Source organism: Sediminibacterium soli, from assembly GCF_009939225.1.
In the GTDB taxonomy this organism is placed as follows: domain Bacteria; phylum Bacteroidota; class Bacteroidia; order Chitinophagales; family Chitinophagaceae; genus Sediminibacterium; species Sediminibacterium soli.
Map to the genome: position 1 here is coordinate 1 of NZ_JAACJR010000008.1, position 57,671 is coordinate 57,671.

Below are 57,671 nucleotides of genomic sequence, written 5' to 3' on the forward strand. Positions count from 1 at the left end.
TGTTTTATTTCAGAGCCTTTGACCTCCCCGCTTCAGCGGGATGCGCTATCCAACTGAGCTACCGGTCCAATAATTTGTTTTATTTCAGAGCCTTTGACCTCCCCGCTTCAGCGGGATGCGCTATCCAGCTGAGCTACCGGTCCAATAATTTGTTTTATTTCAGAGCCTTTGACCTCCCCGCTTCAGCGGGATGCGCTATCCAGCTGAGCTACCGGTCCTTAACGGGCGCAAAATAACGAAAAAAACAGAAGCGGTACAAACTCGGCTTATCTTGCAGCATGGCTTTTTTGTCTGTTAACGGCATCGGCAAAAAGATCTCGGAATCTTTTTCGCTCGAAGAAATTGATTTTGTCCAGCAGCCCCTGCACAAACTGGCGGTCACAGGCGAAACTGGTTCGGGCAAAAGCACGCTGCTGCGGATCATTGCAGGATTACTGCAACCCGACCAGGGATCGGTATGGCTGAACGATCAACGTGTGCCGGGACCGGACGAACAATTGATACCCGGTCATGCCTCCATTGCCTACCTCTCGCAGACGCATGAGCTGCGCAACAATTACCGGATAGAAGAACTGCTCGACTATGCCAACCGCCTGCCACGGAAGGATGCCGAAGCACTGTACCGGATAGGCAGGATCGATCACCTGATGAAAAGAAAAAATGTTCAGCTATCCGGCGGGGAAAAACAGCGCGTGGCCCTTACCAGGCTGCTGATCGGCGCACCCCGGTTGCTGTTGCTGGATGAACCTTTTTCCAACCTGGATCCCATACACAAGCAATTGCTCAAAGCGGTTATCAGCGATATCGGCGACAGGCTGGGCATCACCTGCATCCTCACTTCTCATGACCCCACCGATACCCTGCCCTGGGCCGATGAGATACTGATCCTGAAGAACGGCCGGCTATTGCAGCAGGGCAGTCCCACCCACCTGTTTCACCACCCGGTAAACGAATATGCCGCAGGACTGTTTGGCCCTTACAACCTGCTCGACGCAGCCGCGGCGCAACTGCTGGGAATCGATACTGCCGATGCGGGACAGGCACTCGTTCGCCCCAACGGACTGGTGATCGCAGACACAGGCATACCGGTAACCATCACCGCTAAACAGTTTTACGGAAATTACGAATACCTGCAGGCCCTGCTGGGCACCCTGTCGCTGACGCTGATCGGCAGCGGGCGCCCCGTGGCGGCGGGAGAAACCGTATTTGTGCAGCTCCGCCATTACAGCCGGTTATAATATTCTGATTGCCAGCGATCCGGATACTATAAGCTTTCTTTAAGCCGCAACGCCTGTATTTGTTGTAGTTTTGAACAGATTTGCAGCTTATGAAACAGGTTGTTTTTTTACTGATCGTACTGGTTTCCGGCGCCGCAACAGCACAGACCAAACAGGCAGCGGTTCAGAAAACCCAGACTGTAAAGTCCGTGGCCACGGAAGGAACCCTCGCCGGTTTTGAAACCGTGTTGTCGGACGGCAAAATACTGTTCAGCAAAAAACTCTCCTGGAGCAGCCCCGGAAGCGCCCCCGCCGCGGCCTATTTCCTGGAAACAAAAAACAGCAGTTTCAACAACGGCAAACCCTTTGCCGTAAGCCTGAACAAAGATGCGTTCGACAGCTATTTCCAGAAAAGTTCGCCCGAGCTGAACCAGAAATGGGCACAGCTGACAAAATTCATGCAGGACCGCCGTTTGTCCTATACGGACGAAGAAGGCTGGATAAAAGCCATCAACTACCTCAACAGCATCCTGTAGCCGGTGGGGGTTAACAAGGCAACTAATTTTCTCGCTCCGCCGTTTAGATACCGGGATTACGCTAACTTTAAATGACCAGACTTACCGGGATATTTATGCGCAGACCCGTTCTTACCTGTTTATGCTGGCTTTTGGCTGTATTGGTGGATGCGCAGAACAAATGCCCCGCCAATATCGGTTTTGAGCTGGGAAACTTCACCGGCTGGGACTGCGGTATCGGCAATATCAGCGGCGCCAGCGGCCAGATCAACCTGCAGGCAACCGCCCCCGTGGATAACCGGCAAACACTGTACAACAGCGCCGTCAGCGGCGATGTGCTGGACCAGTTCGGGGGATTTCCGGTCTGTTGTCCCAACGGCAGTAATTTTTCTGTAAAACTCGGCAACTCAAGTACGGGCGCGCAGGCCGAGCAGGTCAGTTATACCTTTACCATTCCTTCAGACCAGAACAATTACAGCATCGTATACCATTATGCGGTGGTTTTTCAGAATCCCGCGCATGCCAGCTGGGAACAGCCCAAATTCACCGCCAATGTGGTGGATGTACAGTCGGGCCAGTACATCGGCTGCAGTTCGTTTTCCTATACGGCCTCTTCTTCCCTGCCGGGGTTTAAACAGTCCACCGTGCGCGACAGCGTTTTTTACAAAGACTGGACGCCGGTCACCATCAAACTCTCGGGTATGGCCGGCAAAACCATCCGCCTCGAGTTCACCACCAACGATTGTTCCAAGGGTGGGCATTTTGGTTATGCCTATGTGGATGTAAACCAGAACTGCACCTCTCCCATCAATGGCAATGTATTTTGCGCAAACAGCGACCAGATGACGCTGATCGCTCCCTATGGTTTTGCAGGTTACCGCTGGTTCAACGACGATTTTTCGCAGCAGATTGGCAATAAAAGCACGCTTGTGTTTAAACCGGTTCCCGCACCCAATACCAGGTATGCACTTGAGGTGGTGCCCTATCCCGACCAGGGCTGCCTGGATACCCTGTATACAACCGTTGTGTTCTCGCCCGAGCCGCTGGGCCTGTGTGTCAAACCGCATGTGGATGCCTGTATCAGTTCGGGGATAGACCTAACCGGTGGCAGTGTTACTGCGGGCAGCGGCTCCAACCTGAGTTTTTCCTGGTTCATTGATGAAACATTCAGCAAGTATGTGCAGAACCCGAAAAAGATCGTCAAATCCGGCACGGTATACGTGGTGGCAGAAAACGATGCCGGCTGTACCGTTGCCGACAGCGTAGTCATCAACATCGAACCCATCCCGGAATTTACGGTCACCGATCCTGCACAGGTATTCCGTCCTTCCACGGTGGATATTACCCAAACGGTTACCGCCTCCAATGGCGTATACCGCTATACCTACTGGCAGGATTCCCTGCTGCAGAAATCCCTGCCAAGACCCGAGGCCATCAACGAAAAAGGCAGGTATTTTATCAAGGGCGATAATACGGTTACGCCTGAATGCACGCTGCTGCGGCCGGTAAACGTAAAAATACTCGACCCCTCCATCGATGCGCCCAATATTTTCAGTCCCAACGGAGACGGCATCAACGATACCTGGCGGATCCCCAAACTGGCTTACTACCCGGAATGTATCGTGGAAGTGTACGACCGTTCGGGCAAAACGCTGTTCCGTTCCCTGCCGGGCTATCCTGCCACCTGGGACGGTACCTACAACAAACAAAAACTGCCCGTGGCCACCTATTACTACCGCATCCGTCTGAACAGCGAGCTCCCGTTTGTAAGCGGAAGCATCAGTTTGATCAGGTAAGCGGTCTTTAGAGTAACAGCTATCTCACTTGATCTGGTTTACCTTCATACAGAAACCCTGCCGGCCCTATATGCGCGGATTGATATGGATTTGTTTACCGATCCTGTTTGTTGCCGATGGTTTTGGCCAGGGGCTTTGTCCGGCCAATATCGGCTTCGAGAACGGCAGTTTTTCCGGCTGGCAATGTTATGCGGGCGATATCAGCAATACGGGCTCGGTATCCATGCAGAACACGCAACCGATCAATGGTATTCATACCCTTTATCAAAACACCGCGCCGCAGGTAAAGGACACTTTCGGGGGATTTCCTGTTAACTGTCCCAACGGCAGCGGCTACTCCATCAAACTCGGGCATGGTCTTGCCAGGGGGAAAGCACAGGCCGTTACCTATACGTTTACCATACCTCCGGGACAGAACGATTACAGCCTTATTTTCAACTATGCGGTGGTATTGCAGAACCCGGCGGATCATCTTGCCTTTGAGCAGCCGCAGTTCACTTCGAAAGTATTTGATGTAAGCGCGAATAAATACCTCGAATGCGGATCGTTCCAGTTCATCGCCGCGCCCAACCTGCCGGGTTTTAAAGAATCACCGGTGGAAAAATACATTTATTACAAAGACTGGGCGCCGGTTACCATCAGGCTATCGGGTATGGCCGGCAAAACCATCCGTCTGGAGTTTACGGTGACCGATTGCACCAAGAAAGTGCATTTTGGCTATGCCTATATCGATGTGGACGAAAACTGCACCACACCGGTTACCGGCAACACCTATTGCAACGGCACCGATGCCGTGGTGCTGAAAGCGCCCTATGGCTTTAAAGAATACAAATGGTTTGACGAGGCATCCTCCACGCTGATCGGCACGGGCAATACCCTGCGTATAACACCGCCGCCGGTTGGCAATACCAAATACCGGCTGGAGATCGTTCCTTTTCCCAACCAGGGATGCTACGATACCATCGAAACAAAGATCATTGCGCTAAGCGATTTTATGTTGCTGAAAGTAAAAGACACAGTACAGGGATGTGTGTCGCCGGGCGCGGATATCGCCAATGCATCGGTAACGGCGGGCAGTACGCCAGGGTTGCGTTTTCAGTATTTTACCGACAGCACCCAGGCGGCGCTGGTTGCCAACCCCGCGGCGGTTACGAGAGAGGGCGGGTATTATATCCATGCCACCGCGGGCAGCGGCTGCACCGATATCAAACCCGTATACGTGCAGCTGAAAAAGCCACCGCTGCTGGTAGTGAGTTCCCCGGTTTGCGAAGCGATTTCTGCCGATCTCACACAGGCATCGGTCACCGCAGGCAGCGAAGCCCGACTGGTGTTTACTTACTGGCAGGATACCACCGCCGTAACCGCCATCGGCAACCCGGCCGCCATCACCGCCAGCGGAAAATATTTTATCAGGGCCACCAATACCGCGGGTTGTAACAGTCTTGCGGCGGTTGCGGTAACCATCGGTAACCTGCCGGGTGTTGTGCTCGCGGATATTCATTCCTGTGGCGAACTGCTGTTTAGTAACGCCAGGCCTGCTGCGGGCAGCAATCCATCCGCGCAGATAACCTACTGGCAGGATGCCGCTTTATCCGTTGCGGTAACGCCCGCGCAGGTTTTCAGCGCCAGCGGCACCATCTACGCCAGAGCGGTGGCCGTTTCCGGCTGCAGCCTGGTAAAGCCGCTTCAGGTGCTGATCCACGAGAATCCCGCATTTCTGGTAAACGATCCGCCGCCTGTAACCAGACCCGCAACCGTGGATCTCCAGTACACCATTTCCGCAAACATACCGTTCAGCTATTCTTACTGGCACGATGATAAAGCGACCAGGCCGGTTGAATCACCGCACGCGGTTACGCTAACCGGCCGGTATTATATCAGGGGCAGCGACCAATACGGATGTGTCAGCACCAAAGCCGTAACTGTGCAGATCATCGATCCGCCGGTTGCGGCGCCAAATGCCTTCAGTCCCAACAACGATGGCGTGAACGATACCTGGCAGGTGCCCATACTCAGCGCATACAGCAACTGCACCGTTGATATTTATACGCGCGATGGCAGAAAAGTGTTCAGTTCAACCGGCTACAGCATACCCTGGAACGGAAAGCAAAACGGCAGAACGCTCCCTACAGGCACTTATTATTATGTGATCAGGCTCAACCCCGGTAAAACACCGGTATCGGGCAGCGTGACCATTGTGCAATGACAACCGGCCTGCCGCTTTTGTTCCGGGATACCGGTTGCTGCCACTTCGAAAAATCGTAGTTATTCCGTTACATTCGCGTTGAACCGTTCGCAGCCTTATGAATGTACAAATCGAAGCCAGCTGGAAAGAAGTCCTGAAGCAGGAATTTACCAAGCCGTATTTTCTGCAGGTTGCTGCGCACCTCAAAACAGAAAAAGCTTCGGGCGCCACGATCTATCCGCCAGGGCAGCTGATCTTCCACGCTTTTGATCAAACACCATTCGACCAGCTGAAAGCGGTGATACTGGGACAGGATCCGTACCACGGCGCCGGGCAGGCGCATGGACTCAGTTTTTCCGTACCCAACGGGGTAACGCCGCCGCCATCGCTTGGTAATATCTACAAGGAACTGCATACGGATATCGGTATGCCCATTCCCAAAACAGGTAACCTGACCAAATGGGCGCAGCAGGGTGTACTGCTGCTGAATGCCGTACTTACCGTTCGCGCCAATGAGCCCGCGAGCCATGCCAAAATAGGGTGGATGGACTTTACCGATGCGGTGATCCGCAAAATATCAGCCGAAAAAAAAGGCGTGGTATTCCTGTTATGGGGCAGGTTTGCCCAGGAGAAGCAGGTACTGATCGATGAAACCGTACACCATGTGCTGAAAGCGGCGCACCCCTCTCCCTTCAGCGCAGACAAAGGATTTTTCGGGTGCAAACATTTCAGCAAAACCAATGAGCTGCTGCGCGCACAGGGACTCGAAGCTATTGACTGGAATCCATAACTGTTACCGACAATGAACCGTACAAGAAATCAGTGGTTGCTGAACATTGTTTGCCGCGTATGGGCGCTGTGGGCCCTGTTGTTATTTCTCGGAACCATGCTTGTGGCTTTTGTCTTCTACCTGCCCTGCTTTTTTTTAAAAGACCCGGCAAAAGCCGCCTGGCACAGACAAGTTTCCAGGGTATGGATGTTGCTGTACCTGCACCTGATTGGTTGCCCGTTCAGCGTAAAAGGCAGGGAACATTTTTCCGCTTCCACCAATTACATCGTTGTCTGCAACCACAACAGCCTGATGGATGTGCCGATAAGCACACCGTTTATGCCAAGACCCAATAAGACCATCGCCAAAAAAAGCTTCGCCCGCGTACCGGTATTCGGATGGATCTATTCTTTTGGCAGTGTGCTGGTAGACAGGAACAGCGATGGCAGTCGCCGCAAGAGCATCGACGATATGAAACAGGTGCTGGCCCTGGGTATCGATATGGTGATCTATCCCGAAGGCACACGCAACCGAACCGGGGACCCATTAAAGAAATTCTACGACGGGGCTTTCCGTTTATCGGTGGATACCCAGAAACCGGTGATGCCGGTGCTGTTGTTCCATACCGCCAAAGTGCTTCCTCCCAACCGGTTTTTCTATCTCTGTCCGCACAAAATCGAAATGCATTTTCTCCCCCCCGTAGAACCGGGCACCATGACCGCCGACGCGCTCAAAACAAAAGTGTTCAGGATGATGTGGGAGTATTATGAGAGAGGAATTATGGATTAGTGGATTCTGGATTTGCGGATTGCTGAATGAGGTAATTTCGGGAAGCGTCGGGGATGAGCATTATGGGTGAGCTTTCACTAATCATGAATGCCCCCGGGCACAAAAATCAGCCGGCAACTCCTCCAAAATCCAGCATTCACTAATCCGCAATCCGCAAATCCGCTAATCCGGAATTTTAATAGTTCGTAAACGTTCTGCTGCGGTTGATCTTCAGGTCGCGAAGGATGCCCGATTTGGGGCTGAACATGATATTGAATGAGCGGTAGATGCCTATCGGCATCACGTTGATCGATAGCTGCCAGCAATGCATCTCGCGCGAGATGAACATGGAGAACTGCTGCAGTTTGGCCGTGCTGAAATCGTAAAAACCCTGGCCGCCCAGTTTCCATTTCGGGGACAGACTGAAATCGCCATTAAAGTTCATGGTGGAATAAACGATCGATTCAAAACCGGAATAATCGGGCTTCATCTGCCGGTTCAGACTGAGAGAATAGGACAATGATACCGTCCAGGGAATATTGAAATCGGTGAACTCTGCGGGGTTTGCCCTTACAAACTGCAGTTGCCGCTGCTGTTCGTCGGGCGTCATGAAAGGATCCACCGGAATATTCTTATCCTCCGCTTCCTTGCCATCGCGGGTTTTGCTGGAAAAAGAAGTGGAAACGGCGAGACTGGTATTGATCAGTCTTCCGAAATTGAGTTTAGAAGGGTCCAGCGCCAGTTTGTTTACCCGGTATCCCCTGGCATTCACCTGGTAGGGATCCAGTACGGCTGAAGCGGTGATGCTTACCTTTTCGAACAGGGTGCTGCGCGCATACAGGTTGATGGAACTGAGCGCAAAGCTGTCTATCAGAAAATTATAGGAGCCGCTGAAACCAAATCCGTCCAGCAGTTTCACTTTTCGCGATTTCTCTTTTGATGTGGTATCACGGTTATGCACTTTCATTTCAAGCAGGTTATCAACGGCGAAAGTGATACCGCCAAAAGCACCTTCTGAGATCGGGCCGATGATGCCTCCGTCGAACTGCGAGAACCGCATCACATTACCCGCGGTGTCGATCCGGGTATTGTAAAAATATTTTGCACCGAAATCGGGGCGGTAACTGAAGGATACCGATGGCCGTATCTCATGGCGTATGGCCTCTACATGTTTGGAGCGCTTGAAAAGATAGGTACCGAATATGCGCGTATTAAGTGCGGCGCCGAAACTCATTTCACGCGCCGTATAAAAACCTTTCTGGATGGTGGTGTCCACTTTTTTCAGCGTATTGTTCCAGGAACGGAATATGCGCTGTCCATACCATCTCTCGCCGTACGAAACGCTTGGTGTTACGATAAACGGCCCCAGCGCAGGCAGGGCAAGCGTAATGGGCACGCTGTGTATGGCACCCCACTGCAGGGTGTCGAGCATTTTTTTGAAACTGAAGGCGCTGTCGTAAAATGAAACCAGGTTCTGGAAGTTGCCGCTGTAACCGATACCGATCTTTTCATACCATTTCTGCGCGCCTACCTGTTCTTTTTTCTGGAAAGGATACATCGTCACCACATTGAAGTTGGCCGTGGGCAGGTTCAGGTTCATCAGTCTGGATACACTGTTCTGGTTATGGTTCAGGTTCAGCGAAAGATTGTATTTGCCGTTCCAGTCTTTGTTATAGGAAACGGAGGAACTTAGCTGGTTCTGAAAATTCTGGTAAGGGTTGGTGAACTGGTTCCGGTTAAAACGCGTGCTGCCGAAATTCACATTGGCGGAAAAACTGGTGCCGGGTCTTGCTTTCGAATCGCGGCTATGGCTCCAGTTGATCATAAACGTATTGCTCTGCGAAAACTCGTCCTTGGCAATAAAACCGGTATTGAGCGTTCTTGTTTTCTGCAGCGAAATATTCAGGCTGCCCGTGTATTTGTACCGTTTTACATACCTGCTGGCCGTATTCAGCCGCCAGCCACCATAGGAATAAATATTGGACGTGATGGTGATATCCGAATACTGGTTGGGGGTGAGGTAATAACCCAGTCCCTCCAGTCCCAGCCCAAAACTTTCGCTGGCCGTGAACGTGGGAAACAGCACACCGCCATGCCGCTCCCTGTTCAGCGGAAACAAAGAGAACGGCAGCGAGATCATCGGTATCGGAACAGATTCCACCTCGGGGTATACCCTGCCCGTAACGCCGATCTTGTCGTTCACGATCTTCATCCTGCGGGTGCGGAAGGCAAAATGCGGGGTATCGAGGTTACAGGTGGTAAACCTTGCATCGCGGGCAAATATCGAGTTACTGTCTACTTTCTTCAATGCCCTTGCATTCACAAATATCTCTCCTTCCTGGAAGAAGGTGTTCTTGGTAAGCGCCCTGGCATCGTTCATCCGGTAGATGATGGTATCGCTGATCGATTTCAGATCGCCCTGTACAAAAGTGGGTTTACTGGCAAGATCGCCTGTGGTGTCTTTTGCACCGTAGGCAGTGATCACTTTGGTGGAATCGTCGTAGGTAATAACACCCGCGTCGAGTTTCATGTCTTTATACTCTGTTCTTGCCTTACCGTACAATACAAAATTCCGGGTGGGAACCATCAGCAGGGCCGAATCATCGGCATGATAATGCACGGGCGCATCAAGCGAATCCTTCGACAGCGGCACCGTATCCGCCACCACAACCAGCGAATCTTTTTTCAGACGCGAACTGTCTGCCTGCCGGCGCACCACCGTATCTTTTTGCAGGGTATCGCCTGTGCGTTTGGCGGGAACAGTGTCGGACAGCTGAAGGGAATGCGCAAAAAACAAAGGCGAAACAACGCCGGCTTTCACATAAAACGTTAATATGAGCAAATACGCCGCAACAACAATAGCCAGCCCCGTTTTTACGTTAATTTTGTACAGTTTGCACCTATTCACAGTGGCAAAAATAGGTTTTCAACGGGTAACTATTCCTTCCCGGTATTCTTTAACGAAATGATATGCTGATCAGAAAATACGCTGCTTTGATTTTGTTAAGCTTTGGATCGATGGCTTTTTCCGCTTTTGTCCCGGTGATTAACCATGGCAGCGACCCAAAAAAGCCCTTCCAGAAACAGCCGCTCAAGCGCATCGTGATCGATGCCGGGCATGGCGGAGGTGATATCGGTGCAAAAGGCCGTTATTCCACCGAAAAAGAGATATCGCTTTCCGTGGCGCTCAGGCTGGAGCGGATGCTGAAAGCCGATATGCCCGATGTGGACATCGTTATGACCCGCAGAACCGATGTATTCGACCCGGTGACCCGGAAGGCCCAGCTGGCCAACCAGGCCAAGGGCGACCTGTTTATCTGTATACATGTCAATGCAGGGGGCGGCCCCGTCAGACACCGGGAATTTGTGGGCTACAGAACGGAGACCTATTACAAGGGCAAAGGCAGGAAAAAGAAAGCCTATACACGGCAGGTGAAGGAATACCGTACCTGGACAACCCCCAACCCTGCCAAAGGCACCGAGACCTTTATTTACGGGGTTGACAAAAGCGAGGCGGCCAAAGCTGCGCTCAGCGCCAATGAAGATCTGTACCTCGACAGTATTTCAGCCAGGGAACTGAAGGATTTCAATCCTACCGATCCGGCCAAAATGATGATCATCAACATGAAGACCCAGAGTTATTTTGCGCGCAGCGCCAACCTGGCGCTTACGATAGAAGAGGAATTCAAAAAAATAGGCCGTATCAGCCGCGAAGCCAAGCAGCGGCAGAAAGGCATCTGGGTGCTGCAGGCCGTGGCCATGCCCGCGGTGCTGGTAGAAACCGGTTTTATCTCCAACCCCGATGAAGAAGATTACCTCAACAGCGCCGAAGGGCAGCAGGAGATCTGCGAAGTGATTACCCGTTCGGTAAAGCGCTATCGCTTTTCGCTTGAGAAACAGGTTTCCGGTAACGGGGCCGCGGGTTCGCGGTAGTTTCCACTCATCCCAATAGAAAGCTTAGTTTTGTCACTTATGAAAATTTCCAATGAAACCAAGGTGGGCGCGCTTACGGCGATTGCCATCACTTTGCTGATACTCGGCTTTAATTTCCTGAAAGGCAAAACACTGTTCAAGACCGGCAATATCATTTACGCTCCCTATGCCAACTCAAAAGGCCTGATGGTGTCCAACCCGGTGTATGTAAACGGCTTCCAGGTAGGCGCCGTGTTCGATATCGAGAACAAGGATCAAAACCTGTCACAGATCGTTGTCGCCATCAAACTGAAAGGCGATTACAATATTCCCCGCAACTCGGTTGCTTCCATCAAAGAGAACCCACTGGGCGCACCCAGCATTACGATCACGCTGGGCGATGCCAAAGAGTTTATCAAGACGGGCGATACCCTGCTTACCACCTCATCGGCCGGACTGATGGGCGATGTAATGGCCAAACTCGGCCCCGTGGGCGACCAGATCACCACTACCCTGCATTCGCTGGACAGTGTGCTCAGGAACATCAACACCATTTTCGACCCTGCCACAAAGGGCAACCTGCAGCAGGTGATTGCCAATATCAACCGCACCACGGCCAGCCTGGTGGTTTCTTCCGCTTCGCTGCAGGGAATGCTGAACCAGCAAACAGGCGCCATTGCGCAGTCGATGGGCAATCTTTCCAGCTTTACGAAAAATCTTTCCGACAACAACCAGAAGATCAGCAACTCGCTGGCCAGCCTCGAAAAGGCAACGGGCAATTTTTCCAATGCCGATGTTGCCGGAACGGTAGACAGGCTGAAAGCGTCCATCAATTCGCTGAACGGGATGCTGGAAAGACTGAACTCGCAGGATGGCTCGCTGGGCAAACTGATGAACGACAAGACACTTTATAATAACCTTATCAATACCGTACGCAGCGCCAACATACTTTTGGATGACCTGAGAGTACATCCCAAGCGCTACGTGAATATTTCCGTGTTTGGGCGAAAAGACAAAAGCGGCCCGCTGATGGTGCCGCTGAACGATTCAGTACCGAAGTAGTCAGATGAACGGTTTCAAACAACTGATAATAGCAGTCATGTACCTGCTGGCTGCAGGCTCCCTGCAGGCGCAGAAGCCGGCCGCGGATACCGGCGCCGGTAAAGTACTGGAGATACTTAAGGGCGACCGCATGCATATGATGGATGTGGATTCGGCGCACAGGTTTGTGTCGCTGGTGGGCAAAGCCCTTGTTCGGCAGGAAAAAACATTGTTCTATGCAGACAGCGCCGTTATCAACCAGTTTGACAACACGCTGGAAGCCTTCGGCAATATCCATATCAACGATGCCGACAGTGTGCACACCTACGCACAGTACCTGAAATACCGGGGTAAGGAAAAAAAAGCGCTCCTGAAAAACAAGGTGCGGCTGACCGATGGCAAAGGGGTACTGACCACCGACGAACTGGAGTATGATGTATCGCTGAAGATCGGCACCTACCTGAAGGGCGGAAAACTGGTCAATAAAAAAACGGTGCTCACCAGCGGGGAGGGCTACTATTACGGCGATACCCGCGATGTGTACTTCAAGAAAAAAGTGGTGATGACAGACCCGGAGTACCTGGTGTATACGGATACCCTGCAGTATAACATCAATACGGAGGTCGCCACGTTTGTATCGCCGACGCGTATTGTCAGCGACAGCGGCAGACGCACCATCCATACCAAAGACGGCAATTTTGACCTGAAGAACAAACGCGGCTTCCTGTACAAGCGCTCCTGGATAGACGACAGCACCTATACTTTTACCGCCGACGATATGGCCGTTGACGACAGCACCAAACTGGCGGAGTTCAGGGGCAATGCCGTGTACCGCGGCAAGGATACCGCGCAGGGTTTTGACCTGATCGCGAACAATATCAAAACCGACCGTAAAAAGGATATGCTGCTGGCTACCGAAAAGCCCATTCTGCTCATCAAACAGGGGCGTGATTCGGTATGGGTGGCTGCCGATACACTGTACACGGCGAGGTTAAAAGACCTGATGAAAACGCGTGCTGTTCCCAATATCCGCGATTCAGGAATCACCAACATCGACACAACGCATATAACCGACAGTACCAATAAATTTTTCGAGGCCTACTATCGCGTCCGGATCTTTTCCGATTCCTTACAGGCCGTGGGCGACAGTCTTTTTTATTCCCTGCAGGACTCTGTTTTCCGGCTCTTCAAATCGCCGGTGATCTGGGCAAAGGAAAACCAGGTGTCGGGCGATACCATCTACCTGTATACCGCCAATAAAAAACCGGAGCGCATGCGTGTATTCGAAAATTCGATGGCCATTAGCCGGGTCGACAGCACCGCGTATTTTAACCAGCTGCGCGCCAATACCATCAATGCCTGGTTTATGGACGGAAAGATCAACCGTATGCGGGCAAAAGGCAATGCGGAAAACGTATTTTATAACCAGGACGATTACAAACGTTTTACCGGTGTAAGTAAAAGCTCGGCCGATATGATGGAAACCCATTTCAAAGACAGCAAACCGGAACTGATCAAATTCGTCAATAATTTTGATGGCGATACCTACCCTATGCGCCAGACAGATCACGAAAGCCTCAAACTCCGCAATTTCCGCTGGCTGGAATCGATCCGGCCAAAAAGCAAATACGATATACTTGCCAATTGATCGCCTATACAATTGTTTGTGAAATAGTTATCCCGGTTTCCTCAATATCCGGATCAGGGGTTTGCGCAAAAAAAAGGCCACCTGTTACGGTAGCCCTCTTTCCAAAACTATAACTGTTTATCCCTTGCTGTGTTGGTTCCGCCGGCCAGTAGCATTAAGAAAAAAGAGCTGTTCTTTTTTTCTTAATGCCAGCCGACAGCTGGTTGCTGATATTGGATTTTAAAACGGGGAGAAGTGTTATCCTCTCCTGACAACACAAAATTCGGCCGCAGCAGTTTACCCGCAGCAAGGTAAAAACGTGATTTTTTTGTGGTTGTTCAACTATGCGTTTCGTGAAAAAGAACGCGGTTTACGGCTTGTCCGCGTGGAAAAATACCGGTGTTTATCCCAGTTCTGTTCGCCGGATATGCGTAAAAAAACACCGATAACCCAGGCTTTTGTTGATGCATACCAGGATGCGATATACTAAATTGCCGCCGTGAAAACAACCACCCGCATTTCCGTGTTTGATCCTTTGAAGCGATTTTTTCAGGATGCCCGTGCCATTGGTGCGGTGCTCGTGCTTTGTGCGGTGGTATCCCTGCTGCTGTCGAACGCCGGGCCCTGGCAGGAGGCTTACCGGGGTTTCTGGTCCGCGGGCTTTGACGGGACAACCGATCCGCATGGTCATTGGGGAAGCTGGGTATTCCCGAATACGCCCTCGCTGGTGATCAACGACGGACTGATGGCCATTTTCTTTTTCCTGGTGGGCATGGAGATCAAACGCGAATTGCTCCGGGGTGAGTTGGCATCCGCGAAGCAGTCGCTGCTGCCGGCCATGGGTGCCGCGGGAGGTATGCTGGCCCCTGCCCTGCTGTTTGCCTTCTGCAACAGAAACGGGCAATACCTGAACGGATGGGCCATTCCCACCGCCACAGATATTGCCTTCACATTGGGTATGGCGGGTTTACTCGGGAAGAAGATACCCGTTAACCTGAAAATATTCGTCACAGCGCTTGCCATCATCGACGACCTGCTGGCCATTGCTGTCATTGCCCTGTTTTACGGGAACGAACTGCATACGGTATACCTGCTGGCGGCCGCCCTGGTGCTGTTACTGTTATGGCTGCTGAACCGGTACGGAAAAAAATTCGGGATCTTTCACTGGCTGCTGGGAATTGTTTTATGGTATTGCATATACCGTTCGGGCATACATGCTACCATTGCCGGTGTGCTGTTTGCGTGCATGGTACCTGCCCACGCATTGAGCAGGTATGAACACGATTTCCATCTGCCCGTGTATTTCCTGGTCATACCCGTTTTTGCACTGGCCAATACGGCGATGTATATTCCGCCGGGCATATCCGAACGGCTCGCTGCTCCGCTAAGCGCCGGCATACTTGCCGGGTTATGCATCGGCAAACCGCTGGGCATACTCGGTGCCTGTTACCTGCTGGTACGAACCAGGATGGCCGCCCTTCCGCGGGGTGTTAACTGGCAGGCGATGGTGGGCGGCGCCATACTGTGCGGCATCGGTTTTACGATGAGTATTTTTATCGCTTCGCTTGCATTTAACGATCCGGGGGTGCAGGATATTTCCAAGACAGCGGTCATGACCGCATCGCTTATCTCGGCTGTGGCAGGCAGCGTATGGCTGCGCTTTGCCAACACAGGCGATGCTATTACCCCGCAAAACAAAAAAGGCTGACCATACGGCCAGCCCTTCCGATTTTTTTTTGCGAAGGGAGGATCAATATCCCAGTCCCCAATCCCTTCCCTTCATCACCGCCGGCACGCCTTCCGAAATCCATTTTGCGGGCTTCCCGCCTTTGAGCAGGTAATCAAAGAACTGCTGTTCGCGGATCTGTATGTCTTTCCTGTTCCTGCGTTCCACCAGGTTATGCGCCTCGTTGTTGTAATTGAGCATCCATACTTTTTTACCAAGCCTGCGCATACCGGTGTACATTTCGATACCCTGGTACCAGGGCACGGCATCGTCTGCATCGTTAGCCATAATCACCAGCGGTGTGTTCACTTTAGGCAGGGCAAACAATGCGGAGTTCTCTACATACAGGTTCGGCTTTTCCCACAGGGTGGCACCGATACGGCTCTGTGTTTTTTCGTACTGGAACTGCCTGTTCAAACCGGTGCCCCAGCGTATACCGCCGTAGGCACTGGTCATATTGGCCACAGGTGCACCCGCCCATGCGGCCGCATACAGGTTGGTGCGTGTAATCAGGTACACGATCTGGTAACCACCCCAGCTTTGTCCCTGCAGACCGATCCGGGTGCTGTCTATATACCCCTGTTTTACCAAAGCGCGTGTGCCGCTTACAATATGGTCATAGGCACTTTGTCCGGGATGACCTTTTGTATACCAGATATCCGGCACAAATACCACATAGCCCCTGCTCACAAAAAACGGAATATTGAGACGGGAAGGCGTAGGCGACGGCGCGATATAACTGTTCAGTGTATTGTTGCTGCGCTCATAGAAATAAACCAGCATGGGGTATTTCTTCCTGGGATCAAACCCTTCCGGTTTGTATAACACCCCTTCGGTTTCTTTTCCAGTATAGGCTTTCCATCTGAACAATTCGGCGCTGCCCCAGTTATACGCTGGTTGCTGCGGGTTGATATGCGACAGCTGCGTGGCTGTACCGTTAACCGGCTGTACATACAGGTCGGCCGGCTTTGCAAAGCTTTCTTTTGTATAGGCGATCACATCCGCATCTTTCGCCTTCTGCACCTGGCCGCCTATTTTCAGGGGTTCTTTGAAAAGCAGTTTCACCTGGTTTTTACCCAGGTCCATCAGGGCAATCCCCTCGCTTTTGTCTTTTTCATCGTAAACAAGCAGCCATACAGACTGTCCCGTTTTCAGGTAGCGCTCGTTGGGATCAGTGTTCACATACCGGTATTGTACCCGGTCTTTGCGGCCATTGGTCAGCGGTACGGATTTTTCCACGCCGCGGGGATCCACGCGCCAGATATCGTAACGGTCGTAGATGAGCACATAGGTATCGTCCTCCATCCATTTTACCGCACCATAGGCATTGGGATCATCCGGCACATCGTTTTGTTCGTCGTATAAGGAGGTTCTGGTATCTTTTGCAACAGCATGGGTTTTCTTACCCGCGGCATCGTAAACAAAATATCCCTGTTTCCTTTCATCATAATACAGAAGGTATTTTCCGGAAAACGATGGTTGAAGCAGGTTGCCTTTGAAATCTTTTCTGATCATTTCCGAAACGCCGGTTTCCGGACTGATCGCATAAATATCCCCCACACTGAATCCCTGCCATTGTGTGGCCACCCGTTTACCCTCATCCGATACGGCATAGAAGACATCGCCGTCGCCTTCCTTTGTCTGCAGCATCCCGCGAAACTTGTCGTTCGCCAGTTGTACGAGCTGTTTGCCGGCCAGGTCTACCCTTGCCGTATAATTGCGGCGCAGATCGCTCTCGAGCGTGCGCAACTGCTGCGGCTGAATATAATCGTCGTTATAATGCCATACATCCAGGTTTACCCTTTCAAAATCGGGCAGCGTGGTGTCTTTGGGCGGAATAATGGCCGCAGTGCCGGCAAACAACCTGTTACCGCTTTTGCTGAAGCTGATCACGGCGTTCTCGCTGATGCTCGAGTTAGGCGGAAGTCCTTTTGTCTGCCTGTCGGCGATCAGTGCCGCACTGTCGCCACCCTGCCTGTAATAATACAGCTTATAAAATTTTTCCAGGGCTTTGCTGCTGCTGTCGCGCTCGGCAACAAAAGCCAGCTGTTTTCCCTCTTCATCCAGTCGGTATCCTTTTGCATCATGGAAATCACTGAAGATGGTTTTGTGCTGCATACGGGCGAGATCCAGTACCGAAACAGTTGCCTTGCTGCCGGCATCGCCTGTTTTCCGCGTGGTCTCGGTCAGCAGCACCGTTCCCTTTTTATTAAAAAAATATTCGCTTACCAGCGGCAGATGCGTTTCCTGTCCATTCTGCAGGTTGCGCAATACCAGTTCGGTGCCTTCTTCAAAAGGCTCATCGTTTTTGGGAGCGGGGGGCCTGTCGTTTTTCTGCGTCCGTAAGACCGCCATACCCTTTGCACGGGCATCGCTGATGCGGTTGCGGATACTGTCGGCCGCACGCAGCAGACTGTCGGCCATGAGCTGCATGGCGGTAATACGCGATGCGGAATCCATTTCCGTGTGTGTACGCAAAGTCTCGGGCTTATCCATCAGGTAGGCAAGCCAGCCGGCACCTTCCTCGGGCATTTTGAAGCTTTTGATACGGGCGATCTTACTGAGTTTATCGCTGCCCAACTGCAGTATGCCCAAGCTGTCTTTCGGCATTTCATCAGCCTTTCTTTTTTTGATGCGTGCATCACGCGTATCCCTGAAAAAAGGTTTGATGCGGAATACAAGACAGCGGCTGTCCTCCGATATCACTGCGCCATAACCACGGGGGAACTGCATTTTATAGCTGCCATCCACCGATTGAACGGTCAGCATACCATCGCCCTCCTGCGGGTTTACCGAGTAAACGATGTATTTACCATCGTTACTGATGGCGCGCTCACCCACACTCTGCCAGCCATCGTACACCGAATGATCAAGCGGTTTTTTCTGCGCAAAGGCAGACAGTGAAAACAGGCAACCGGCAAAAAGCAACAGCTTCTTCATATGCGGTAAGTTTGGTATACTGCCGAAGGTAGCAATTCAATCCATCAAATGCCGCCGGCAACGAAGCGATGGCCGATTGGGGATTGCCGGTCGCCGATTATCACACGCCGCTTCCTTTTCTCACCACGCGCAGCATCTGCCAAACCACGGAGAGGGCGATCAGTGACATACCTACGTAAAAACTCTGTTTCAGGTCCCTGTTTTCCTGAAAGAAAATAAATGCCATGGCGATACCGTATACCGGCTCCAGGTTAAGCGTAAGGTTTTGGGTAAAGGCGGATATTTTTTTCAGCGCCTGCAGCATCAGGTCCATCGCCAGTATGGTGCAGAGCCAGGCCAGGATCAGCAGGTACACCCAGTCGCTAAGCGAAGGCAGTACACTTTCAACCGGGTACCAGGCCAGGTATACGGGCATCAGCAGGGAAAGCATCGCCAGACCACCGCTGAGTTCGTACACCATCATGGTTTGTGGCCTGGCCACTTCCACATATCGTTTGTTCAGCACAGAAAACAGCGCGCCCAGAACGGCCGATGCCAGTCCGAGCAGTATGCCGGTGCGGTACCGGTCGTCGAAATGAAAGATCAGGTAAATACCCAGCAGGCTTAAGGTACCCAGCCCCAGTTCCTGCCAGCTGAATTTTTTGTCGGTCATCATGGGCTCAAGCAGCGCGGTGAAGAGACCCACCGAGGCAAAACAGACCAACCCGATAGATACATTGGCCGCTTTGATGCTCCCGTAAAAACATACCCAGTGCAGGGCTATCAGCGCACCGGTGCCCAGCAGCCTCCACACATTGGCAGGCGATATCCTTTCCAGTTTACCCTTCCACACCATCCAGGCAAACAACGACACTACGGTGATGCCGATGCGGTACCAGGTAAGCAGCCCCTCGTTCAGCAGGATGGCTTTGCCCAGAATACCTGTAAACCCGGCCAAGAAAACGGAGATATGCAATTTCAGCAGCGCCTGTTTCATGCAGCAAAGAAAGGGAATTCGGCGCCCAATCGGCCCGTGGGGAAACGCGGTGGAATAAGTTTTGTAACGGTGGTATACCGGCCTGCTGAACAGGATCCGGTCAATTAAAACACATCGTATGAAACAAATTGTAAAAACAGGTTTATTAACCACCGTATTCGCCTGTGCCCTATCGTTGCTGCAGGCACAGATATATGTAACCGTACGCCCCACCCGACCCACCGTTGTGGTAACCAGACCCGCAGCGCCTGCCGCAGGTTATATCTGGGTAGACGATGAATGGGTACCCCAGGGTAAAACCTATGTGTACAAAGCCGGGGCCTGGGTAGCCCCACCGCGCAGCGGGGCCGTATACAATAAAGGCTACTGGAAACGCAACAAAAAAGGCTGGCACTGGGTACCGGGCCGCTGGAAATAAGTTTTTAGCAGGTTTTTTTATAAGATCATCAAGAAAATAGCCGGTTACCCAGGTAACCGGCTATTGGTGTGCAAAGACATTGGGTATTATTTTACATAAGGACTTTCGAACTCGAGCTTTTTCAGTCCCTGCTGCACTTCTTCGCAACTCATGAATAATTTCCACAACAGACCGGTGCGGTAATTTTCCATCATCACAACGATCGGTCCCTGGTCAATGGCAAGATAGCGCTGCGGGAACCAGTTGGCAGTTTCGCTGAACGCGTCATAGGGTCCGTATATGCCCATCACTTTATCGTACATATCCTTATACCAGTGTTTCATAGCAGCCATGCTCTGCTGCGGGCTGTAGGGCATGGAGGATAATGCCGCGGTAGGTGATATCACCCCAAGATCGCGGCGCTGGCCTGGCGCATGGGCCGAATAACCTTTTACGGAATAGCTGGCGGTCAGTCCCCAGCTATCCGGACCATATCCTTTGAATTTACCGGGATTGGTAACACACCAGTTATAATCGATCATGGTATGACTCACGTTGTTCTGCCAGTAATCGGCATACCGATCCTTCAAACCCCGCGGATCAAGACCCAGATAAGAATAATGCGACCAGAACAGCGGTCCTCCGTATTCCTTGGACCCGTTGTGACCGAGTGTGAGTGTATAACCGTACTGCGTGGTGGTGTCTTTGATCCTGCCGCCTTTTGCCCATCCCTCGTGGTACACCGCCGCGGGCACGCTGTGTGTGGGCGATGCCGCCGCAAGTACATACATGATCAGACATTCGTTATAGCCGGTAACGGCAAAATTCTTTTCCCAGGCATAGTTGGGGCTCCAGTGCCAGTACAATACGTTCTTACCGTTGCGATACCAGTCAAAGTCCACTTCGCGCCAGAGGGTATCGATCTGCCTGGCCAGTTTTTTCTCGGCTTCATTACCGTCCTTGAAATACTGTCGCACCGCCAGCAGTCCCTGCAGCATAAACGAGGTCTCCACCAGGTCGCCGCCATCGTCTTTCTGCCCGAAGGGTTTCACTTTACCCGTTTCACCGTTAAGCCAGTGCGGCCATGCACCATGAAAGCGATCCGCTGTTTTCAGAAATCCTACGATCTGCTGCAGTCTTTCCGCACCCTGGTCACGCGTGATGAATTTCCGCTCGATACCCGCAAGTATCGCCATCACACCAAAACCTCCCCCGCCTATGGTAACAATGTGTTTGTCGTTGCTGGGGTATACACCGTCTACATGGAATCTTTCGCGTGCCATTCCCGAATGGGGTTCTGCGCCATCCCAGAAATAATTGAAACTGGCTCTTTGCACGCGGGTGAATATGGTATCGTCCTCAGCCGATAATACCGGCTGCAGCGATACGGATGCCGTTTTTTTCTGGCTGCCGCAGGCAAGCACAAACAAAAGCGCACCGAGATACACTATTTTTTTCATAGAATCTTTCTGTTGGTGTAAGTATGGTTATGAAATGATAAAGACGCGGAACAAATGTTGTGTAACAGCGTCCCGCGTCTTTACAAAAAACAGGCTGTTTATTTTTTGGCTACGCCAAGGTTATACAGTGCCTTGATATGCGCATCGGGCAAAGTGATATTGAATACCCGCACTTCGTCTATCCTGCCTGTCATCGGCGCAAAGTTCACATCGGCGCTTACCGGCATACCTGCAGCATTGTAGTTGGCACCAAAGAACAGTTCGCTTGGCTCATAGGCTTTGTAGTTGTTGTTGCCGGTGCCTCTGTTGGGGAAATTACCCACTTTAATGCCATTCATCCAGTTATTGAACACACCGGTGGCAAAATCGTAGGTAAGTACGATATGCACCCAGTTGTTCAGGTTGGTTCTGTTCAGCACATTGTTCAGGTTATCCTGCGTGCCGCCCCCGATTGTTGAGAAGGTGGGCTGAATGGTCAGCGTACTGTCGTTGGTAGCTGGATAGCTTTGGGTGTTCAAGGCAAAATTGATGTTGCCGTTGAACACACCCGGTCTGGCCAGCTGGAATACCATGGTTCTTTTGGAGCCGTTGTTCTTCAGCTTTACCCAGGCACTGAGGCTCCAGTTCTTCATCGAATCCGTTTTGAATTTCTGGAACTGGGTGGTGTAATACACGTACCCTGCCGCCAGCTCCAGCGCCTTGCCCCTGACACCGTCGGCCACATAGGTGTCGTTCACGGATTTATTGGGCGCGGTATTGGATTTGGTTTCGTTCTTGGTATCTTCAAAACCCCAGTAAGCGATAAGGTTGTTCGGGTATACTTCGTCAGAACTGGTATAGCCGTCTATCTTGCCCGCATACGCACCACCCGATACATCCGGCAGTTTATTTGGGTTGCCGTCTTTTTTGCAGGCCGTAAGCGAAACGGCCGCAGCCATCACGAGCCAGCAAAAGCGGTTGTTAATATATGATTGCAATTTCATGTAGATTGTTTTAGGATGTCAATTAATAACCCGGGTTCTGCGTAAGAACGCCCTTGCTTAAGTCGATCTGTGTTTGCGGTATCGGCATCAGGTTATCCCTGCCATTGTTGAAATTGGATTTACCCGCAGCCTGCAGGGTCTGCGCTGCAATACCCCAGCGTACCAGGTCAAAAAAGCGATCGTGCTCCATGGCCAGTTCCACCCTTCTCTCTTTCCTGATCGCATCGCGCAGCAGGCCCTGGTCGGTGGTGGTTATTTTGGGCAGCAGGGTATTGTTACCCGCCCTTGCGCGTGCACGCACCATCTCGAGTTTGTCGAGCGCCTCGCCGGTATTGCCTGCTTCGTTCTGTGCTTCTGCATACATCAGCAGTACATCCGAATAGCGGAGGATACGCACATTCATCCACCAGCCAAAACGGTTGCCGATTGAATTACGGAAAGAAGGATTGGTATGCACTTTATGGTTGTAACGCGGGTTGGGTAAACCGGTGGGCACCGCCTCGCCATAAACCGTAGTACCGCCTGCATACAGGATGGTGCGGTCTTTTCTCGGGTCGCCGGTCTCATAAGCGCCTTCCAGCTGTGTAGAGGGTGTGTTCCAGCCCCAGCCCAGGTCCCATACGCCGGTTCCGCGAACGCCCTGCACATTGGTGTACTGTATGCCATAGGGCGTGGTCATATTGGTGGCGTCGGCCGTTGCCTGTATTTCAAACACGGATTCTTTGGAGTTCTCCCCGTCTTCGCCGAATATTTTGGCATAAGGTGTGGAGAGATCGTACTGACCCGATCCGATCACCGCATTTGCCGCGGTTACCGCTGCGGCCCATTTCTGCTGGGTGAGGTATACTTTTGTCAGCAACCCGTTGGCGGCTCCCCTGGTTGCGCGGCCGATGAACTTGGCATCCCATGAAACCGGTAAGGTATTGGCTGCAAACTGAAGATCCTGCTCAATGAACGTATACAGCTGCGCCGGTGCGCTCTGCGCGATATTGCTCTGTGATGCCGCATCGTATATTTTGTCCACCAGCGGCACACGTCCGAACAAACGCACCAGGTTGAAATAGGCATAGCCGCGGATAAACCTGGCCTCTCCTTCGGTCTGGTCTTTTACCTGCTGGGGTGCATCGATCGTTTTGTTGTTTTTGATCTGGTCGATGGTGATATTGCATTTGCTGATCAGGTTAAAATAACCCGTCCATAACGCATTGGCCATACCATTGCTCGGCAGCACGGGAAAATTATCCATACCCTGTGCATCTGCGCCTCCGTCGGCCGGTGTACTGCCTTTGTCGGCATCATCGCTGCGGATACTTATCGCCGATACGAACGGGGTTACATGCACGTTATAATCGCGCAGCGAAGCATAGGCTGCAAACACGTACTGGTCGTACGGACCCGAACCTCCGGGAAACGGGTAGGTATCGGATGTATACCTGCCCTGCGGATCCCTGTCGAGGAAATTCTTTTTACATCCCGCAAAGCTCATGGCAATCACTGCCAGGCCCATGGCTGCAAAACCACGCGGATTTTTTAATATGTTCATGATGATATTCATTTATCGATTGAATTAAAATGTTACGTTCAGTCCGAAGGTATAGATAGAGGGTACCGGGTAGGTTCCGTTATCCGCGCCACTTGCAATCGGCGATCCCAATGCCACTTCGGGCGTATACCCTGTGGCCTTGGTGAACGTAGCCAGGTTCTGTCCGCTCAGGTACAACCGCAGTTGTTTTATACCGATGCTGCTGAAGCGCTTTTCCCCGAAGGAATAACCCAGCTGCACGGTACGGATACGGAAATAATCGCCCGGTTCGAGGTAATAGCTGCTGAACAGGAAATTGTTCGCACGGGTATTATCCAGAATGGGTTCCACATTGGTGCTGCCGGGAGTGGTCCAGGCGTTCAGACGGTTGCTTTCATAATTCAATACGGCGAATGTGGCGGTGCGGCGCTGCGTATAGATCTTGTTTCCGGCCACACCCTGTCCTTCCAGTATCAGGTCCCAGTTCCTGTATCCCAGTGATACATTGAACCCGAAATTGAATTTGGGGAACGGTGATCCGAGATAGGTTCTGTCTGCGGGTGTGATCACGCCATCGCCGTTTATATCGGCATAAGCGATATCGCCGGGCAGGGAATTGGTGAAACGCGCCAGTTTATCCATATCGGCGGTAGACTGGTAAACACCTGTTTGCCTGTAGCCGTAGAAATAGCCGATGGACTGTCCTGTTTCGGTTTTATTCACCCCGCCGTTGCCCAGCAGCTGGAAGTTGATGTTGTTACCGATAGAGGCCACCTTGTTTTTGTTATAGCTGCCGTTTGCAGAAATGCTGTAGGTAAAATATTTGCCGATATCGTCTTTCCATCCAAGGCTCAGCTCAATACCGCGGTTGCTGATATTACCCAGGTTGGTGTAATAGGAATAATCACCCGCAGAGCCGGGCAGCGTAATAAATGTCAGGATGTCTTTTGTGGTTCTGTCGTAAAAATTGATGTCGCCGGTCAGCTTGTTTTTAACAGCGCGGAATTCAAGACCAATATCCAGGCCGTTCACCACTTCCCAATGCAGGTTCGGATCGGGCACATAGGCAGGCGATACCGAGCTGTATACATTGGTTCCGAATACACCCACGCTGGAGGTGTTCAGCACAGGCAGGTAAAGATTGGTACCTGTACCCATGGCACTGCCCACCTGGCCCCAGGCCGCACGCAGTTTCAGGAAATCAACCACTTTGCTGATGCTGTTGGCTGCAAATTTTTCGTCGCTGACAACCCAGCCTGCGCCCACGCTGTAGAAATTACCCCAGCGCTGTGAGGGCGCAAACTTGGAGCTCCCGTCCCTGCGGTAGGTAAGGTTGAGCAGGTACCTGTTCTTAAACGTATAGTTCACCCTTGCGAGGTACGACATATACGCTTCTTCGCCGCCGCTGCCCGCATAAGTGCCGGGGTTGGCCTGGTTGGCGATATTGAGGTACCAGTAATTGGGATTGTTCGGTATGTTCAGCAGGGTATCACGACGGTTTCCGTTTACGAATGTGCTGCCGCTGTACAGGGTGGTAAAACCGAGTAAGGCGGTAACATGGTGGTCTCCGAATGTGTTGTCATAGGTAAGGGTATGGTCCTGCTGGAATTTACGGAACTCCGCCTGCGTCTGGCTTACACCGGTCTTGGCAGAGTTGTCGAAGGTAACCGTGGTGGGTGTTGCGCCCTCGCCCAGGTTTACAAAACTGTACGGAAGCGGGGTATAGGAACGGCTGCCGTTGAAACCAAGGTCTGTATAGAAAGTAGACTTAACCGTGAAATGATCCAGGAACTTCACTTCCGCAAAAGCGCTTCCGATAAAACGGTAGCCTTTGTTGACAGCCGTATTCCTGAAACGGTTAATGGTTGCAACAGGGTTGCCCACCTGCGCGCGCTGAAAAGAAGGCATAGAATAGTAAGTGGTGGCATCACGCTGTATCGGTACGATCGGCGCAGCCCACAGCGCATTATTCAGCACATCCTGGGGCGACTGCTGTACCCAGTAAAAACCGGTTACATCACCGCCGATGCGGATATTCTTGTTCAAACGCAGTTCCTGGTTCAGGCGAACGATGTATTTCCGGTAGTTATCGTTTTTGATCACACCGTCCTGGTTGTTGTAACCGATATTGAACAGGGTGGTCGTTTTGTCGTTGCTGTTGGAAATACTCAGGTTATTGTTGGTCATGAACGCATCGCGCAGCACCTGGTCCTGCCAGTTGGTATTGGCGGTATAATTGGTATAATCAAATGCAGCGGCGCCAAGGTTGGCCAGCTGTGCGGAATACAGTTTCCTGAATCCCGCTGCATCGGTTACCGGCACTTTGCGGCTTACATGCTGCAATCCCACCGAAGTCTGGAATGCCACACGGGTGCGGCCCTTGGGCGCGCGTTTGGTGGTTACCACGATAACACCGTTACCGCCCTGCAAACCGAAGATGGCGATAGAGGAAGGATCCCGCAGTATCTCCATGCTTTCGATATCGGCCGGGTTCAGGTAATCGATATTGGTCTGGAACACACCGTCCACTACGTACAGCGGATCGGAGTTATTGGTGCTGTTCACACCACGGATACGAACGGTTGGGGAAGAACCGGCACGGCCCGAATTCACGATCGTCAGACCCGCTACCCGTCCCTGCAGGGAAGATACCGGGTTGGTGGCTGGCATTTTTGCCACATCATCGCCTTTTACCGTGGTAATGGTACCGGTAAGGTCCCTTCTTCGCTGGGTACCGTAACCGATCACCACCACCTGCTCCAGCTGGGTGTTCTCGCGTACGAGCGACAGGGTCGGAATAACGGTCCTGCCATTCACCGGCACTTCCTGCGGGGTATAGCCCACATAGGAAAATACCAGCGTTGCCTTGTCGTCAACACCGCGCAGCTGCCAGTCGCCCGCAGCATTGGTATTGGTGCCGCGACCGGCGCCTTTCACCGCAACCGCTACGTTTTCCAGCGGAGCCCCGTTCTCATCGGTAACCTTACCGCTGATATCGATGGGCGGCGGAGGCATGGGTGCTGTTACAGGCAGGTTTACCGGTAAGGGCGCCAGCGCTTTTTCCGTTATCACGATGGTTTTATCGGTGATCTTATACCCCACAGGCTGGTCTTCAAACAAACGTTTCAGCACATTTTCCACGGGTGTGTTCGACACCTCGAGGCTGATGTTCCTGGCCTGTTTTGCCAGCCTGGTCTCAAAAAAGAAATCATAGCCGGTCTGTTTTTTAACTTTCCGCAGCACACTTTCCAGCGAAGCATTCTTCACAGACAGGGTTACGGGTTGCGATAAGCCGGCCGCACTCAACTGGATACAGGAGACGGTCAGCAAAACAATGATCATTCTCATGATGAGCATGTTTTTGGAGTGAAAGATGGCCCCTCGTAGCGGGACTTTCAGAAAACGCATCAATTGCATAGATTTGGTTTAATTGGGTTAACGATCGTATGGTCTTAGCGGATTATCAGGTCAGCTTCCCAAATTCCGCCGGAGGTGTTCCCGCACCTCCGGTTTCCTTTGGGTTAACTGCTATGCTCAAGGTGTTACGATTATCTTTTTGTCTTCTATTTTAAAATGGATCTTATTCAATTCGAGTATCTTCAGCACACTTGAAAGATTCTTATCGCGCGATACGTCTGCGGTGAAAAACCGCTCGGGTACGCCCTGCTGGTAGCTCACATCCACATCATACCAGCGCATCAGCTGTCGCATCAGCGTTTTCAGGTCGGTATCGCGGAAATCGAATTGCCCGTTCTTCCAGGCCATCACCTGATCTACATCCACCGCGTCGCGGACATGTATGCCGCTGGTTTTGCCCATTACCGCCTGTTGTCCCGGCACCAGTTGACCGATATCGTTGCCGTTATGCACGGTCACCGCTCCTTCGAGCAGGGTTACCCGGCTCTCGTTCTCCTCGTCGTAGGCGTTCACGTTGAAATGCGTGCCCAGCACCTCCACTTTTTTATCCCGGTATCTTACAAAAAAGGGCAGTTTTTTATTGGGCGTTACCTCAAAATAGGTTTCACCGGTTACGGTCACCGTACGTTCCTGACCCGTAAAAGCGGTAGGATAGGTAATGGAAGATGCCGCATTCAACCAAACTTTTGTGCCATCCGGCAGGCTTAGCTGGAACTGTCGTGCGCGGGGTGTGCTGAGTGTATTAAATTCCACGGCGGTCTGCCCGTTGGCGGCATGGTAGGCGATACCGTTGTTTTCTTTGGTGATGGATGCCTGTCCCTGGCTGGCGATATTGCCGTTATGCAGCGAATCAAGCAGTATTTTCTTTCCGTTGGCCAGGGTAAGAACGGCGCCGGTGGTGCCGGGTGCCACATCCTGCGATGCCGGTTTCCAGACAACGGCTGGTGCGGAACCTGCGGCCGGCTGGGAGAAATAATAGATACCCACAAACAGCGCCACCAATGCGGCCGCCACGGAGCCCATCCAAACCAGGCGTTTTCTCCGCTGCAGCGACACCAGTTTTGACTGCCCGATCACATGGTCGAAAATAAGATCGGCCTGAGCCTCGGTGAGATGGTTACCCGCCATGCTGGCGCCCGGCTCAAGCAGGGCGATCTCCTGGTCGATCAGCTCTTTCAATGCATCTTCGGAATATTTGCTGGCCGCCTGTTGCAGAAATAACTGGCGCTCCTCGGAACCGAGGGTACCGGCTAGGTATTGCCGGAACAGAAAGGGTAATCCGTTGTCAGGTTTTCTCATTGGCAGAGCAATTTTTTAAAGACTGCCGGGGAATCTTGCCGACCCCCCGACCGCCCTTGGCATATGCTAAGACAACCGAAAGAAAAAAAAGGGGGTAGCGGGGATGGAAAATTGTGCAAAAAAGGGGATGGCCGGGTGACGGAATGGGGCTACCTGGTTAAATGGCTATAAGACTGGGGTTATATTTTTTGCAGGTGACTACACCCCCTTTTAATAAAAAAGTACTTATTTTTGTACTTAAATAAGCACTTATGAAAGTGGTCAATTATAGCGAGTTCCGGCAAAACCTCGCCGATAACCTGAATAGCGTGAATGATGATCATGAGATCGTGGTGGTATCGAGAACAAAAGGCAGGAATATCGTGGTCATGGATCTTGACGAATTCAACGCAATACAGGAAACCCTGCACCTGTTAGGCGCTGCTGCCAACCGCCATCGCCTGGAAACCGCCCTTCAGGAAATGGAAAGCGGAGGCGGCAGGAAGCGTAAACTGATCAACGAGTAACCCGTATGGAACCGGTCTTTCAAACACCAGCCTGGGAAGATTATCTCTATTGGCAGCAGCAGGATAAAAAGACATTGATAAGGATCAATTCATTGATCCGCGACACACTTCGCTCACCCTTCAAGGGAATCGGTGAGCCCGAAGCTTTGCGAGGTGATCTTTCCGGATGCTGGAGTAGGAGGATCAACGAAGAACACAGGCTTGTATATGCGGTAATGGAAAACAGGCTTCATATCCTTCAGTGCCGGTATCATTATTTCAGATAGGAAATCCAGCCATCTAACCATTTAACAATGCAGCCATTCAACCCACTCACAAAAACAACCCCCGCCCCTGCTGAACCAGGTAACGGTGCAGTTTTTCGAGTGCGTTGGCGAGGTATTTTTTAACGGTTTCTTTCGACAGCCCCATTTCGGTGGCGATCTGCTCATGTTTCTTGCCTTCCAGGCGGCTCATCTCGAACACTTTTCGCTGTTGTACGGACAAAGTGGCACTGGCCTGCTGCAATACCCGCTGCAGTTCATGGAAGGCCACGGTATCGTCTGTTACCTCGGACACTTCCGGTCTGGCCAGCATCCCGAGCGCTTTTTCCTCGATGGCCCGGCGGCGGATGACATTATATATATGATTGCGGGTAACCGTGTTCAGGTAAGCCGTGAAATTATCGACGGTGCCCAGTCGCCGGTTATGCACCCATATCTTCAGGAATATCTCCTGTACGGCATCCTCTGCTGCCGTGTCGGAATGCAGCATCTGCCGGGCGATAAAAAATACCCTGTTGCGGTGGTGGTCGAATAATTCGCGGAAAGCAAGCACATCTCCCCTGCCGGTGCGGCGCAGTAAACCAATCTCGTCATATGGGGACCCGGCTTGCATGGAAACTGCAAATATAAATAAAAGCGGACAGGGTGCCGAAAGCCTGCCAGGTCCGCCGTAAATGCCGGTTTCCCTGCCGGCAGGATTTGTCCGGGCTTATATCGCTAACCGACAGACATTGTACTATTTTCGTTTCCTTCGACACTAATTTCCAAACACCGCTTATGAACCCGATCATCAGCCTGAAGAACCTGTACAAAAGCTATGGCGATAAACAGGTGCTGAAGGGCATCAATCTCTCTATTTATCCCGGCCAGGTAATCGGCTATATCGGTCCCAACGGCGCCGGCAAGAGCACCACCGTAAAAATATTATGCGGACTGATCAGCGACTATGAAGGTGAAGTGCTGATCGAAAACATCGATATCAAGCAGGATCCCGTTGCGGCCAAGACCCGGATCGGCTATGTACCCGAACTGGCGGAACTGTACGATGTGCTGACACCCGTGGAGTTTCTCTCTTTTATGGCGCAGCTGTACCATATGCCGGAAGAACTGGCGCAGGACCGTATCCGCAAAATGCTCACGGCATTCGGGCTCGAAGCGGCCATGCACCAGCGGATGGATACCTTCAGCAAGGGCATGCGTCAGAAAGTGCTGATCACTTCGGGTCTGATGCATGATCCAGATATCATTATCCTTGATGAACCGTTAAGCGGACTGGATGCCAACAGCGTGATCATCGTCAAGGAACTGATCGGCAAACTGGCCAAAGAAGGCAAGACCATTTTTTACTGCAGTCATATGATGGATGTGGTGGAGAAAGTGAGCGACCGCATTGTATTGATCAACGAAGGAACCGTGGTTGCCGACGGCAGTTTTGAAGAACTGAAACAGCAGCAGGGCAACCAAAGCCTGGAAAGCATTTTTGCACACCTTACGGCAAAAGAGTCTTTGTCGGGTGCCGCTGATCAGTTGTTACATGCATTCGGTAAACAGTAAGCTATGAACATCGTCAATAAATTTTTTCTCTGGTTACTGCTGCTGCCGGCTGCATTTTACCGCAGGCTGGGTGTGGATACCCGGTTGCTGAAAGCCGTACTCCGCGTAAAACTGGTGATGGATGACCGGCGGGCGCCCGCCATTGGCCAGTACAAACAGAAAAAAGCAAAGCCGCCCCGTTTTGCCACCATCGGTACGATGATCTTTTCCGCGGTGCTGGGTGCGCTCTACCTGTTTGCATTCCAGATAGGCAGGGATTACAGCACCAGGCTGACGATCTATTTTTTCATTTATATTTTCATGCTGGCTTCGATCCTTATCTCCGATTTCACCCATGTGCTGATCGATGTAAGGGATAACCTGATCATACTGCCCAAACCGATCAACGACCGCACGTTTCTTCTTTCCCGCCTGCTGCATATCGTGATCCATGTATCGAAAATGATACTCCCGATGTCGCTGCCGGCAATGATTTATATCGGCATCGTGTTCGGGATAAAAGAGTGGCTGTCGTTTTCCGTGCTGATCGTTTGTGCCACGCTGTTCACCATCTTCCTGATCAATGCGCTGTATGTATTGATACTGAAATTAACAACGCCGGATAAGTTCAAAAGCCTGCTGGGGTATTTCCAGATATTCTTCGCCATATTCGTATACGGCGGCTACCAGTTGGTACCGAGGCTGCTTAACAAGGTGGTATTGAACGGCTACTCTATCCTGGATACACCTTTGCGCCAGGCAGCGCCGCCCTATTGGTTTGCCGCCGCCTGGCAATATATCAAAGATGGCAACTGGGTTTCCTCTCTCGGGTTGTACCTGGTGCTGAGCCTGCTGCTTCCTGTTGTTTGCATCGTAACAGTGATCAGGTATTTCGCTCCTTCTTTTAACCAGAAACTGTCGATGATCAGCGGAAGCGACCAGGAATCTGCGGTTGTGGTAAAAGCCAGAACCAGCAGAAACAACGCCGGCTACCTGCGCCGGGTCAGCAGTATCGTTACCAAAAAAGGCACCGAACGTATGGCCTTTCTTCTCACCTGGCGCATCACTTCGCGCAGCAGGGATTTTAAAATGAAAGTTTACCCTTCGCTGGGTTATATATTCGTTTACCTGGTGGTGATCATTGCCGGTTCAAAAAGAATCAGCTGGACATCTTTACAGAACGACCCTGCTGTTGCCAAAATGCTTTTCTTTTTTCTTATCTATTTCAGCAGTTATGCGTTGATCATGGCCATCTACCAGCTGGTGTATTCGGATAAATACAAAGCCGCCTGGATATACCATATCACACCCGTTCTTACACCGGGCGAGCTGATCAGCGGTGCGTATAAAGCATCCATGGTTAAGTTTCTGCTGCCGGTGGCGGTGCTGTTCAGCCTGCCCTGTATCTGGCTGCTGGGGCCGGCGAACATTCCCAATATTTTGTTGGGCGTCAGCAACCAGGTGGTCGGCACCAGCCTGATCGCTTACCTGAGCCTGCGCGAGCTGCCTTTTTCACAACCGCAGGCCGCCAATAGCAAAGGAGGAAATTTTCTCCGCGGACTTCTGTCACTGGCCATCCCTGCCTGCCTGGGCTTTGCCCATTATTTTCTGTTCGATTACACCATCGCCGTTGTGATCATGCTGCTGATGTCTATGTCTGCCGCCTGGATGTGCATAGACGGGATGCGGAATAAGACCTGGGAGAAGATTGTGCTGACAGCACACGAAGGTTAGGATTCGCGGATGATGGATTGGTGGATTGTTTTTGAGGTGGGCTGTCCGTTAGGGTATATGCCTGTGGCATTCAGCTATGCCGCCGGCATCCGGGAAGAAGCCACATCGGGGTTCTTGAGTTTTTTGCGGTAGTTCTTGAACAGGCTTTTCCACTGTATGCTGAGCACACCCAGTACTCCTTCCTTGATAATGCCTTTGCTCATTTTGCTGACACCGATCTTACGGTCAACAAAGGTAATGGGCACTTCCTTGATGCGGAAACCCAGTTTCCAGGCGGCGAATTTCATTTCTATCTGAAAAGCGTATCCCACAAAACCGATCATATCAAAATTGATCGTTTCCAGCACTTCTTTGGTATAACAAACAAATCCCGCCGTGGGGTCGTTCACTGGCATCCAGGTGATGAGTTTGGTGTATAAAGCGCCGCCTTTTGAATAGAGCTGCCTGTCGAGCGGCCAGTTCTCCGTTTTTCCACCGGGTACATAGCGGCTGCCCACCGCCACATCGGCGCCTTCGGCTTTACAGGCCAGGTACAGTCTTTCGAGGTCTTTGGGATTATGCGAAAAATCGGCGTCCATTTCAAAAATGAAGCGGTAGCCGCGGTCGAGGCTCCATTTGAATCCATGGATATAGGCGGTGCCCAGCCCCAGTTTGCCTTTTCTTTCCTCCAGAAACAACTGGCCGGGATAGGCAGGCATCATGGCGCGCACGATCGCCGCGGTGCCATCGGGTGAGCCGTCGTCTATCACGAGAATATGATAACCCTGCTGCAGCGAAAACACTGCATGAACAATGGTCTGGATATTCTCCTTCTCATTATAGGTTGGTATGATAACGATTTTTTCCAACGATGCCGAAGTATGGGTTCTAAATTACGATTTAATAAAAAGCCTATCCTCCCTTCCATCCAGATTTACCTATCTTTTAGGAAAAGAAACGGCAACCAACAATTTCTCTCAGGGCTTTTTTACCAGCGTGCGGTTCAGTATCTCTGTCAGTTTCTGTTTGGTGTTCATCGCGAAATCACCTTTCATCATCCAGTCGTAATACTGCGGTTCTTCCTTGAGCACCTGTACGACCGGTTTTCCTTTGTGCTTTCCGAAGTTAAAGATTTCCACGCCTTTTTCCTTCACAAACCTGCGTGCGAAATCCACAATATCTTCCTCGCCTGTGAATTTGACGATACTTTCCACGGTATCACCGATTGCGGGATACCGTTCCACCTGCGCTTCGAGCACTTCCCAGGTTGCGCTGGCATCGGCTTCTGCGCTGTGCGCACCATCGAGGTTTTTCTGGCAATAGAATTTATACGCGGCGCTGAGCGTGCGCTGTTCCATCAGGTGGAATATCCGCTGCACATCCACGAATTTGCGGCCTTCGGTCTGGAAGTCCATCCCGATGCGCAAAAATTCTTCTATCAGCATGGGAATATCGAACCGGTTGCTGTTATACCCGCCAAGATCGCAGCCTTCCATAAACTGTTTTACCTCGTTGGCCACCTGTTTAAAGCTCGGTGCATCTTTTACCATGTCGTCTGTGATTCCGTGTATATCGCTCGACGTGACAGGTATGGGCATTAAAGGGTTGATCAGTTTTCGCTTCGCTATCCGCGTGCCATCGGGCATAATCTTGATGATGGCAATTTCCACGATCCTGTCCACGCTGATATTGATACCTGTTGTTTCCAGATCAATAAAAGCAATGGGCCTGTTCAGTTGCAGTTTCATTCGGCTACTATGTATTGGTGATCTTTCGCGCAAAAGTAAGCATATCCAGTCCATCATAATTGCCGCTGCTCATTAAAGCAAGGTTGGCATCGGTAAAATCCTGTTTTTCCAGCCAGTTTGCGAGTTCCGCTGCATCGGTGATCACCGCAAGACCGTTTTTGTCAAATCCTTCCCTTACCTTTTCGGCAGGCAGATCGGGCAGCCGCTTCAGTTCCAGCGCATGCCTGGAATAGAACACGGCGGCGGCATCGGCCTTATCGAGGGCGCCCCTGTATTCCTGCATAAACTGCCCGTTGAGGCTGCTGTAGGTATGCAGTTCAAGCACACAGACAAGTCTGCGCGCGGGGTATTGCTGTTTCAACGCCTCTGTTGTGGCTTTTACCTTGCTTGGTGCATGCGCAAAATCGCGGTATACATTGGTATGCGCATTGGATGCCAGCAGTTCGAGCCGCTTGGCGGCGCCGGTGAAACTGCCGATGGCCGTAACAAATTCATCCGCTTTCACACCCGTTTCCCTGCAGGCATAATAAGCGGCAAAAAGATTCATGAGGTTGTGGTTGCCGAATACCTTCAATAACCCCGTAACGCCTTCTATCGTAACACGGGTTTGCCCCTGTTCGATACGGTGCTGCGGAACGGCATAGGGCTGGTATCGGATATCGCTGCGCCTGTTTTCTTCGACCAGTTTTTTCAGCACGGTGTCGGATTCGTTGTAGATCAGCAGCCCGTCTTTTTCGATGCGATTGATAAACACCACGAACTGCTCGAGGTAAAAATCAAAGGTGGGGAATACATTGATATGGTCCCAGGCAATGCCGGTGAGGATGGCCACATGCGGGTACAAAAAATGGAATTTGGGCTTTTTCTCGATCGCGCTGGCCGGGTATTCGTCGCCCTCGCAAACGATCAGCGGCGCTTCGGTAATATCCACCGATTGTTCAAACCCCTGCACCCGGGCGCCCACCAGGTAGTCAAAATCCCTGCCCAGTGTTTTGAGCACATGCATGATCATACTGGTGGTGGTGGTTTTGCCATGGCTTCCGCCCACCACGATGCGTTTCTTGTTACGGCTCTCGTGGTAGATGTATTCCGGAAACGAGTAGATAGTTAACCCCAGTTCCCTGGCTTTCAGCAGTTCGGGGTTATCCGATTTGGCATGCATACCCAGGATCACCGCATCTATATCTTTGGTTATCAGACCAGTATCCCAACCGATGGTATCAGGCAACAGTCCTTCGGCCGCAAGATTGCCGCGTGCCGGCTCAAATATCTCGTCGTCGGTGCCCGTAACCCGGTAGCCTTTTTTATGCAGGGCAATGGCCAGTTGGTGCATCACACTGCCGCCTATCGATATAAAATGAACGCGCATAAGCTCTTATTTAGGGCCGAAACCCACAAATTAACAAAATCAGTCACCCCCCGGGGCTGCATTTGGCACCGAAAGATTATCTTTGTTTGGGCGCAAAATACAGCCTTATCACTGATCCCAAACGTCCCGACATGAAAAAGACCGCTCTCTTGCTTGTTTCGATCCTGGTTGCCGCAGTTGTTATCAGCTCCTGCGCATCTTCCCGGAAAGGATGCCCTACCACCAACCCCAAATATTTCAAATACTGACCGACGGCCTGCTTTTTGCATGCAGGTATTAGAAAGGACTTCGATGAATTGGACAGAACTTAAGACGGACGACCAGTTGGTGCAACTGGTCAAAGACTCTACCACAAGACCACAGGTAATTTTCAAGCACAGTACAAGATGCAGCATCAGTTCTACGGTATTGAGCCGGCTGGAGCGATCGGCTGCGCCCTCGGGCATGGATTTCTATTTCCTGGACCTGATCCGTTACCGGACCCTGTCCAACCGGATCGCCGAGCGGTTTTCCGTTCACCACGAGTCGCCACAGGTACTGCTGATCAAAAACGGCGAATGCATGTACGACGAAAGCCATATGGCCATCAGTATGGACGAACTGGAGCAGGAGTTTTCCTGAGTCGTAGTTGGAGGGCGATGATCCATTCCCGATTATCAATACCAGTTTATAATTACCCATCCCATGTTGCTCACCATCTTTGCAGCCAATGCCCCCACCGGACGCTTTCTTGTTTCCCAGGCGCTGGCAAACGGCATACAGGTGACTGCATTTGACAGGCAGATCGATTTTTTTATCGACCTCGATAACCGCAGCAAAACGCTGACCGCGGTAAAGGGATATGTGTTTGACGAATCGGATGTAAAAAAAGCCCTCCGGCAGGCCGATGCGGTGGTATCGCTGATCGGCGGCGGAACGGATGGCACCGACCGGTCAAGAAGTCTGGGCACGCGTAACATTGTGCAGCAGATGGAGAAAGCGGGTATCAAAAGACTGATCGCACTGGCCGGCACACCTGTGCTCGACAGCGCGGCAGACGATATCCCCTATCTCATGGACGAACCCGATTTTCCGCAGGAGAACCTGCCGCTGGCACAGGAGTATCTTTCCGTACTGCAGTTGCTGGAACATTCCCCGCTCGCCTGGACACTTATCTGCCCCCCCGCCATACTTGATGAAAACGGGCAGCAGCAATACCTTACCAGCGCCGCCCAGCTGCCCAGTCCCGATAAGGCGGCGATAACAGCAGGCGATCTCGCAGATTGCATACTGCAGGAGATCATGCACCCGCGTTATATACGCCAGCGGGTGGGTATCAGTCGCATATAAATCATCAAAAAGAGGGAGCGGGCAGCGATTATTCTGCATCTTTGCGCCCTAATTGCTCATTCATGGAGATGGCGGGCTATCTCGCAGCTTTGCTGATAGGTATTTTTCTGGGACTGATCGGCGGCGGCGGATCCATCCTCACCATACCGGTGCTGGTTTATTTTTTTGGCCTGCCGCCTTATCTCGCCACGGGGTATTCCCTGTTTATAGTTGGCTGCAGCAGCCTGGCGGGCGCCTGGAAGCATTACCGGTTTGGTAATATTCATACCAGGGCGGCGCTGTCTTTCGGCATCACATCCATCATTACGGTAGTGCTGGTACGCAAATGGCTGCTGCCGGTGATTCCCGAAGAATTGTTTTGTGCCGGCGGGTTTACCGTCACCAAATCGCTGGCAACAATGGTATTGTTTGCCATGGTGATGATCGTTGCTTCGCTGCAGATGATCCGCAAGGAAACCGTTCCGGAACCAAGCGCCGCCGCTGAACAGGAGATCAATTTGCCCGCAGCGTTGCTCAGGGGTGTGGAAGTAGGCATACTGACAGGTTTGCTGGGCGCCGGCGGAGGCTTCCTGATCCTGCCCGTGCTGGTATTTTCCTTTCACCTGCCGATGAAAAAAGCCATCGGCACTTCGCTGCTGATCATCGCCATGAATACGCTGTCGGGGTTTATCGGCGATCTGTTTCACCAGTCGTTCAACTGGTGGCTGCTGCTGCCCGTTACCGCCACTGCCATCGCGGGTACCTTTCTCGGACGTAAAATGGGGGAAAGGATCTCAGGCGATCAGCTTAAAAAAGGATTTGGCTGGTTCGTACTGGTGACCGGCATTTATATTCTCATACACGAACTGTTCCTCGCCTGACCATTGTTACTGCAGACACAGGCACTCCACAAAGAATTGTATCTTCCGTTCCATCATGAAACTGATTTCGCTGAAAGAATGGTATGGCCTGTTGGTCATGCTGACCCTTACCGGTTGCAGCAACCCCACTGAAAGCCATATGGCATCGGATGCCGACTGCTGGCGCGGGGCGGGTTTGAACCAGATACCGGTTGACAGCGCCGGTATGCTGATCCGCTATGGCCGGGAACTGGTCAGCAACACATCGGTGTACCTGGGTCCGAATGGCCGCGTTGCAACTGTCTCCAGCGGGATGAACTGCCAGAACTGCCATCTTGAAGCGGGTACCAAACCCTGGGGCAATAATTACGGCGCCGTGGCCGCTGTGTATCCCAAATACCGGGATCGATCGGGCAGTATCGAGAGTATTGAAAAAAGAGTGAACGATTGTATCGAAAGAAGCCTTAACGGAATCGCGATCGATAACAACAGCAGGGAAATGAAAGCCTTTGTTGCCTATATCAAATGGCTGGGCAACGAAGTGCCAAAAGGCACCACGCCCAAAGGCACGGGCATTATGGCATTGCCTTTACTGGACCGTGCCGCCGATCCGGTAAAGGGGAAAACGGTATACGTGAATACCTGTCAGCGTTGCCATGGCGTTAACGGCGAGGGACAGCCGAACGCAGCCGGCAATGGTTATGCGTATCCGCCGCTCTGGGGACCGCATAGTTATAACGACGGCGCGGGGTTATACCGTTTGTCGAGACTGGCCGGCTATGTAAAGAACAATATGCCCGATCCCACCAGTTACCACGCGCCTGCACTCACCGATGAACAGGCATGGGATGTTGCGGCGTTTATCAACTCGCAGCCAAGACCTGCAAAGGATATCAGCAAGGACTGGCCCGATATCACCAAAAAACCGTTCGATCATCCTTTCGGGCCTTTCGCAGACAGCTTCCCTGCGCATCAGCACAAATACGGACCGTTCGGTGATCTGAAGAAAAAGAAATAAGGTTAAGGATTCGTGTAACAGGTTGACAATTTCAAATCCCCAGGAACGCACCGTCGATGATCAGCAGCCTGGCGCCTTCTTTTGTATGGGAACGATGCGAACTGAGTTCATCTGAAACAACATAGGTCATACCCGTTTTGAGATGGAATATTTCGCCGTTTTCCATTTGGGTTTCAAGCTCACCTTCGAGACAGTGTACGATATGTCCTTTGCGGCACCAGTGGTCTGCGAGATAGCCGGCAGAATAATCCACCCGACGGATACGCAGTCCTTCCAGCTGCAGGGTGTGCCATACAGCCAAACCGGTTTCTCCCTGGTGCTGCGTAAAAGGAACGGTTGACCAATCGATGACCTGGTAAGGATAGTGGGGCATGGGGTTGATTTTGGGATGTTGGAATTGGGGAATGCCTCTCCCGCTCTGCGGTGAAAACAGCATCATTTCATTACCGCAGAGTGGCAGAGTCACGCAGAGATGAAATCATTATCGCCTGATAACTTCGGAACGCAACTGCTATATTCTTTTTGATCCATTCACCCGAACAACTGCAGTACAACTCCAAAATTCCCCAATTCCAAAATTTCAAAATGGTATCTATCCGGCCAGCTCAATCACCATCGCGCTTGCACCTCCGCCGCCGTTGCAGATACCGGCCGCGCCGAGTTTGCCCCTGTGTTGTTTCAGCACATGGATCAGAGTAACAATGATACGGGCACCGCTGCATCCGAGGGGATGACCGAGTGATACCGCGCCCCCATGCACATTCACCCTTGCAGGATCCAGTTTCATCTTCTGTGAATTAACAATACCGACAACAGAAAATGCCTCGTTCAGCTCAAAGAAATCTATATCACTCAGTTGCAGTCCCGCCTTAGCCACCGCTTTGGGAACGGCAAGCGAGGGCGTGGTGGTAAACCATTCCGGCGCCTGTTCCGCATCGGCATAGCCACGTATCACAGCCAGCGGTTTGACACCCATCGCATCGGCTTTTTCCTTGCTCATCAATACCACTGCGGCCGCGCCATCGTTCATGGTAGATGCGTTGGCCGCGGTAACCGTTCCTTCCTTGCTGAAAGCCGGTTTCAGCTCGGGTATCTTATCAAATTTTACATTGAAAGCTTCTTCGTCTTTTGCAAACAGCAATGGCTCTCCTCTGCGCTGCGGAATTTCCACAGGCACTGTTTCTGCGTCAAAATAGCCCTTGCTCCAGGCATCCTGGCTGCGCTGGTAGCTCTGTACGGCATAGGCATCCTGTTCCCCGCGACTGATGCCGCATTCTTTCGCGCACATATCTGCCGCATTGCCCATTGCATACTGGTGGTACACATCGGTAAGACCGTCTTTTGCCAGTCCGTCAATAAATGCCACATTACCGTATTTATTTCCCCAGCGCATATCGGCGCTGTAGAACGGAACATTACTCATGCTTTCCATGCCTCCGGCCACCACTATATCTGCATCGCCCAGTAAAATACCCTGTACGCCCTGTGCTATCGCCTTCATACCGCTTGCGCATACTTTGTTTACGGTTGTTGCGATAACACTGTCGGGCAGACCTGCAAATTTTGCCGCCTGCCTGGCCGGCGCCTGACCTGTATTGGCCTGTATCACACAACCCATCAATACTTCCTGTACCTCTTCGGGGCGGATGCCCGCCCTGTTCACCGCGGCTTTAATGGCGATAGCACCCAACTGCGGTGCAGTAAATCCCTTCAGGCTTCCGCCAAAACTTCCCATCGGCGTACGTACGGCCGATACGATATACACTGTTCGCTGATCCATGTACTGTTTTATTGAGCAGTAAAGATAAGAAAGCAGGCTAACATTTGTTAGTAAAAAGATTGACGGATTGGTGGATTGCGGATTGGTGGATTTTTATTTGCGTAGAATTTGATGGGATCGGAATTTCTGTATTACGGGGTATTGTTCACCGCAGAGGCGCGGAGGAGCGGGAGTTTCGCAGAGAGAGAGAAAATATACACGAACCCATTAATCCGCAATCCGCCAATTCTTATAACAAATGATTTACATTTTATTTACCCTGCCTGTTCCTTCCGTGCTTATTTTTATTGGGCAACCGAAACGATATACCTGTTCCAGACCGCCCGGTTTACCGGATACCATTCTCCCCCCAGCAAGGTTATTGCGGTTTTGTTTAAAAAAACGGTTTCTCGGTTATGAAATCCATTGCCGTTTGCATCTAAGAGCCGACGGCAGCTCAATTTATTCCGGGTAACCCTAACTACTGATAACCAAAACCGATGAGAAAACTGTATGTTTTGCTGGGTGTTATGCTCCTGCTGTGTATTGCCACGCAGGCCCAATCTGTAAAAGGAACGGTTACGGATACCGCCGGTAAGATTCCGCTGCACCATGCCGTTATTTACCTGAAAAACGCCAAGGATTCCGCTCTTGTTGCGTTTACCCGCGCGGATAAACAGGGCGTATTTGAACTGCACGGCGCAAAGCCCGGCACTTATACCATGGTGGTTACCTATCCGGGGTATGTTGACTGGATAGATTCGGTTACGGTGCAGCAGCATCCGCTGCAGGTGGCTGTTGCACTCATTACCAAAGCGCATTTGCTGCAGGAAGTGATCGTAAGACAGACCATCCCTCCTATCCGCATCAAAGGCGATACAACGGAATACCTTGCCGACAGCTTTAAAGTAAAACCCGGCGCCACGGTGGAGGAACTGCTAAGGGTAATGCCCGGGTTTTCTATCGACAGCAAAGGCAAGATCACCACGCAGGGTCAGAAAGTGCAGAAGGTGTTGGTGGATGGAGATGAATTCTTTGGCGCCGATCCTACCATGGCCACGCAGAACCTCAATGCAAAAGACGTGGCCAGGGTGCAGGTATACGACAAAAAAAGCGACCAGGCAACGCTGACGGGCATCGACGATGGCAGCAAAGAAAAAACGGTTAACCTGATCCTGAAGGAGGATGCTAAAAAAGGTTATTTCGGAAGAGTGGATGCAGGCACCGATTTCGATAAATATTACCAGTCCAAAATATCAGCCAACCGTTTTACCAGTTCGCTCAAAGCCGGTGCGCTGGTCGTTGCCGACCGAACGGGACGCAACGGCATGAACTGGGAAGAGATGCAGGATTATGGCGAGATCAGCACCACGGTGGAGAACGGCGATGTTGGCTTCAGTTGGGAAGGAGATAATGATTTTGATACCTGGGGCAAGGAAGGCATACCCGAAAACCTGCAGGGCGCCGTTATGCTGAACAAGAAATACGGCACGCGCAAAAGCAGTACGGCCAATAATTACAGCTATAACCGCCTGAACATGGCCGGCAACGGCAATACCGCAACCAAATATATTTTACATGACGCGGTAAACTACAATAACCAGCGGCGCTCCAATACCAGCATGAAATGGAAACAGGCCGGCAGCACCAAGAATGAGATCATCATCGATTCTATGACATCGGTCAACATCAACGCCAGGGGCAGTTTTGGAAAAAGCAGCAGTTACGGCACACAGGATGCCGAATACCTGGCCGGCGATTTTACACCCATCAATACAAGCAGGCGCATCAATTCTTCCACTGGCGATAACAGCATGCGCAAAGCGGATGTATTTTTAAAACGGAAACTGAATAAAACGGGAACCCGGTCTGTTACCTTCAGCGGCGGACTTTCCGGCAGTCATAACTCCACGGAAGGCCTGCTGTTTAACCAGACCAGTTATTATACCGGCGGCGTAATAAGCGCACAGCAGGTGACCGACCAGCGCAAGACCAATGTGAACGAGGCAAAAACCGCGCAGGGGCTGGTAAGCTATACCGAACCGTTGAGCAAACGGCTGTCGGTAAACCTTAACTATACCTATAACTGGGGCAATACAGAACAGGACACACGTTCGTACGAAAAACGGAATGGCAAGTACGATTCGCTGAACCTTTTATACAGCAACCATTACCGGTTTATCAATTCATCGCATCGTGCGGGTATGATGTTCAATTACAGCAGCAAAAAAATCACCGCAAGGGCCGGACTTGCCATACAGGATCTGTCGCTGAAGCAGACCAACCTGTATAAGGACTCTTCGTTTGCGCGCGACTTCACTAATTTTTTCCCTACCGCCAATATACGCTGGAAATTTTCCGGTTCTGGCAACCTGAACCTCAGCTACAGCGGGTATACACAGCAGCCCTCTCTGTCTGCCTTACAGCCGATACTGAACAACAACGACCCGCTGAATATACAGCAGGGTAATCCCGGTCTGCGGCCGGCATTCACACACAGCCTGTACTTTAATGCATCCAACTATAAGACGCTTCAGAACAAAGGCATGTGGATGTACGGCAGCATCAGCTTCACCGAAAACGCATTCAGTAACAAAAGTACGATAGACGCACAGGGACGAAGGATCATGCAAACAGTGAATGTGAACGGGAACTATCGTTACAACCTGAGCGTGGATTTCAGCAAACAGATCAAACTCTTCAAACTCGAAACGGGTTTTGCACCGAACATCAGCGGCAGCCGAAATAAGAATTTTGTGAACGGGCAGGAAAACATAACCAACTCCATACATGGCGGCGCATACGTATACATAAGACGGTATATCGAAAAGAAAATGAGTTTTGACATTAGCGGCAGTGCCCAGTACAATCATTCCCGCTCCTCCATTAACCAGGGCGCGACCACCCGTTACTGGACCTTTAACCAGAATATATGGTTCGACTACAAGTTCCGTAAAGGATGGAATGTCAGCACCAACTACGATTTCAATTACCGGCAGAAACTGACTGCCAACGATCGCGCCAACAACATGTTTATCTGGAATGCATCCGTTGAGAAAAAACTGTTTAAAAAGTCCGATATCACCGCCATATTCACCGTAAACGATATCCTTAACGACCGGCAGGGTTTTAACCGGGATATTTCCAGTAACTACATTACCGAAAACACGTACACCACCGTACAGCGTTATATTATGCTGTCTGTAAGATGGAAATTTGCCAAAAACAGAAAAACCGAAAGCAATGAAGAGTAGCCATACCGTCTGCATAGCCGTTGCAATCTGTGCGCTTTGCTGCATCGCCGCCGGCGCACAGGGGCAGACCCAGTTCATTCACACCGGCAGGATCGAATTTGAGAAAAAAGTCAATATCCAAAAAGAAACGGAAAACGATCACTGGCTGGACGGTCTGCGGGACAAACTGCCAAAATTCCGCACTTCCTTACACAACCTGTATTTCCGGGATGGCAAAACACTTTTCGAGAAAGGAACCGATGTATACGAGAAGATCCCTTTTATGGGTGATGACAGAAGCGTGGACGATGTGGTGTATACAGACCTCAGGCAAGGCATATTCCTGAAAAAACAGGCCGTGTTCGATGAAACATTTTTACTGAGCGATTCGATACGGCCTGTCAAATGGCAGATGACGAACGAACTGCGCGATATCGCGGGGTTTGAATGCCATAAGGCCGTTGGCAAAATCCTCGACTCCGTGTATGTGATCGCATTTTATACCGACCAGATCACCGTCAGCGGGGGACCGCTTTCTTTTTGTAACCTGCCGGGTATGATTCTCGGCATCGCCATCCCGCGTAATAACCTCACCGTTTTTGCCACCAAAGTCGAATTAACGGAACCCGGCCCGCAGAAGATGGCTGCTCCTGCCGGTAAAAAGAAAACAACCTATAAAGCGCTGCATGAAACGATCACAAAAGCGCTGGCCGACTGGGGGAGTTATAGTAAGAAATACATCATTACGTCTATGTATTGAGGGGTGGGAATTATGGATTAGCGGATTTTTTATTTGCGTAGTATTTGATGGGATCGGGGTTTCTGTATTTGCAGGGGGTATTGTTCACCGCAGAGGCGCGGAGGCGCAGGGTTTCGCAGAGATACAATCCGCGAATTCAATCCGCAAATCCGTAATCCATTGATCCGCGAATTAACTGCTAAGCGGCAGGGGTTAATTTTCGAGGAGTTTGATACCGGTTTGGGTGAATTGTATCTTACGCTGTTTGTAGAGCGTGCCGGTTGTCATTTTGAATGTTTTCTTGCTCATGCCAAAAAAATCATAGATCTCCTGCGGATCCGATTTGTCGTGATAAGGCAGGTAGCCGTTGTTCTCCCGCAGCAGGCGCAGCACCTTATCCGATTCATCTTCCACTTTCTGGAAACCGGGCTTGCCGATCACTACATCGATCTTGTTGCCCGGCAGTACCGCTTTTACAAAACCGGTGTGTTTATCGCCGGCATGCAGGGTTGTGAATACCTCGCTGTTATGCAGCAGTCCCAGGTGCGTGTTGTTAATGATCATCACCCAACCCAGTTCCGACTGCCGGTACACCAGCAGTTCAACAATGTCTTTTTCTTTAACCGTCAGCGTCTCGTTGCTGAGTTGCGACTCGATCTTTTCTGTGGCCGCAACCCGTCCAGTCATGTCATCGAGGTATAATTTTACGAGGTAGGTCATCCCTTCGCGCATACCGCCCAGTTGCTGCGATTTGGCCACGAACAGGTCTTTCATCAGTCCCCAGTCGAGGAATGCTCCCATTTTGGTAACGGACACGGCTTTCAGCATGACGATCTCACCCACAACAGCCAGCGGCTTTTGCGTGGTAGCCACCAGGCGGTTATCCGAATCGTGGTAAACAAATACCGCGATCTCATCGCCTTTTTTCAGGCCATGCGGCGCAAAACGTTTGGGCAGCAGGATACCCTCCTTTCCGTCGTCCAGGTAAAACCCAAAATCCACTTTACGGTCAACCTTAAGTGTATTGTATTGTCCAACGTTCACATCAGCCATAAATGTAAAGGTAGGGAACCGGGGCGCAAGAACAAGCCATACTCCGGCAGGATGGCATAACGGCAGAAGCCTGCCTTCTCACTATTCACTCCCCTGTTAGCAACTTTCCGGTTCCCTCTGGAGCTGTTTTGATATTTTGCGGGATATGAACAGGTTCAGGTATGGTTTGGTGGCGCTGGCAGTATGGCTCGGAGCGCATAGCGGTTTTTCGCAGGATGTGAGGGGACATTGGTATGGCATCGGCAGACTGCAGGTTTCGCAGACCTACCAGGACTACCTGTCGGAGCTGACGTTGAAACAAAGCGGAAAAAATGTAAGCGGTTCTTTCCAGTATTATTTCAAGGACAGCCTTGTGAAGGTGAATATAGAGGGCAGTTTTGACGCCGTATCGCGCAAACTGCGACTGAAGCCTTTTAAAATGATCTATTACCTCTCTCCCACTGCGCAAAACAGTATCGACTGTTCCATGTCGGGAAATTTTGATCTGCTGGTGTCCAAAACAGAATCGGTGCTGAATGGTTTGCTGGTAACCGATGCCGATCATAAATACACGGTTCCGAGTATCGGTTTCCGGCTGAAAAAATCGAACGATACCGCCAACTGGGTGCGGGCGGATGAAGAGATCGCAGTGCCGGGGGATACTGTGCCCCGTCTGACAGCCAGCCAACCGGTCAGTGAGCCCGTATCGGAAGCAAGTTTATCCACCGAGGCCTTCACCAGACGCGAAAAGGTGTTTGCCAAAGAGATTGTTATCACGGAGAGAAAACTGCGTATAGAAATATACGATAACGGCCAGATCGATTATGATTCTGTTTCACTGTTCCTGAATGGGAAGATGATATTGCCTAAATCGAAGCTCGATCACCGCGCCATCCGTCTCAGCATCGAGATCGATCCGTCTTTACCGTACAACGAACTGAGCATGGTTGCGGAAAACCTGGGTATGATTCCGCCCAATACGGCGGCATTGGTTGTTTACGACGGAAAAAACCGGCATGAGACCCTGCTCTCGAGCGACCTTAGTAAAACGGCCACCATCAAGCTTGTCACAAAATCGCCATAGAGGCCCGGTGAAGTATTCGGGGTTGCTGGTCTAATAACTGATCAGTTCGGCGTTCAGTTTGCGGGCAAGTCCTTCCGCGCCCCATCGCATCACCACATCGTGGTTGTAATTGAAAGCCGGTTTCAGCAGAAACGAGAACCAGTTCATCCAGGATTTGTTGGTGATTACGGTCCAGTTATACTGTACAAAAGTGATCCCTTCTTTTTCTTCGAATGCCCATTCGCCCACGCCTTCCAGTTCGCCAAACGCTTTTCCTTTCATGAAGCGGTGGTCGTGTATCTCCGTGAGCCGCATGTTAAAAGAAAGCCGGTAAGGCAATACGCTGCGCCAGGTATAATTGCGTACACTGCCAACGCCTGTTGCATCGCCTTTCTGCAGTTCGGTAACGGCCACCACGCCCTTCCACCACAGCGGCCATTCAAGCGACTCATAGATCGCCAGCCAGACCTGGTCAACCGGCGCCTTTAACTGCCAGCGTGTAATAAATGCGTATTCTGTTGCCATTAATTTACTGTCGAACGAATGAACCTGTTTGCCAACGGGCAGGCAGGCAATACCGGATTATCGAAACCAAGATCGTTTACTATATACGCAGCAAATCTATATCCGGATGCCCCTTCCTTATTCGTTATCCAATATCCGTCTGTTGATTATTCAAAAAGTTCTGCCTGTGCATTTTCTTCCTGGGGTTTCCGTTCCCATTCCATTTCGATGGATTTGCTGTATTCGGTGAGTTTGGCGCCCACGGCCTTCCAGCCCATTACTTCCACCATTTTGGCCACTTTGAATTTGGCCTTGCGCACCTGCTGGCCTCTTCCTGTCTGCACCGCCAGTATCGGTTCTTCATCGGTGGTAACCGCTTCAAGCCGGTTGCCCTCTCCTTCTTTGATAAAGGAGAACTGTGTCTTCAGGGTCGTGGTCTCTATCCTGAAACGTTTGATATTGTACTGACCCTTGTCGTTATCAAGGTATACAGCGCTGATGATTTTTGCCGGATCGAATTTTTCAACCAGCGAGATCTTTTCCGGATCGAACCTCTGGGTAAGTTCGGTATCCGTGATTTCGTAGCTGCCGTCTGTATAGAATACCAGTATTTTCTCGTCTTCAAAACTGCCGAGGTACCGGCCTTTCTCCTCTGTGTTCAGCCTGCCGAACTTATCGTCGAACCATAGCTTCCGGCCCGCCAGCGTGCTCCTGCCCGCCTCTTTGAATTTTACCGTCTTTACCGGATACTTGGTTACCTGGTTACCCATGCTGCCACGCCCCTTGATCTCGATCTCCTCGAAATAAAAATCAAATTCCTTGTTACGCGCCGTGCTGTTGGGACTGAGAATGATCTTCACCGTCTCGGCCTCGCCGTTGAGGTTGGCGCTGAAATAATGCGTTTTGGATTTGTCGGATCCCCTGGTCAGGTCGTATTCCTTGTCGCGGGTGATGCCGGTGACGTTAAAACGCTTCGCATAACTTACGCCCGATTTTCCATCGAGGTAGATCATGTTATAAGTGGTGCGCTCATCGTTCTTCTCGAATACGGCGGCATGCAGGATGTCTTTGCCGATGAATACCTTGTCTGCCACCTTCACCACTTTCATGGTACCGGCCCTTGTAAAGGCAATGATATCGTCGTAATCGGAACATTCGCCGAGCAGTTCGTCTTTTTTCAGACTGGTTCCGATAAAACCTTCTGCACGGTTAATGTACAGTTTTGTGTTGGCGATCGCCACATGCTTTACCTGTATGGTGTCAAATTCCCTGATCTCCGTTTTACGCTCGCGGCCTTTGCCGTATTTTTTCAGCAGGTTCTCGAAATAGGCAACGGCGAAATCGGTCAGGTGTTCAAGGTCAAATTTTACCTGTTTGATGTCTTCTTCAATACCACGTATCTGATCGATAAGTTCATTGATATCGAGACGATAGATACGGCGCACCGGCTTTTCGGTCAGTTTCAGGATATCCTCCCGCTGTATCTCGCGTTTCAGTTTTTTCTTGAACGGTGTGAAGGCCTTATCGATCGCGGCAATCACGGCATCCCAGGTAGCATGTTTCTGTTCGAGTTCCTTATAGATTTTTTCCTCAAAGAATATTTTTTCGAGGGAAGTGTAATGCCATTTGTCTTCCAGTTCCGCCAGCCTGATCTCCAGTTCTTTCCTCAGCAGTTCCTTTGTCGTTTCCGCCGATGCAACCAGCAATTCGCGTACACTGAGAAACCGGGGTTTGTCTTCAACGATCACGCAGGCGTTGGGCGAGATGCTGATCTCGCAATCGGTGAATGCGTATAAAGCGTCGATGGTGATATCGGGAGAAATGCCCGGTGCCAGGTCGATCTGTATTTCCACATTCGCAGCTGTGACATCGGTTACTTTTTTGATTTTGATCTTACCCTGGTCGTTGGCCTTGGTAATGCTTTCCATCAGCTGCGTAGTGGTTACGCCGTAGGGAACATCACGGATCACCAGCGTTTTTTTATCCAGCTCCTCCACGCGCGAGCGTACACGAACCTTTCCGCCGCGCCTGCCTTCGTTGTAATTGGCCACATCGATCATACCCACTGTCTGAAAATCGGGATACAGATCAAATTTTCTTCCGCGCAGCGCCTTGATCGAAGCCTCTATCAGTTCGCAGAAATTATGCGGTAATATCTTGGTCGACAAACCCACCGCAATACCATCCGCACCCTGCGCCAGCAATAAAGGGAACTTCATGGGCAATGTAAGCGGTTCGTTCTTGCGACCATCGTAGCTGAGCTGCCATTCGGTGGTTTTGCCATTGAACGCCACTTCCAGCGCAAATTTGGAAAGACGCGCTTCTATATACCTCGATGCGGCAGCCTCATCACCTGTGCGCACATCGCCCCAGTTACCCTGGGTTTCGATCAGCAGGTCTTTCTGTCCCATATTCACCAGGGCATCGCCGATGCTGGCATCCCCATGCGGGTGGTACTGCATGCTTTGCCCGATGATATTCGCGACTTTGTTGAAACGCCCGTCATCCATTTCCTTCATTGCATGCAAAATGCGCCGTTGCACGGGTTTCAGACCGTCTTCTATTGCCGGAACGGCCCGTTCCAGTATCACATAGGAGGCATAGTCAAGGAACCAGTTCTTATACTGTCCCTGAACACCTGTTTCATTCTCAAATACCCTGTTCTCCTGTTTTTCCTTAGCCATTGAAAAGTCAAAATTCAAAAATCAAAATTAAACAACCTGCTGCTATCAGCTTTTGTCAGCGGGCCGGTCGAGCTGGAAAGTGTCTATTTTTCCATCGTTCAGCGCGTTCAGTTCAAACATCACAAAATCCGTATCGGCAATCACTTCGTGCCAGGTGTATGGGTATACCACCAGCATTGCGGGCGCTATAATTTTATCGCTGCCGCTTGCCTCGCCGTTGATATCAAACCAGTTCACCGTTGCCTCGCCTTTCATCAGTATCACGCGCTCGGGATTTTTATAGGCCGAGATTCCCTTGTGGTAATGCCTGGCGCTCACACTCCCCGCTTTACGGTAGCCTAAGATGAATTCACCGGTTCTGTCGGTATTGAAATAGTGTGTGACGCCCCGTTCGTCCTCTCCTATTTTCGCTATCGGAATGATCTCTATCATGGTTATGCTTCGTATAATTCCAGCGGTTGCCCGTTGGGATCGTAAAAAAATACAAACTGTTTCCCGGTCAGTTCATCCGTTCTCACGGCTTCCACACGCACTTTGTTCTGCCGCAGCCACTCATATCCTTTTCTGATATCGGCAACCGCAAAAGCAAGATGCCGCAAACCCTTTGCTTCTGGATAGGAAGCCCTTTCACGGTAATCGGGAAAAGAAAACAGTTCCAGCTGGTAAATGCCGTTGAGGGCCAGATCCAGCTTATAAGAATTCCGTTCTTCCCGGAAAGTCTCGCAGATCACCGTAAAACCCAGCACCGATGTATAAAACTGCTTGCTTGCCGCGTACAGCCCGTTATCCGTCAGGATCGCCACATGGTGTATGCCGGTTATTTGTATCATCAGGCAGCCGGTTGTTCTGTTGTTTCGGACACGGCACCCAGGCCGGCCAGTTTCACCGTGATCTCCTTCCAGCCCTTGTTCCAGTCGCCGCCTGTTTCCAGTTTGTTCGCGGCCGCCAGCTCGCGCATACGCCATACCAGGAACACATCTCCTGTTTTCACCTTCATTTTATTGAAGATATTCATCAGCAGCTTACCCAGCTTCTGCGGTTCGGCAGCTGCCTGTGATAAGATGTCTTTATCATAAAAACCCGTTTCTTTCCCAACGACCTTTTTCCCGCCTTCGAGAAAACGCACCATGGCATTCTCCTGGCATAATTTTTTCCATTCGTCGGGATCCACTTCAAACTCGCTCAGGGTAACAGGCCGCGCCAGTTTTTTGGCTTTCAGGAATTCTTTTGGCTGTATCTCGTACAGGCTGGTGGGATAAAAAATACTCCCTTTTTCATTGATAAAAGGAAGGTTGTTCAGGTACAATACCTCCACCCTGCCCTGGTAGTCCTTTAACTGCGTCATCAGCCAGTAATAACCGCATACATCGTGCACGTTCTGTCCCATCCATATCCACAGTTTTTCGTCCGGGTTTTCATCCAGGCGTTTCAGCAGGTTATGAACCGCAAGCTTATCGTCCACGATATCGATCTGGTCGGTATACGGCGAGAATTCGAGTAACTGCTTCCACCAGTCGCGGCGCTGCTGGTAGCCTTCTGTTCCGTAAATATCTGCCAGCGGCCCTACGGCAAAATCGTCTTTTATCTCAACAATATCCCCCTGCATCGTCTCATCCAGTTCGATGGCTTTTTCCAGCGCGGAAACATTGGCCTGTTCAAATACAATATGAACCATATATAATCAGTGATTAAGCATAAATAAATCGGAAAGCTTAGTTAAAAAGTTCGGGCACCAAAACACATAACAACCAACGGATCCCTTGTCTGATGTCAATTATTCGCTTCCACCAGGTCCAGTTCCACTTTCAGGTTATTGATGATGAACTCCTGTCTTTCCATCGTATTCTTTCCCATATAGTATTCCAGCAATTGCTGGATATGGTCTCCCTGTTCGAGGATCACGGGCTGCAAACGCATATCGCGGCCGATAAAGCGGCTGAATTCATCAGGCGATATCTCACCCAAACCCTTGAACCTTGTAATCTCCGGCCTGCCTCCCAGTTTTGCAACGGCCGCTTTTTTCTCTGGCTCATCATAGCAATAGATCGTCTCCTGCTTGTTGCGCACCCGGAACAGCGGTGTTTCGAGTATATGCACATGTCCTTTCTTCACCAGGTCGGGGAAGAACTGAAGGAAAAAAGTCATCAGCAGCAACCGGATATGCATACCATCCACATCGGCATCGGTGGCGATCACGATATTGTTGTACCGCAGTCCTTCAAGACCATCCTCGATGTTCAGCGCATGCTGCAGCAGGTTGAATTCTTCGTTTTCGTATACCACTTTCTTGGTAAGTCCATAACTGTTCAGGGGCTTACCGCGCAGACTGAATACCGCCTGGCTGTCTACATTCCTCGATTTGGTGATGCTGCCGCTGGCGCTGTCGCCCTCGGTGATAAAGATGGTGGAATTGTTCTGCTGTTCGATGAACTCATTGCGGTTCTTCGCCGGCGGCTCATCATTGAGGTGCACACGGCAGTCGCGCAGTTTTTTATTGTGCAGGTTGGCTTTCTTGGCGCGTTCATTGGCCAGTTTCTTGATGCCGGCCAGCTCCTTGCGCTCACGTTCACTCTGTTCGATGCGCTTTTTCAATGCATCCGCGACCGAAGGGTTGCGGTGAAGGAAATTATCCAGTTCTTTCGACAGGAAATCCAGCACAAAATTCTTCATGCTTGGCCCGCCCTCGTACACATTGAGCGATCCGAGCTTGGTTTTTGTCTGGCTCTCAAACACCGGCTCCTGCACCCTTACCGATATCGCCGCCACGATACTGGTGCGTATATCCGATGCATCATAATCTTTCTTAAAAAAATCGCGGATCACTTTTACATAGGCTTCGCGGAAAGCCTGCTGGTGAGTACCGCCCTGCGTGGTATACTGTCCGTTCACAAATGAGAAAATATCCTCGCCATAATCGTTGTTGTGCGACAGGGCCACTTCTATATCGTCTCCGCGGAGATGAATGATCGGGTAACGCAGCTCATCGGGATTGGTCTTGCGCTGCAATAAATCGAGCAGACCGTTCTTGCTGATGTATTTTTTCCCGTTGAAATACATCGACAGTCCTGCGTTCAGGTAACAATAATTCCAGAGCTGGTTATCGAGGTATTCGTGTATGTAATGAAAATTGCGGAACACTGAGTCATCGGGCGTAAACTCCACGAGCGTGCCGTTCGGTTCTTCCGTCTTCGCTTCCCGGTGTTCCTTTACCAGTTCACCTTTGGCAAATTCGGCTGTTTTTTCTTTGCCGTCGCGGAAAGCCGTTACTTTAAAAAACTGGCTCAATGCGTTCACCGCCTTGGTACCCACACCGTTCAAACCCACGCTTTTCTGGAAGGCCTTGCTGTCGTATTTGGCGCCGGTGTTGATCTTGCTCACCACATCCACCACTTTTCCCAGGGGTATTCCGCGACCGTAATCGCGGATGGTCACCGTTTTTCCTTCAATGGCGATATCCACCTGTTTCCCATAGCCCATGGTGTATTCATCGATACAGTTGTCGATGACTTCCTTGATCAATACATAAATACCATCATCCGAGGCCGATCCATCGCCCAGCTTACCGATGTACATGCCGGGGCGCAGACGGATATGCTCTTTCCAGTCGAGCGACCGGATCGAGTCTTCCGTATACTCAAACGTATTCTTCACTTCTGCCATAATCCGCAAATCTAACCACCCCGGTTGCTGACCGGTGCTTTACTTTTCTACAAAATGAGGTTAAATGTGGATAATTATGTGAAAAACCGCGCCCGGACAGCGTGGTAAACGGTCTGCCGGTTTTTGACAGCTATTGTTTTTATAATTCGGGGCCGATCCCCAAAAACAACGGGTTGCCAGCCTTATACACCAATAACCAGTATCTTTGCCCGATCAATCAGAGGGAGACAGATATCGAAACAGACCTGGACAGGATCTTGGCCCTGGCCGATGAAAAAACTTTGGAAAACCAGGGTTTTACGGCATTCCTGAAAGCACAGGATGCCGCAATGGTAGATGCGATGGTCTTGGAACTGGATACGCAGATCAGCCCCAAGATCGACTGCACAGCATGCGGCAACTGCTGCAAAAGCCTGATGATCGTGGTAAGCGATGAAGAAGCCGATAGGTTGTCGGGGCAGCTGAACCAGTCCCGCCACGAGTTTGACGCCTGTTATCTCGAAAAAGGCAGTAATGGCATGATGATCATGAACCGCATACCCTGTCATTTTTTATCCGCCAACAAATGCACTGTATACGAACACCGCTTTGCAGGCTGCCGGGAGTTTCCTGCACTGCATATACCGGGTTTTACTGGCAGGCTGTTCACGGTTTTTATGCATTACGGCAGATGTCCGATCATTTTCAATGTTGTGGAAACGCTGAAAAAAAGCATGAAATTTGTGAAGTAGCGGATTACGTTATTTCGCAGGGCCCGATCTGTCCATGCATCATCCGTCAATTCGTTAATGCTTAATTTTTTCCGATGGTTTACTTCGGTATAGATAACCTCATTCTTTCCTCTCCTTACTGGAAGACAAAACGACTGGCTTTACTTACCAATGAAGCCGCCACAACGAACCAGCTGGTTCCCTCGAGAAAGGCGTTGCAGGATAACGGTTTTAACCTGGTAAAACTTTTTTCTCCCGAGCATGGGCTATCGGCATCGGGTGCCGACGGGCAGCTGATGAGCGATGGGACCGATGCATTGACAGGGTTGCCGGTCACCAGTTTGTACAGCGCAAAACTGCAGCCTTCGGCAGAGGATCTTTCGGATATAGATATTGTTTTGTTTGATATACCCGATACCGGCGCGCGTTTTTACACCTATCTCTGGACGATGAGCTGCCTGCTGGAGGCCTGCGCAGCGCAGGGCAAACGGCTTGTGCTGCTCGATCGCCCCAACCCCGTATCAGGGCGTTTCGAACTGGCGGAAGGGCCGATGCTGGATGTATCGCAGACTTCTTTTATCGGCCGATGGCCGCTGCCTGTTCGGCACAGCTGCACACTTGGCGAACTGGCTGTTTATTTCAACAGCTCCCGCCATATCGGCTGCGAACTGGAGGTGATACGTTGCAGCGGCTGGGAAAGGACTATGTTCTGGCCCGACTGGAAAATACCGTTTGTTCCCACCTCTCCTGCCATACAGGATTTTCAAAGCATGCTGCTGTATCCCGGTCTCTGCCTGCTGGAAGCCACCAATGTATGCGAAGGACGGAGTACATCCTGGTCATTCACCTCTGCCGCCGCGCCATGGATAGAGGGTCGATTGCTGGCCGATATCGCCGCGCCGGTACTGGAAGAGGTACAGGTAAGACCCGTCAGCTATACACCCGGAGAAGCAAAGTATGCAGGACAGCTATGCCATGGCATACGGCTGCAGGTAAGAGAGCCCGCTTATTTTCAGCCGGTGTTTACAGGCATGCTGCTGGTGAAACTGATCAGAGATCTATATCCCCGGCATTTTCGCTGGGCAACCTATCCCACACTCGTAAACCCTGAAGGAAAGGGGCACCTGGATAAATTGCTGGGCATACCCGGCAGCGAAGCATTGTTCGATCTCCCCCTCGCTCCATTCATCGCCCAGACACAAAAGCTGACACGCATCGGCGAATGGAAAGACATGATCGGGGACGGATTGCTATATTGAACAGCGGAAGGGAACAGATGAACAGATGAACAAGGAACAGATGAGCAATTGATCGGATAGGAATTTTCTCAATCGCAAATCCGATCATCTGTTCCTTGTTCATCTGTTCATCTCTTCCTTCCTCCTCGGCAGTTTTCATATATTTAGAACATGAAAACATCGTCCGGGCTAAAATGCCTGTTTCTTTTTTCCTTGCTGTTGATTGCTTCTGCTCTGGTAGCGCAGCCGGGTATCCATATGCTGCAATCGGGTAAACCTGTCAGTTTCCGGGGGTTGAGTGTGGTAAGTGATAAGATCATATGGGCAAGCGGCAGCAGCGGTACGGTGGTACGGTCTGTTGACGGGGGCGCTAACTGGGAATGGATCACGGTGCCGGGTTATGAGAAAAGGGATTTCAGGGATATCGAAGCATTTGATGCGGATACGGCTGTGATCATGGGTATTGCAGAACCCGCAGTGATCCTGAAAACGGTGGATGGCGGAAAGAACTGGGAAAAAGTGTTTGAAGACCATGCCAAAGGTGTTTTTCTTGATGCCATGGCATTCACCCCGGGCAGCGGTCTGGGCATCGCGATCGGCGACCCGCTGGAAGGAACGAATACCCCGTACCAGGTGATCACACATGACAATGGCAGTACCTGGAAAAAAGTGTCCATGGGAAAAACCACGCTGCAGGAGGGAGAAGCATTTTTTGCCTCCAGCGGCAGCAACCTTGTTATGATAGGCAACCATCCCATTATCGTATCCGGCGGCAGGAGCTCGCGTATCCTGTTTGCAGACTGGAGCCCTTTACCCATCGTGCAGGGCGGGGAATCAACCGGCGCCAATTCGGTAGCGGTTTACAGAGCGCGTTACGGTATCGTGGTAGGCGGTGATTTTGCAAAAGATACCATCAGCACCGATAACTGTGTGCTGTTCGACATCGGTGACCATGCGAAACTGACAATACGAAAACCAAAATCGGATCCGCATGGATACCGTTCATCCGTGGTCTATTTATCCCGCAAAAAACTGCTGACCTGCGGCACCTCGGGCGTAGACCTGTCTGGGGATGGCGGCGACAGCTGGACATTGCTCTCAAAAGAAGGATTCCATGTATGCCAGAAAGCCAAAAAAGGCAAAGCCGTGTTCCTTGCCGGCGGCAACGGAAAGATCGCCAGACTGGAAGGAACATTCTGATCAATACCGGGCAGTCTGACTTACCTATCTCCCTATTTCAATCTTTTTTCCAGTTCCCCGATAAACGCCGCTCTCGGGATCATCCGCGCGCCCAGGCTTTCGAGATGGGGTGTGTATACCTGGCAATCGATCAGCCTTATGCCCTCGCTGCGTAACTGCTGTGCATAACATATGAAAGCGAATTTGCTGGCATTGCTCCGGGTGCTGAACATGCTTTCGCCAAAGAAAAATTCGCCCATGCGGATGCCGTACAGCCCCCCCACCAGCTGATCACCCAGCCAGGCTTCGGCGCTGTGGGCATAGCCAAGCTGGTGCAGACGGTTGTAAGCCGCTTCCACTTCATCGGTGATCCAGGTACCCTCCTGGTCCGCGCGGGGAACTATTTTGCAGGCATGAATAACAGAAGCAAATGCAGTGTCTGTCCGGAAACGGAACTGTTGTTTTCTGATGATCACGGACATGCTTTTACTGATCTTCAATTCATCGGGGAATAAGACAAACCTTGGATCCGGGCTCCACCACAACGGCGTATCACCATCGTACCAGGGAAAAATGCCTTTACGGTAAGCCAGTAACAATCGCCCGGTGCTGAGATCGCCGCCCATGGCCAGCAGGCCATCTTCCAAAGCCTCCGAAACCGGGGGAAACCAGAGATGTTCGTCGAGTGCGTACAGCGGCATAGGAAATGATTGAGGAATGACGATTGGCAATTGCCGATCAGGGCACAAAAATCGGGATTAATGAATGCTAAGACTGTCTTTGTATTTAGGGAACCAGCATTTCACAATTTCCGTCAATGGAAGGCGCACGCCCATTCAGGCAAAGCGCCACGCCATTTGCCAGCATACGCCTGACCTGTTGCAATTCTCTGATCTTATCATCGATAACCGCGATCTTCCCGCTGATTTTAGCAGAGACTTTACAGCAGGATGCCTGTCTTTCTTCGATCATCGCTATAAAATCTGATGATTCGTTCAGTGT

48 protein-coding genes (1 of these 48 running past the window's edge) are annotated in these 57,671 nt (G+C 51.2%); 25 read left to right on the plus strand and 23 right to left on the minus strand.

Annotation, left to right across the window (positions count from 1 at the left end):
* The first annotated feature begins 278 nt into the window (after nt 1–278).
* The 6 genes from GWC94_RS07290 (at nt 279) to GWC94_RS07315 (ending at nt 7,271) form a co-directional block, all read left to right on the plus strand.
* A complete protein-coding gene (locus GWC94_RS07290) occupies nt 279–1,238 on the plus strand; it encodes an ABC transporter ATP-binding protein (protein ID WP_161834394.1) in 960 nt (319 codons plus the stop codon).
* A gap of 89 nt (nt 1,239–1,327) precedes the next feature.
* Nucleotides 1,328–1,753, plus strand: a complete 426-nt coding sequence (locus GWC94_RS07295; protein ID WP_161834395.1) for a hypothetical protein — start codon at nt 1,328–1,330, stop codon at nt 1,751–1,753.
* 71 nt (nt 1,754–1,824) lie between these two features.
* A complete protein-coding gene (locus GWC94_RS07300; protein WP_161834396.1) occupies nt 1,825–3,528 on the plus strand; it encodes a T9SS type B sorting domain-containing protein in 1,704 nt (567 codons plus the stop codon).
* Nucleotides 3,529–3,598: 70 nt separating this feature from the next.
* Complete coding sequence (locus GWC94_RS07305; RefSeq protein ID WP_161834397.1) at nt 3,599–5,734, plus strand: gliding motility-associated C-terminal domain-containing protein; 2,136 nt, start codon at nt 3,599–3,601, stop codon at nt 5,732–5,734.
* Between the two features lie 97 nt (nt 5,735–5,831).
* Complete coding sequence (ung, locus tag GWC94_RS07310) at nt 5,832–6,503, plus strand: uracil-DNA glycosylase (protein WP_161834398.1); 672 nt, start codon at nt 5,832–5,834, stop codon at nt 6,501–6,503.
* 12 nt (nt 6,504–6,515) lie between these two features.
* Entirely contained in the window at nt 6,516–7,271 is a 756-nt protein-coding gene (locus tag GWC94_RS07315) for a lysophospholipid acyltransferase family protein (RefSeq protein ID WP_161834399.1), read from the plus strand.
* Nucleotides 7,272–7,446: 175 nt separating this feature from the next.
* Here GWC94_RS07315 and GWC94_RS07320 read toward each other — a convergent pair whose 3' ends face one another.
* Nucleotides 7,447–10,071, minus strand: a complete 2,625-nt coding sequence (locus GWC94_RS07320; protein ID WP_161834400.1) for a putative LPS assembly protein LptD — start codon at nt 10,069–10,071, stop codon at nt 7,447–7,449.
* Nucleotides 10,072–10,220: 149 nt separating this feature from the next.
* On the opposite strand from GWC94_RS07320, the gene GWC94_RS07325 reads away from it, so the two are divergent.
* The 4 genes from GWC94_RS07325 to nhaA all read left to right on the plus strand — a co-directional run bounded on the left by GWC94_RS07325 (nt 10,221) and on the right by nhaA (nt 15,538).
* The gene (locus tag GWC94_RS07325) at nt 10,221–11,183 is read left to right on the plus strand and encodes an N-acetylmuramoyl-L-alanine amidase family protein (RefSeq protein WP_161834401.1); all 963 of its coding nucleotides are present in this window, start codon (nt 10,221–10,223) and stop codon (nt 11,181–11,183) included.
* A gap of 39 nt (nt 11,184–11,222) precedes the next feature.
* Complete coding sequence (locus tag GWC94_RS07330; protein ID WP_161834402.1) at nt 11,223–12,224, plus strand: MlaD family protein; 1,002 nt, start codon at nt 11,223–11,225, stop codon at nt 12,222–12,224.
* A 37-nt stretch (nt 12,225–12,261) separates the two neighbouring features.
* Nucleotides 12,262–13,851 (plus strand): OstA-like protein, encoded by a 1,590-nt coding sequence (locus GWC94_RS07335; protein ID WP_161834403.1) that lies wholly within the window; start codon nt 12,262–12,264, stop codon nt 13,849–13,851.
* A 478-nt stretch (nt 13,852–14,329) separates the two neighbouring features.
* Nucleotides 14,330–15,538: a Na+/H+ antiporter NhaA gene (gene nhaA, locus GWC94_RS07340; RefSeq protein ID WP_317163443.1), complete on the plus strand. Its 1,209-nt coding sequence runs from the start codon at nt 14,330–14,332 to the stop codon at nt 15,536–15,538.
* A gap of 42 nt (nt 15,539–15,580) precedes the next feature.
* Here nhaA and GWC94_RS07345 read toward each other — a convergent pair whose 3' ends face one another.
* Both GWC94_RS07345 and GWC94_RS07350 read right to left on the minus strand, forming a co-directional pair.
* Nucleotides 15,581–18,496 (minus strand): S9 family peptidase, encoded by a 2,916-nt coding sequence (locus GWC94_RS07345; RefSeq protein WP_161834404.1) that lies wholly within the window; start codon nt 18,494–18,496, stop codon nt 15,581–15,583.
* Between the two features lie 100 nt (nt 18,497–18,596).
* Nucleotides 18,597–19,472, minus strand: a complete 876-nt coding sequence (locus GWC94_RS07350; RefSeq protein ID WP_161834405.1) for a DMT family transporter — start codon at nt 19,470–19,472, stop codon at nt 18,597–18,599.
* Between the two features lie 118 nt (nt 19,473–19,590).
* Between GWC94_RS07350 and GWC94_RS07355 the strand changes: the two genes are divergently transcribed.
* Entirely contained in the window at nt 19,591–19,890 is a 300-nt protein-coding gene (locus GWC94_RS07355; RefSeq protein WP_161835768.1) for a YXWGXW repeat-containing protein, read from the plus strand.
* A gap of 86 nt (nt 19,891–19,976) precedes the next feature.
* On the opposite strand, the gene GWC94_RS07360 is transcribed toward GWC94_RS07355, so the two are convergent.
* From GWC94_RS07360 to GWC94_RS07380, 5 genes are all read right to left on the minus strand, one after another.
* Entirely contained in the window at nt 19,977–21,329 is a 1,353-nt protein-coding gene (locus tag GWC94_RS07360) for a glucoamylase family protein (RefSeq protein ID WP_161834406.1), read from the minus strand.
* A 98-nt stretch (nt 21,330–21,427) separates the two neighbouring features.
* Nucleotides 21,428–22,312 carry a LamG-like jellyroll fold domain-containing protein gene (locus GWC94_RS07365; protein ID WP_161834407.1) on the minus strand — a complete coding sequence of 295 codons (885 nt, stop codon included), beginning with the start codon at nt 22,310–22,312 and terminating at the stop codon, nt 21,428–21,430.
* 22 nt (nt 22,313–22,334) lie between these two features.
* The gene (locus GWC94_RS07370; protein ID WP_161834408.1) at nt 22,335–23,855 is read right to left on the minus strand and encodes a RagB/SusD family nutrient uptake outer membrane protein; all 1,521 of its coding nucleotides are present in this window, start codon (nt 23,853–23,855) and stop codon (nt 22,335–22,337) included.
* 24 nt (nt 23,856–23,879) lie between these two features.
* Complete coding sequence (locus GWC94_RS07375; protein ID WP_161834409.1) at nt 23,880–27,182, minus strand: TonB-dependent receptor; 3,303 nt, start codon at nt 27,180–27,182, stop codon at nt 23,880–23,882.
* A 186-nt stretch (nt 27,183–27,368) separates the two neighbouring features.
* Nucleotides 27,369–28,550, minus strand: a complete 1,182-nt coding sequence (locus tag GWC94_RS07380) for a FecR family protein (RefSeq protein WP_161834410.1) — start codon at nt 28,548–28,550, stop codon at nt 27,369–27,371.
* A gap of 251 nt (nt 28,551–28,801) precedes the next feature.
* Here GWC94_RS07380 and GWC94_RS07385 point away from each other — a divergent pair, with 251 nt between their 5' ends.
* Entirely contained in the window at nt 28,802–29,056 is a 255-nt protein-coding gene (locus GWC94_RS07385; protein ID WP_161834411.1) for a type II toxin-antitoxin system Phd/YefM family antitoxin, read from the plus strand.
* A gap of 5 nt (nt 29,057–29,061) precedes the next feature.
* Entirely contained in the window at nt 29,062–29,322 is a 261-nt protein-coding gene (locus GWC94_RS07390; RefSeq protein WP_161834412.1) for a Txe/YoeB family addiction module toxin, read from the plus strand.
* Between the two features lie 46 nt (nt 29,323–29,368).
* Here GWC94_RS07390 and GWC94_RS07395 read toward each other — a convergent pair whose 3' ends face one another.
* Complete coding sequence (locus GWC94_RS07395; protein WP_161834413.1) at nt 29,369–29,932, minus strand: RNA polymerase sigma-70 factor; 564 nt, start codon at nt 29,930–29,932, stop codon at nt 29,369–29,371.
* A gap of 164 nt (nt 29,933–30,096) precedes the next feature.
* On the opposite strand from GWC94_RS07395, the gene GWC94_RS07400 reads away from it, so the two are divergent.
* Both GWC94_RS07400 and GWC94_RS07405 read left to right on the plus strand, forming a co-directional pair.
* A complete protein-coding gene (locus GWC94_RS07400) occupies nt 30,097–30,873 on the plus strand; it encodes an ABC transporter ATP-binding protein (RefSeq protein ID WP_161834414.1) in 777 nt (258 codons plus the stop codon).
* 3 nt (nt 30,874–30,876) lie between these two features.
* Complete coding sequence (locus tag GWC94_RS07405) at nt 30,877–32,586, plus strand: hypothetical protein (protein WP_161834415.1); 1,710 nt, start codon at nt 30,877–30,879, stop codon at nt 32,584–32,586.
* 74 nt (nt 32,587–32,660) lie between these two features.
* On the opposite strand, the gene GWC94_RS07410 is transcribed toward GWC94_RS07405, so the two are convergent.
* From GWC94_RS07410 to GWC94_RS07420, 3 genes are all read right to left on the minus strand, one after another.
* On the minus strand, nt 32,661–33,434 hold the full coding sequence (locus GWC94_RS07410) for a polyprenol monophosphomannose synthase (RefSeq protein ID WP_161834416.1): 774 nt from the start codon (nt 33,432–33,434) through the stop codon (nt 32,661–32,663).
* Nucleotides 33,435–33,542: 108 nt separating this feature from the next.
* Nucleotides 33,543–34,313, minus strand: a complete 771-nt coding sequence (locus GWC94_RS07415; protein WP_161834417.1) for a 3'-5' exonuclease — start codon at nt 34,311–34,313, stop codon at nt 33,543–33,545.
* A 7-nt stretch (nt 34,314–34,320) separates the two neighbouring features.
* Nucleotides 34,321–35,682 (minus strand): UDP-N-acetylmuramate--L-alanine ligase, encoded by a 1,362-nt coding sequence (locus GWC94_RS07420; RefSeq protein ID WP_161834418.1) that lies wholly within the window; start codon nt 35,680–35,682, stop codon nt 34,321–34,323.
* Between the two features lie 291 nt (nt 35,683–35,973).
* Between GWC94_RS07420 and ytxJ the strand changes: the two genes are divergently transcribed.
* The 4 genes from ytxJ to GWC94_RS07440 all read left to right on the plus strand — a co-directional run bounded on the left by ytxJ (nt 35,974) and on the right by GWC94_RS07440 (nt 38,868).
* Nucleotides 35,974–36,303 (plus strand): bacillithiol system redox-active protein YtxJ, encoded by a 330-nt coding sequence (gene ytxJ, locus GWC94_RS07425; protein ID WP_161834419.1) that lies wholly within the window; start codon nt 35,974–35,976, stop codon nt 36,301–36,303.
* A 63-nt stretch (nt 36,304–36,366) separates the two neighbouring features.
* A complete protein-coding gene (locus tag GWC94_RS07430) occupies nt 36,367–37,011 on the plus strand; it encodes an NAD(P)-dependent oxidoreductase (protein ID WP_161834420.1) in 645 nt (214 codons plus the stop codon).
* Nucleotides 37,012–37,079: 68 nt separating this feature from the next.
* Entirely contained in the window at nt 37,080–37,871 is a 792-nt protein-coding gene (locus GWC94_RS07435) for a sulfite exporter TauE/SafE family protein (RefSeq protein ID WP_235918487.1), read from the plus strand.
* Between the two features lie 55 nt (nt 37,872–37,926).
* Nucleotides 37,927–38,868, plus strand: coding sequence for a c-type cytochrome (locus GWC94_RS07440; RefSeq protein WP_202628665.1), 942 nt, complete (start codon nt 37,927–37,929; stop codon nt 38,866–38,868).
* Between the two features lie 31 nt (nt 38,869–38,899).
* On the opposite strand, the gene GWC94_RS07445 is transcribed toward GWC94_RS07440, so the two are convergent.
* On the minus strand, nt 38,900–39,241 hold the full coding sequence (locus GWC94_RS07445) for a DHCW motif cupin fold protein (RefSeq protein WP_161834422.1): 342 nt from the start codon (nt 39,239–39,241) through the stop codon (nt 38,900–38,902).
* A gap of 219 nt (nt 39,242–39,460) precedes the next feature.
* Nucleotides 39,461–40,648 carry an acetyl-CoA C-acyltransferase gene (locus tag GWC94_RS07450; RefSeq protein WP_161834423.1) on the minus strand — a complete coding sequence of 396 codons (1,188 nt, stop codon included), beginning with the start codon at nt 40,646–40,648 and terminating at the stop codon, nt 39,461–39,463.
* Nucleotides 40,649–41,127: 479 nt separating this feature from the next.
* On the opposite strand from GWC94_RS07450, the gene GWC94_RS07455 reads away from it, so the two are divergent.
* On the plus strand, nt 41,128–43,881 hold the full coding sequence (locus tag GWC94_RS07455; RefSeq protein ID WP_161834424.1) for an outer membrane beta-barrel family protein: 2,754 nt from the start codon (nt 41,128–41,130) through the stop codon (nt 43,879–43,881).
* Nucleotides 43,871–44,620 (plus strand): GLPGLI family protein, encoded by a 750-nt coding sequence (locus GWC94_RS07460; protein WP_161834425.1) that lies wholly within the window; start codon nt 43,871–43,873, stop codon nt 44,618–44,620. The genes GWC94_RS07455 and GWC94_RS07460 overlap by 11 nt, the downstream gene beginning before the upstream one ends.
* Before the next feature lie 192 nt (nt 44,621–44,812).
* Here GWC94_RS07460 and GWC94_RS07465 read toward each other — a convergent pair whose 3' ends face one another.
* On the minus strand, nt 44,813–45,652 hold the full coding sequence (locus GWC94_RS07465; RefSeq protein ID WP_161834426.1) for a CvfB family protein: 840 nt from the start codon (nt 45,650–45,652) through the stop codon (nt 44,813–44,815).
* Between the two features lie 145 nt (nt 45,653–45,797).
* Between GWC94_RS07465 and GWC94_RS07470 the strand changes: the two genes are divergently transcribed.
* A complete protein-coding gene (locus GWC94_RS07470) occupies nt 45,798–46,715 on the plus strand; it encodes a hypothetical protein (protein ID WP_161834427.1) in 918 nt (305 codons plus the stop codon).
* Between the two features lie 30 nt (nt 46,716–46,745).
* On the opposite strand, the gene GWC94_RS07475 is transcribed toward GWC94_RS07470, so the two are convergent.
* From GWC94_RS07475 to GWC94_RS07500, 6 genes are all read right to left on the minus strand, one after another.
* Complete coding sequence (locus GWC94_RS07475; protein WP_161834428.1) at nt 46,746–47,219, minus strand: SRPBCC family protein; 474 nt, start codon at nt 47,217–47,219, stop codon at nt 46,746–46,748.
* A gap of 146 nt (nt 47,220–47,365) precedes the next feature.
* Complete coding sequence (locus tag GWC94_RS07480; RefSeq protein WP_161834429.1) at nt 47,366–49,882, minus strand: DNA gyrase/topoisomerase IV subunit A; 2,517 nt, start codon at nt 49,880–49,882, stop codon at nt 47,366–47,368.
* A gap of 45 nt (nt 49,883–49,927) precedes the next feature.
* Nucleotides 49,928–50,314 carry a hypothetical protein gene (locus GWC94_RS07485; protein WP_161834430.1) on the minus strand — a complete coding sequence of 129 codons (387 nt, stop codon included), beginning with the start codon at nt 50,312–50,314 and terminating at the stop codon, nt 49,928–49,930.
* A gap of 2 nt (nt 50,315–50,316) precedes the next feature.
* The gene (gene gloA2 / locus GWC94_RS07490) at nt 50,317–50,712 is read right to left on the minus strand and encodes an SMU1112c/YaeR family gloxylase I-like metalloprotein (RefSeq protein WP_161834431.1); all 396 of its coding nucleotides are present in this window, start codon (nt 50,710–50,712) and stop codon (nt 50,317–50,319) included.
* Entirely contained in the window at nt 50,712–51,557 is an 846-nt protein-coding gene (locus GWC94_RS07495; RefSeq protein WP_161834432.1) for a DUF1835 domain-containing protein, read from the minus strand. The genes gloA2 and GWC94_RS07495 overlap by 1 nt, the downstream gene beginning before the upstream one ends.
* A gap of 95 nt (nt 51,558–51,652) precedes the next feature.
* On the minus strand, nt 51,653–53,542 hold the full coding sequence (locus tag GWC94_RS07500; RefSeq protein WP_161834433.1) for a DNA topoisomerase IV subunit B: 1,890 nt from the start codon (nt 53,540–53,542) through the stop codon (nt 51,653–51,655).
* Between the two features lie 173 nt (nt 53,543–53,715).
* Here GWC94_RS07500 and GWC94_RS07505 point away from each other — a divergent pair, with 173 nt between their 5' ends.
* The 3 genes from GWC94_RS07505 to GWC94_RS07515 all read left to right on the plus strand — a co-directional run bounded on the left by GWC94_RS07505 (nt 53,716) and on the right by GWC94_RS07515 (nt 56,690).
* Nucleotides 53,716–54,273 carry a YkgJ family cysteine cluster protein gene (locus tag GWC94_RS07505; RefSeq protein ID WP_161834434.1) on the plus strand — a complete coding sequence of 186 codons (558 nt, stop codon included), beginning with the start codon at nt 53,716–53,718 and terminating at the stop codon, nt 54,271–54,273.
* A 74-nt stretch (nt 54,274–54,347) separates the two neighbouring features.
* Complete coding sequence (locus tag GWC94_RS07510) at nt 54,348–55,511, plus strand: exo-beta-N-acetylmuramidase NamZ family protein (protein ID WP_161834435.1); 1,164 nt, start codon at nt 54,348–54,350, stop codon at nt 55,509–55,511.
* A 150-nt stretch (nt 55,512–55,661) separates the two neighbouring features.
* Entirely contained in the window at nt 55,662–56,690 is a 1,029-nt protein-coding gene (locus tag GWC94_RS07515; RefSeq protein WP_161834436.1) for a WD40/YVTN/BNR-like repeat-containing protein, read from the plus strand.
* 32 nt (nt 56,691–56,722) lie between these two features.
* On the opposite strand, the gene aat is transcribed toward GWC94_RS07515, so the two are convergent.
* Together aat and GWC94_RS07525 are read right to left on the minus strand one after the other, a co-directional pair.
* Complete coding sequence (gene aat / locus GWC94_RS07520; protein ID WP_161834437.1) at nt 56,723–57,370, minus strand: leucyl/phenylalanyl-tRNA--protein transferase; 648 nt, start codon at nt 57,368–57,370, stop codon at nt 56,723–56,725.
* 85 nt (nt 57,371–57,455) lie between these two features.
* A protein-coding gene (locus GWC94_RS07525; protein WP_317163480.1) for a MerR family DNA-binding protein crosses the window boundary here: on the minus strand, nt 57,456–57,671 show its 3' portion. 213 nt of this gene lie beyond the right edge of the window; the window shows 216 of its 429 coding nt (coding positions 214–429); the start codon falls outside the window, past its right edge — the gene reads right to left on this strand; it ends in the stop codon at nt 57,456–57,458.

What these genes read in the sequence shown, in the direction of transcription:
- GWC94_RS07290 (WP_161834394.1), top strand. Translation starts at nt 279, where the DNA reads ATGGCTTTTTTGTCTGTTAACGGCATCGGCAAAAAGATCTCGGAATCT.
- GWC94_RS07295 (WP_161834395.1), top strand. Translation starts at nt 1,328, where the DNA reads ATGAAACAGGTTGTTTTTTTACTGATCGTACTGGTTTCCGGCGCCGCA.
- GWC94_RS07300 (WP_161834396.1), top strand. Translation starts at nt 1,825, where the DNA reads ATGACCAGACTTACCGGGATATTTATGCGCAGACCCGTTCTTACCTGT.
- GWC94_RS07305 (WP_161834397.1), top strand. Translation starts at nt 3,599, where the DNA reads ATGCGCGGATTGATATGGATTTGTTTACCGATCCTGTTTGTTGCCGAT.
- ung (WP_161834398.1), top strand. Translation starts at nt 5,832, where the DNA reads ATGAATGTACAAATCGAAGCCAGCTGGAAAGAAGTCCTGAAGCAGGAA.
- GWC94_RS07315 (WP_161834399.1), top strand. Translation starts at nt 6,516, where the DNA reads ATGAACCGTACAAGAAATCAGTGGTTGCTGAACATTGTTTGCCGCGTA.
- GWC94_RS07325 (WP_161834401.1), top strand. Translation starts at nt 10,221, where the DNA reads ATGCTGATCAGAAAATACGCTGCTTTGATTTTGTTAAGCTTTGGATCG.
- GWC94_RS07330 (WP_161834402.1), top strand. Translation starts at nt 11,223, where the DNA reads ATGAAAATTTCCAATGAAACCAAGGTGGGCGCGCTTACGGCGATTGCC.
- GWC94_RS07335 (WP_161834403.1), top strand. Translation starts at nt 12,262, where the DNA reads ATGTACCTGCTGGCTGCAGGCTCCCTGCAGGCGCAGAAGCCGGCCGCG.
- GWC94_RS07345 (WP_161834404.1), bottom strand. Translation starts at nt 18,496, where the DNA reads ATGAAGAAGCTGTTGCTTTTTGCCGGTTGCCTGTTTTCACTGTCTGCC.
- GWC94_RS07350 (WP_161834405.1), bottom strand. Translation starts at nt 19,472, where the DNA reads ATGAAACAGGCGCTGCTGAAATTGCATATCTCCGTTTTCTTGGCCGGG.
- GWC94_RS07355 (WP_161835768.1), top strand. Translation starts at nt 19,591, where the DNA reads ATGAAACAAATTGTAAAAACAGGTTTATTAACCACCGTATTCGCCTGT.
- GWC94_RS07360 (WP_161834406.1), bottom strand. Translation starts at nt 21,329, where the DNA reads ATGAAAAAAATAGTGTATCTCGGTGCGCTTTTGTTTGTGCTTGCCTGC.
- GWC94_RS07365 (WP_161834407.1), bottom strand. Translation starts at nt 22,312, where the DNA reads ATGAAATTGCAATCATATATTAACAACCGCTTTTGCTGGCTCGTGATG.
- GWC94_RS07370 (WP_161834408.1), bottom strand. Translation starts at nt 23,855, where the DNA reads ATGAACATATTAAAAAATCCGCGTGGTTTTGCAGCCATGGGCCTGGCA.
- GWC94_RS07375 (WP_161834409.1), bottom strand. Translation starts at nt 27,182, where the DNA reads ATGAGAATGATCATTGTTTTGCTGACCGTCTCCTGTATCCAGTTGAGT.
- GWC94_RS07380 (WP_161834410.1), bottom strand. Translation starts at nt 28,550, where the DNA reads ATGAGAAAACCTGACAACGGATTACCCTTTCTGTTCCGGCAATACCTA.
- GWC94_RS07385 (WP_161834411.1), top strand. Translation starts at nt 28,802, where the DNA reads ATGAAAGTGGTCAATTATAGCGAGTTCCGGCAAAACCTCGCCGATAAC.
- GWC94_RS07390 (WP_161834412.1), top strand. Translation starts at nt 29,062, where the DNA reads ATGGAACCGGTCTTTCAAACACCAGCCTGGGAAGATTATCTCTATTGG.
- GWC94_RS07395 (WP_161834413.1), bottom strand. Translation starts at nt 29,932, where the DNA reads ATGCAAGCCGGGTCCCCATATGACGAGATTGGTTTACTGCGCCGCACC.
- GWC94_RS07400 (WP_161834414.1), top strand. Translation starts at nt 30,097, where the DNA reads ATGAACCCGATCATCAGCCTGAAGAACCTGTACAAAAGCTATGGCGAT.
- GWC94_RS07405 (WP_161834415.1), top strand. Translation starts at nt 30,877, where the DNA reads ATGAACATCGTCAATAAATTTTTTCTCTGGTTACTGCTGCTGCCGGCT.
- GWC94_RS07415 (WP_161834417.1), bottom strand. Translation starts at nt 34,313, where the DNA reads ATGAAACTGCAACTGAACAGGCCCATTGCTTTTATTGATCTGGAAACA.
- GWC94_RS07420 (WP_161834418.1), bottom strand. Translation starts at nt 35,682, where the DNA reads ATGCGCGTTCATTTTATATCGATAGGCGGCAGTGTGATGCACCAACTG.
- ytxJ (WP_161834419.1), top strand. Translation starts at nt 35,974, where the DNA reads ATGAATTGGACAGAACTTAAGACGGACGACCAGTTGGTGCAACTGGTC.
- GWC94_RS07430 (WP_161834420.1), top strand. Translation starts at nt 36,367, where the DNA reads ATGTTGCTCACCATCTTTGCAGCCAATGCCCCCACCGGACGCTTTCTT.
- GWC94_RS07435 (WP_235918487.1), top strand. Translation starts at nt 37,080, where the DNA reads ATGGCGGGCTATCTCGCAGCTTTGCTGATAGGTATTTTTCTGGGACTG.
- GWC94_RS07440 (WP_202628665.1), top strand. Translation starts at nt 37,927, where the DNA reads ATGAAACTGATTTCGCTGAAAGAATGGTATGGCCTGTTGGTCATGCTG.
- GWC94_RS07445 (WP_161834422.1), bottom strand. Translation starts at nt 39,241, where the DNA reads ATGCCCCACTATCCTTACCAGGTCATCGATTGGTCAACCGTTCCTTTT.
- GWC94_RS07450 (WP_161834423.1), bottom strand. Translation starts at nt 40,648, where the DNA reads ATGGATCAGCGAACAGTGTATATCGTATCGGCCGTACGTACGCCGATG.
- GWC94_RS07455 (WP_161834424.1), top strand. Translation starts at nt 41,128, where the DNA reads ATGAGAAAACTGTATGTTTTGCTGGGTGTTATGCTCCTGCTGTGTATT.
- GWC94_RS07460 (WP_161834425.1), top strand. Translation starts at nt 43,871, where the DNA reads ATGAAGAGTAGCCATACCGTCTGCATAGCCGTTGCAATCTGTGCGCTT.
- GWC94_RS07465 (WP_161834426.1), bottom strand. Translation starts at nt 45,652, where the DNA reads ATGGCTGATGTGAACGTTGGACAATACAATACACTTAAGGTTGACCGT.
- GWC94_RS07470 (WP_161834427.1), top strand. Translation starts at nt 45,798, where the DNA reads ATGAACAGGTTCAGGTATGGTTTGGTGGCGCTGGCAGTATGGCTCGGA.
- GWC94_RS07475 (WP_161834428.1), bottom strand. Translation starts at nt 47,219, where the DNA reads ATGGCAACAGAATACGCATTTATTACACGCTGGCAGTTAAAGGCGCCG.
- GWC94_RS07480 (WP_161834429.1), bottom strand. Translation starts at nt 49,882, where the DNA reads ATGGCTAAGGAAAAACAGGAGAACAGGGTATTTGAGAATGAAACAGGT.
- GWC94_RS07485 (WP_161834430.1), bottom strand. Translation starts at nt 50,314, where the DNA reads ATGATAGAGATCATTCCGATAGCGAAAATAGGAGAGGACGAACGGGGC.
- gloA2 (WP_161834431.1), bottom strand. Translation starts at nt 50,712, where the DNA reads ATGATACAAATAACCGGCATACACCATGTGGCGATCCTGACGGATAAC.
- GWC94_RS07495 (WP_161834432.1), bottom strand. Translation starts at nt 51,557, where the DNA reads ATGGTTCATATTGTATTTGAACAGGCCAATGTTTCCGCGCTGGAAAAA.
- GWC94_RS07500 (WP_161834433.1), bottom strand. Translation starts at nt 53,542, where the DNA reads ATGGCAGAAGTGAAGAATACGTTTGAGTATACGGAAGACTCGATCCGG.
- GWC94_RS07510 (WP_161834435.1), top strand. Translation starts at nt 54,348, where the DNA reads ATGGTTTACTTCGGTATAGATAACCTCATTCTTTCCTCTCCTTACTGG.
- GWC94_RS07515 (WP_161834436.1), top strand. Translation starts at nt 55,662, where the DNA reads ATGAAAACATCGTCCGGGCTAAAATGCCTGTTTCTTTTTTCCTTGCTG.
- aat (WP_161834437.1), bottom strand. Translation starts at nt 57,370, where the DNA reads ATGCCGCTGTACGCACTCGACGAACATCTCTGGTTTCCCCCGGTTTCG.